The organism is Plantactinospora sp. ZYX-F-223 (assembly GCF_039649625.1).
In the GTDB taxonomy this organism is placed as follows: Bacteria; Actinomycetota; Actinomycetes; order Mycobacteriales; family Micromonosporaceae; genus Plantactinospora.
In genome coordinates, this window is the sequence record NZ_JBDJAV010000052.1 from 1 (window position 1) to 57671 (window position 57671).

Consider the following 57671-nt stretch of genomic DNA (forward strand, 5'->3'; position numbering starts at 1 on the left):
CCGGCAGCGGCGGTGGCGGCGGTGAGGATCCCGAGGACCGTCGGCACGGCGTTGGGAACGTACACGCCGTGGCGTCCCCATTCTCCGGTGCCTTTCCAGGCGAGGATCCCGAGCGGGACGAGGGCCCACCAGAACAGGCGCGGCCGGGGTACGGTCCACCGCTCGCGGTCGGCGATCGCGAGCAGGACGAGGATCAGGACCGGCGTGGCGTACGCGAAGAGTTGTTGGCCGGGGTTGGGCCCCATGCCGGCACCGCCCGGCACGTCGATGACGAACCAACCAACGGTGACCGTCAGGAAGATTGCTTGCAGGGTGAGGGCGGTCCGGGTCGCGCCGCACAGCCAGGCGATCAGCGGTGCGAGGGGCAGCAGGCCGAGAACGACTATCTGCGGCCAACTGGAGATGATGGCCGGCATGTCGGTGGCGAGGACGGCGCCGGTGAACAGGTCCAGGGTGTCACCGGCGGGCTGGGTGCCGGCGGCGATGAGCAGGGCACTGAGTCCGGTGGTGAGGGCTGCGGTGGTGACGGGCGTCGTGAGTCGCAGCCGGATTGCCAGGGCGATGATGTTCAGTGTCTCGTGCCGGCTCGGGTGTCGGCGGCCGTGGTCGAGGTCCAGCAGCAGTCCGAGCAGTTCCTCGCCGCGGGCGGTGCGGTGCGTGGCTGGCAGGAGGCGCAGCAGCCGTCGATATCGTCGCTCCAGGGGGCTCATGTCCGGGTTCATCCGCTGGTCCCGAGGCGCGGGGCGTTGCGGGCGGCACGCTTGTTGAGGCGCTCCTCGGCGAGCCGGACCGCGGTGGCCATCCGCTGGCTCTCCGCGCGGATGGCGTCTGCCCCCGTGTCGGTCAGTTTGTAGAAACGGCGTAGCCGGCCCTTCTCCACCTCGTCGTGGTCGGGGGCGATGAGCCCTTGGGTGACGAGGCGGTCGAGGGCCCCGTAGAGGGTGCCAGCGCGTAACCGGATCCTGCCGCCGGTCATCTCGTCGACCTCTGTCACGACGGCGTAGCCGTGGCGGGGTTGGTCGGCGAGGGCGGAGAGGATCAGGAACGTCTGCTCGCTGATTTCCATGTGCTATATATATCGCACCACGATATATATAGCAACGATGTCACGCGGTGGAGTGGCGGGACCGTCAGTACGAGCACGGAGTGGAGCCCGGAGCAGCCGGTCGGCCGGCGGCACCGGGCCGGTCCTCAGAGCAGGTCCTCCAGGGTGATCGGCAGGTGCCGGATCCGTCGGCCGGTGGCGTGGTACACGGCGTTGGCGATCGCGGCCGAGGTACCGACGATGCCGATCTCGCCGACGCCCTTCACACCGAGCGGGTTGACCACGGAGTCGGGTACCTCGATGACGTCGACCGTGACGTCCGGGGCGTCGGCGTTGAGCGGGAGCAGGTAGTCGGCGAGGCTGGCGTTGGCCCAGCGCCCGGTGTGCGGGTCCATCCGGGTCGCCTCCAGCAGCGCCTGACCCAGCCCCCAGAGCATCCCGCCCATCAGTTGGCTGTGCGCGGTCTTGCGGTTGAGTACCCGGCCCGGGGCGAAGACGCCGACCAGCCGGCGTACCCGGACCAGGCCGAGTTCGGCGTCGACGGCCACCTCGGCGAACTGGGCCCCGAAGGTGTGCATCGCGTAGTCCGTCATGGGCGGCAGGACCGGCATCCAGGTGCCCACCGTCTCCACGTCCGGAATGTGGTTACGGGTGAGCAGCTCGGCGTACGTCTCGCCGGCCTCGGGCCGGTCGCGCAGGCACATCCGGCCGTCCCGGACCACCACCCCGGCCGGGTCGGCGCCGTGCAGCGGCGAGTGCTGGTCGGCGACCGCCTGCCCGACGAGCTGGTCGCGGAGCTGGGTGCAGGCCAGGTGTACCGGCGAACTGGTCGCCCCCGAGCCGGCCGAGCCGACCGCCGAGGCGACGTTCGGCAGGTCGGTGGTGCCGCCGAGGAACCGTACCCGGTCGACCGGCAGGCCGAGGCCGTCCGCGGCGACCTGGGTCATCGCGGTCAGCGCACCGGTGCCGAACTCGGAGATGCCGGCCTCGACGACCGCGCTGCCGTCGATGTACAGCCGGGCCCGGGCCCGCTGCGGGCTGATCGGGGCGGCCACCGGATAGGCGGCGGTGGCCATGCCGGTGCCGATCAGCATGTTCCCGTCCCGCCGGGCGCCGGGGGTCGGGTCGCGGTCGGCCCAGCCGAAGAGTTCGGCGCCGCGCTGGTAGCACTCCTTCAGCCCCTTGCTCGACCACGGCTTGCCGGTGTCCGGGTCGACGTCGGCGTGGTTGCGCAGCCGCAGCTCGACCGGATCGACCCCGGTGGCGTACGCGAGTTCGTCCATCGCGGACTCCAGCGCGAACATCCCGGTCGCCTCGCCGGGGCCACGGGTGAAGGTCGGGGTGATGGTGTTGCCCCGGGCCAGCCGGTAGCCGCCGGCGTAGTTCGGCGAGGCATACGTGATCGCGGCTGACTCCAGGGAGGTCTCGGCCCAGTCGTCGAAGTGCGAGGTCAGTGAGATCTTGTCGTGGGTGAGGGCCGCCAGCCGCCCGTCCCGGCCGGCGCCGAGCCGGATCCGCTGCTCCTGCTCCTCCCGGTAACCGCAGGAGTGGAACATCTGGTCGCGGCTGAGCGTGAGCCGGACCGGCCGGCCGACCCGGCGGGCGGCGAGCGCGGCGAGGGTGACGTGCGGCCAGATCAGCGCCTTGGACCCGAAACTGCCGCCGACGTAGTGGCTCAGCACCCGGACCTGGGTGGGTGGCAGGCCGAGCAGTTCGGCGACGCTGAGCTGGGTCGCGGTCGGCCCCTGGGTCGAGTCGTAGAGGGTGAGCCGGTCGGTGTCGTCCCAGATCGCCGTGGTCGTCCCCGCCTCCAGCGGGTTCTGGTGGTTGGCCGCGAACCGGTACGTCAGGTCGAGGTTCACCTCGGCGTCGCGCAGTGCCGTCTCCGGATCACCCCGGGTCGGGTTCCGGCCGGGGACCAGCCCGCCGAAGATCCGTTCCGGCTCGTACGCCTGGTCGCGCCCCTGGTCGAGCAGGGTCAGCGACGGCGTCTCGGCGTAGGTCACCTGGACCAGGCTGCCGGCGTGCTCGGCCCGCTCGATGGTGTCGGCGACGACGATCGCGACCGGCTGCCCGGCGTAGTGCACCACGTCGTCCTGCATCGGGAAGAAGCTCTGCCCGTGCGCGATCAGCCCGGCCAGCGACGGGAAGAGCTTCGGCTGGGCCGCGACCCGGGGCAGGTCGAGATGGGTCAGCACCGCGAGCACACCGTCCGCGACGCCGGCCTGCCGGCAGTCGATTCCGATGATCCGGCCGCTCGGCACCCGGGCACCGACCAGCACCGCGTGGGCGAGGTGGGGCAGGTTGAGTTCGCCGGAGTACCGGGCCGCGCCGGTGACCTTGGCCCGGCCGTCCACCCGGTCGAGGGCGGCCCCGAGCACCGGACTCATTCGTGTCCTCCGCTCACGGTGGGTTCCCGTCGTCGCTGACCATCCGGGCGTCGCCGGTGACCATGCGCAGCGCCCGTACGACCGTGCGCCGGCCAAGCTCGATCTTGTACGCGTTCATCCCGTGCGACACCGCGTCGGCCAGCTCCGCGTCGGCTGCCGCCCGGAACGACTCGACGGTGGCCGGGGCGCCGACCAGCACCGACTCGGCCCGGCGGGCCCGCCAGGGCTTGGTCGCCACGCCGCCCAGCGCCAGCCGTACGTCGGTGACCACTCCGGCGTCCAGCGAGACGGCGACCGCCGCCGAGGCGAGCGCGAACTCGTACGACTCCCGGTCCCGTACCTTCAGATAGATCGAGGTGCTGGCCATCGGCAGCGGCGGGATCTCCACGGCCACCACCAGCTCGCCGTGCGCGGTCGGGTGCTCGCGATCCGGGGTCTGGCCGGGCGCCAGGTAGAAGTCGTCGGCGGGGATCTGGCGGTGCCCGGCCGGCCCCTGGGTGAGCACCACCGCGTCCAGCGCGACCAGCGCGACGGCCAGGTCGGAGGGGTGCGTGGCGATGCAGCATTCGCTGGTGCCGAGGACCGCGTGGCCCCGGTTGACCCCGTTCATCGCGCTGCACCCGGTGCCCGGTTCGCGCTTGTTGCAGGGCGCCGCCACGTCCCGGAAGTAGCCGCAGCGGGTCCGCTGCATCAGGTTGCCGCCGATCGAGGCCATGTTGCGCAGTTGCGGGGAGGCGCCGAGCAGCAGGGCCTGGGAGACCATCGGGAACCGGCGCCGGACCGGCAGGGCCTGGGCGACGTCGCTCATCCGGGCGACGGCGCCGATCCGTACCCCGCCGCCGGGCAGCTCGTCGACCTGCCGCAGCGGCAGGTCGTTGATATCCACCAGCCGCTTCGCCCCGGCGACGTGGATGCGTTGCAGGTCGACCTCGGTGGTGCCGCCGGCCAGGAAGGTGCTGCCCGGGTCGGCGGCGACCGTCCCGATCGCGGTGGCCACGTCGGCCACCCGGGAGTAGCTAACCGCTCGCATCGGGCCCACCCGTCCCGGCCTCGTCCCGGACCTGCCGGATGGCGGCCCGGATGTTCGGGTACGCCGCACACCGGCAGATGTTGCCGCTCATCCACTCCCGGATCTGCCCGTCGTCCGCGGCGTGCCCCTCGGCGAGGAACGCCACCGCCGACATGATCTGGCCGGGGGTGCAGTATCCGCACTGGAAGGCGTCCTGGGTGATGAACGCTTGCTGCATCGGGTGCAGGTCCACCCCGTCGGAGAGCCCCTCGATCGTCGTGACCTCGCGGGTCTCGCAGGTGATGGCCAAGGTGAGGCAGGCCAGTACCCGCCGTTTGTCCACCCAGACCGTGCAGGCGCCGCAGGCGCCCTGGTTGCAGCCCTTCTTGGTGCCGGTGAGGTCGAGCCGGTCGCGCAGCGCGTCGAGCAGGCTGACCCGGGGCTCGACCAGGATGTTCCGCATGGTGCCGTTGACGGAGAGCCGTACGACGGTGGCGTTCGGGCCGCGTACGACGGCGGTGTCGGCGACCTCCACCGCACCGGCTGTCTCGGCGTACGACTTCACCCGTCACCTCGCTGACCATCGCTGCCCGGGGCACCGGCCCGGCGGGGACGCCCACCGCCGGGGCCGGGGATCGCCCGGCCCCGGGGTGAGGCGCTGCCATCCGTCCTCCGGGGGCTGCCGCTGAAGGAGGGCGGTGGTGTCATCAGCCTATCGACGAGCAGTCCTTATAGGGCAAATACCGCGAAATGCGCAATCGACCCGGCAGCCCGTCGGGGCGCCCTCCGCTACCGGTTACTCCGGGTTCGGTGCCTGGCCGTCGGCCGGGACGTGCCGGTCGCCGTTGCCGGCACCACCGGACCGGCGGGCCTGCCCGGCGGCGCGTTCCGCCCGCCACCAGCGCACCGCCAGCACCGCGGTGGCGACCAGGCCCAGTGCGCCCGGGGTGACCGCCAGCCAGTTCACCTCGTCCGGCGAGACCGCCGCCGCGCCAACCGCCGCGTAGCCGAACGCGGACGGGGTGGCCGCCAGCACGCTGCCCAGCAGGAACGGTGCCAGCCGCGCGCCGGTGGTGCCGTAGCCGTAGCTGATCAGCCCGAACCCGCCGATCGGGATCAGCCGGACGCTGACCACCCCGAGCACGCTCTGCCGGGCGAACCATCCGTCGAGCCGGGCCAGCCGGCCGCGTACCCGTTCCGCGACGAACTCCCGACCGAGCAGCCGGCCGACCCCGAAACCGGCGAGCGCGGCGAGCAGGGCGGCGGCCAGCGTGTAGCCGGCACCGAGCAGCGGGCCGAAGATCGCTCCCCAGACCACCGTGATCGCGGTCCGGGGCACCAGCGCGACCAGCAGCAGTGCGCCGCCACCGATCGCGGCGACCGGCGCGAGTGCACCGAGCCGGTCGGCCAGCCGGGGCAGTTGTGCCACCTCGGGCCGGGGCACCAGCAGCAGCGCCAGCCCGAAGAGGCCGAGCACCAGGAGCAGTACGGTGAACCGCGCGACCGACCGCTGCCGGAGCAACCGCCGGACGCGTCCGATCAGTGAATCTCTGTCAACCTCCCCGTGCGGTCCGCCCTGGCCGCAGGTGGAAGTCGAGGCGCCCGCGCCGCTCTGTTCAGCTTGGGAAGGGCTCACTGCCGGGCGGCGGCCAGGGCCGCGCTGCGTTCGGCCCGCAGCCGGTCCGACCAGGTGTCGTCCAGCGGCGGTAGCTGCTGCACCCCGATCGCCCAGCGCAGCAACAGGTCCGCCAGGGCCGGGTTGCGGGCCAGCGCCGGACCGTGCGAGTACGTGCCGAGCAGCTTGCCCCGCCACGCTCCCTCGGTGTTGCCGTCGTTGCCGACTCCGGTGCTGACCCGGGCCAGTGGCGACACCGCGGGACCCAGGTGGGTACGCCCGCCGTGGTTCTCGAAGCCGCTCAGCGGCGGCAGCCCGAGCCGGGGGTCGATGGCGCCGGCGAGTTCGCCGACCGCCCGGGACGGCCCCCGGTCGGAGTGCAGGTCGAGCAGGTCCAGGCCGGCGCACTTGGCGCCCTTGGCGAAGAACGAACCGCCGAGCAGTTGGTAGCCGGCGCAGACCGCGAAGACCACCGAGCCCTGCTCGGCGGCCCGACGCAGCCCGCCGTCGGCGATCAGCCGCTGCGCGCCCAGCGCCTGCGGGCCGTCCTCGCCGCCGCCGAGCAGGTAGATGTCCGCCGAGGTGGGCAGCCGCTGGTCGGAGCGGATCTCGATGCACTCCACCGGCAGGCCGCGCAGCTCGGCCCGGCGGGCCAGGATCAGCATGTTGCCCCGGTCGCCGTAGGTGGAGAGCAGGTCCGGATAGATCCAGACGATCCGCAGGTTGCTCTCTCCACCGGCCTGGCCGGGCATGCGGTAGGCGGGATTAGTTGACACGGTCCAACTCCGCTCGGATGTCCTGGAACGCCGTGTAGTTGGCGATGACCTCAAGCCGGCCCGGCGGGACGCTCGTGATCGCTTCGGTGAAGGTCCTGACGTGCTGGAACGGTACGCCGTTGACGTCCAGCCGGACCGCCAGGTCGTACGCCCGGTCGCCGGTGATCAGCACCTGCCGCCCGCGCAGCGGGGCGAAGTCGACGTCGAACAGCCAGGAGGTGTCCAGCCCGTCGGGGTCCCGGGCGTTGATCGACAGCAGCGTCGGCGCCTCCTCCGCCATGTCGAACGCCTCCAGCCAGCTCGCCGGGTTCTTCGCCAGCAGCAGCCGGATCGTCCGGCCGTCCTTGACTACCTGGGCGTACCGGCCGGCGACCGAGGCGACCCCGCCGAGCCGGGACACCGCGTCGGTCGGCCGTACGCCGAACTCGGCCGCCACCGCCAGCGCGGTCGCCGCGTTGCCGAGGTTGACCCGGCCGGGCAGTTGCAGGACCACCTTGTGCCAGTCACCGGCGGGGTCGACCACACCGTCGTCCTCGACCACCCACTGCGGCTCCGGCCGGCGCAGCCAGCAGCCGGTGCACCACCACTGGTCCGCCATCCGCTCGATCGGGGAGCCGCACTCGGGGCAGACCCAGGAGTCGTCGTGCCAGCGCTGGCCGGCGCTGAACCAGGTGACCGGTGCCGGGGCCAGCTGCGGGCTGCGGGTCGCCGGTGGGATCGCCGCCCAGACCACCATCGGGTCGTCGGCGTTGGCGACCACCCGTACCGAGGGGTGCCGGACCAGCGCGGCCCGCCAGAGCTGGGCCATCATCGCCACCTCCTTGGCCCGGTCGAGCTGGTCCCGGGAGAGGTTGAGCAGGGCCACCACCCGGGGCTCGGTCGCCTCCAGCACCTGGGCCAGGTAGTGCTCGTCGACCTCCAGCACGGCATAGGGGGTGCTGCCGGCCTTGGCCAGGGCCGAGGTGTGTCCGGTGGGCATGTTCGCCCCGAAGGAGTTGGTCGCCACCCGGCCGAGTACGCCGACCGCCGCCGCGGTCAGCCGGGTGGTCGTCGTCTTGCCGTTGGTGCCCGAGACCAGCGCGATGGCCCGGCCGGACGCCAGATGGGCGAGGAGATCAGGATCGATCTTGAGACCGATCCACCCGCCGATCACCGAGCCGTCACCCCGGCCGGCCGCCCGGGACAGGGCTGCGGCGGTGCGCGACACCGAACTGGCCACCTTCGCCCGGAGAGGCATCTTCCCGTCCGTCACGCGAGCGAGGTTACCGGACGGCGCCGGGCGGGTGACCGTCGCACGAAAGTACCCGACGGCCCGGGATCCGCTCCGGGGTCGGCCCGGCCCACCCGGAACGGCCCCGGACCCGGACCGCCCGGCCCCGGGCACCGGCGCCCGGTGCCCGGGCACGGCGGTCCGGTACCTGCTCGGGCGTCCGGTCCGGGCCGGCAGCGGTGTAGCGGGCGCCCGGGCCGAGGCACCCGTTCCGGCGTGCCCGGTTGGTACGCTCGGCTGCCGATGAGCCCCTCCGTCACGTCCGTGCTGCGGGCCCTCGCCGACCTCGCCCCGGCCGCACCCGAGCGGGTGCTCGACGTGACCCGTCCCGGCCAGCCGCTGATCTGGCTGGCCGATCCGCAATCCTGCCGCCCGTCCCGCGAGGTGGAGCGGCTGGCCGCGGCCGACCTGCTGCACCGCGACGTTCGGACGCTGCGCCGTGGCTGGGGCCTGGTCGCCGGGGTGGTGGAGATCGACGGGGTGACCAGGAAAGTGCGCTTCCCGCTGCTCAGCGAGCCGGTCCGGCTGGAGCGCACGCTGCGCGGGTACCGGGTCGTCCCGGCCGGCGACTTCGAGGTCACTCCGCTGGTCGAGGACCGTGACCTGGCCGCCCGGCTGGAGGTGGCGCCGGGCCTGGGTGGACCCGGGTGGCTGGCCAGCACTGGCGCCGAGGCCTGGTTGCGCACCGTCGCCCAGGCGGCCGGCCTGCCGATACGTGAGTACGACCGGATCCGGCGTACCGGTCGGGCGAGTTTTCCGGCCCGGCCGCCGGTCCTCTACGTCTCGGCGGTGCTGTTCAGCGTGCGGGACGTCGCCGGGCTGGCGCTCGGTGACCGGCTGCGCGCCTGGGCCGCCCGGCCCGACGTCGAGTCCACCGCCCTGGCCGTGGTGTACGGCACCGCCGCCCCGGACGCACCCGCCGCCCCGGCCGACTCCGGACCGGTCGACTCGCCGCTGCCGCTGAACGAGGCCCAGACCGAGGTGGTACGCCGGGTCCGGCACCAGCCGGTGACCGTGGTCTCCGGTCCGCCGGGCAACGGGAAGAGCCACGCCGTGGTCGCCGCCGCGCTCGACGTGGTCGACCGGGGCGGGAGCGTACTGGTCGTCACCCAGTCCACGCACGCCGCCGACGTACTCGGCGAACTGCTGGAGCGCTATCCGGGGCCGCGACCGGTGCTGTTCGGCGACGCGGAACGCCGGGCCGCACTGGCGGCCTCCCTCGACGTGACCGCCGAGGCGGAGGTGACGGCGGCGACCCTGGACGCGGACCGGGCCGCCGTGGCCGAGGCGACCGCCGAGGTGGAACGGGTGACCAGGCAACTCACCGAGCTGCTCGGCCTCGAACTGCTGGCCGGCGAGGTGCAGCGCTGGGCGCCGGTGGTCGGCGGGCTGCGACTCGACGTACCCGGTGCCTTCGCGCCCGGTGCCGACCTGGTGGCGGCGGTCCGGGCGGCCGAGCGGGCCCGGGCCTCGGCCGGTGCGTGGTGGCGGCGCTGGCTGCCGGGGCGACCGGGTCGCCGGCTGCGCCGCCAGCTCGGTGCGGCGGAGACGGTGTCGCTGGACCGGCTCGACGACGCGATCGCGGCGGCCCGGGCGGAGGTGGCGGCGGCCCGGTTGGCGACCGTCGGCGGCGCCGACCCGGGCCCGTTGTGGCCGGTGCTGGCGCAGGCCCGGCAGCGGTTGTCGGCGGCGCTGGGCACCGCGATGCGGCATCGCAGTCGTGGCCCGGACCGGTGGGACGCCGCGGGCCGCCGCAGCGCCGCCGCGCTGGCCGGTGCGCTGCGGGCGGGCCGCAACCGGCGCCGGGAACTCCTCGCCGAACTGAGCGGGGGGTCCCTGGTCCGGGCGCTGCCGCTGTGGATCGGCACGGTCACCGACGTCGAGGAACTGCTGCCGCCGATCGCCGGGCTCTTCGACCTGGTGATCATGGACGAGGCGTCGCACACCGACCAGATCCGGGCGGCGCCGGCCCTGGCCCGGGCCCGCCGGGCGCTGGTGGTGGGCGATCCCCGGCAACTGCGGTTCGTCTCGTTCGTCGCCGACGTCGACGTGGTGGCGACCCTGCACCGGCACGGCCTCGACAACCGGGTCGACGTACGCCGGGTCAGCGCCTTCGACCTGGCCGCCGGGGCCGCCCCGGTGACCTGGCTGGACGAGCACTACCGCTGCGCCCCGCACCTGATCGAGTTCTCCGCGCACCGCTTCTACGGTGACCGCATCGCGGTGGCCACCCGGCATCCCGGCAACGAGACGGCGGACGTGATCGACGTGCGGACGGTGCCGGCGGAGGGTACCGAGGCGGGAGTGAACCGGGCCGAGGTGGCGGCGGTGGTGGCCGAGGTCCGCCGGCTGGCCGAGGCGGGTCGGGTCGGCATCGGTGTGATCACCCCGTTCCGGGCCCAGGCCAACGCGCTGGAGTCGGCGCTGGTGGCGGAGTTTCCGGTGACCGAGATCGAGCGGCTGGGGCTGCGGGTCGGCACCGTCCACTCGTTCCAGGGCAGCGAGGCGGAGACCGTACTGGTGTCGCTTGCGGTGACCGATCCGGTCCCCGCCGGGCGGATGCGTTTCCTGACCGATCCGAACCTGTTCAACGTGATGGTCACCCGGGCACGGCGCCGGATGGTCGTGCTGACCTCGCAGTCCGCGCCGAACGGCCTGCTCGGCGACTACCTGCGGTACGCGGCGCTGCCGCCGGAGCCGCGCGGTGAGCCGGTCGCCGTTCCGGGCACGTCCGCCGCCGGGCGGGCAGGCGGTGGCACGTCGCGGAGCGCGCAGGCCCGGCCCGCTGCCGCGGCAACGACAGCAGGCAGCCCGGCGGGGGCGGGAAGCCTGGCGTCGATCGCAGTCCGAGGCCCGGCGCCGGTCCGGGCCGGCAGCCCGGTGCCGGGCGGCTGGGCGGACGAGTTGGCCGTCGAACTGGCCCGGATCGGGCTGCCGGTCCGGCGCCACTATCCGGTCGGGCGCTGGACGGTGGACCTCTGTGTCGGCGCCGGTCCGTCGGCGGTCGGGCTGAACTGTGTCGTCCAGCCGGCCGGCCCGGCGGCACACATCGCCCGGCACCGCGCGCTGGTCGAGGCCGGGTGGGTGGTGGTCGACGCGTTCGCCAGCCGGTGGGGCGGCGATCCGGTCCGGGCCGCCCTGGACGTCACGGCCCGGTGGCCGGAGCTGACCTGAGCCGTCGCCACCCGGCCGCGGGTCGCCGCCCCGGTCGATCGCGGCGGGGTGGGCCGCCGCAGCGAATTTTTCCTCCACTTTCCTCCCGCCCCGCTTCAGCGGGGCGGTCGGGGTGACCGGATGAGTCGGAAAAAGCGTGTATATCCGGGCGCCGAGTGGCCCGCGTACCGCTGTCGGATAGTGGACCTTCGCGGCGGGGGGCCCACTTCCCTCCACCGCCGGCCACCCCTTCTGACGTGCGGTTTCATCCGGAGGACAGCCGGTCTTTCCGGGCGATTCCGGTTGCGGGTGGAGGGAAGTGGAGTAGAGTGGGGCGCGATGGGGGGCCAGGAGGGCCCGCCGGCCCGGGGGGCAGCGGCGCCGCGAACGCCGCTGGTAGGGCGAGGGGGTTGGGCCGGTGTTTCTCGGCACGCACACCCCGCGCCTGGACGACAAGGGCCGGCTGATCCTTCCGGCCAAGTTCCGGGACGAGCTGGCGGGAGGTGTCGTGATCACGAAAGGGCAGGAGCGCTGCCTCTACGTCTTCCCGATGCCCGAGTTCCAGCGGATCGCGGGGCAGTTACGCGAACAGCCGATGACGCACAAGGCGGCCCGGGCCTACAGCCGGGTCTTCTTCGCCAGTGCGCACGACGAGATCCCGGACAAGCAGGGTCGGGTCACCATCCCGATCCACCTGCGGGAATACGCCGCGCTGGATCGGGAGCTGGTGGTGATCGGGGCGAGTACCCGGGTGGAGATCTGGGACAAGCGGTCCTGGGAGACCTACCTCGCTGACAGCGAAGAGGACTTCGCCGACATCGAGGAGGGGGTGCTGCCGGGCGGACTGTAGGGCGGCGCGTGCCGACGCCCGACGTACTGCGAGATCTCCACCCGCTCGAGGTTCCTGGCGCCTCTTCCCCGGTGCCAGGCGCGATCCTCCGACGGTCCGAAGGTCGGCCCGGGGGAGCGGAGCGGATGGGGATCTGGCGGTACGACGAGCGCGACAGATACCGGGCACGTCCGGACGAGACAGGGGTCACTGGGGGTCGACATGGGGGAGCTACGCGGTACGCACGTGCCGGTGCTGCTTGAGCGATGTCTCGAGCTGCTCGCTCCCGCCCTGGACCGGGCCGACGACCGGACGACCGTGTACGTCGATGCCACGCTCGGGTTGGCCGGGCACGCCGAGGCGGTGCTTGCCGCGCATCCGCGTACCGTCCTGATCGGACTCGACCGGGACACCGAGGCACTGGCACACGCGCGGGCCCGACTCGACCGGTACGCCGACCGGACCCACCTGGTGCACGCGGTCTACGACGAGCTGCCCGAGGTGCTGGAGCGGCTCGGCTACGACCGGGTGGACGGCGTGCTGTTCGACCTGGGTGTCTCCTCGCTGCAACTCGACGCGCCCGATCGCGGGTTCGCCTACGCGCAGGACGCGCCGCTGGACATGCGGATGGACCAGTCGGCCGGTACGACCGCCGAGGAGGTCGTCAACAGCTACTCGCACGGCGAGCTGGCCCGGGTGCTGCGGGTCTACGGCGAGGAGCGGTTCGCCGGCCGGATCGCCTCGGCGATCGTCCGGGAGCGGGAACGCAACCGGCTCACCTCGTCGGCCCGGCTGGCCGAGCTGGTCAGGGAGTCCATTCCGGCACCTGCCCGACGTACCGGGGGACATCCGGCCAAGAGGACGTTTCAGGCTTTACGGATCGAGGTAAACCGGGAGCTGGCCGCGCTGGAAACGGCGCTGCCGGCCGCCCTGGACGCACTGTCCGTGGGCGGCCGCGCGGTGGTGCTGTCCTACCACTCGCTGGAGGACCGGATCACCAAGCAGGTGTTCGCCGGCCGTGCCCGGAGCACCGGGCCGGTCGACCTTCCGGTCGAACTGCCCGGTACCGGGCCGATGCTGCGGCTGCTCAGCCGGGGAGCTGAGCTGCCGGGCGAGGCGGAGGTCCAGGCCAACCCGCGGGCCGCATCGGTGCGGCTGCGGGCGGCCGAGCGGATCGAGCGGGACGGCGGTACGAGCACGACGACGAGGCGGGCTGTCCGCGAACGGCCCGGGCGAGTCGTCGGGGCAACAGGTCCGGCCGGTGCGGGGGCACCGGGCGGGTCCGACGGAGCGCGACGGGACATGCCGCGGCCGGCATCCGAGGGCGGCGGCACGACACAACAGGGGGAGGGAAGATGAACGTCAACAAGCGCGAGCGCCGGGAACAGCCCGACGCGACGCGCGGCGCGCAGCAGCGCACACCGCGGTCGGGGGGCCGGACCACGGTGCAGCGGGTGCAGCGGGCGGGCGGCGACCGGTCGAACCCGGCGTCGGAGGCCCGGGTGCGGGGGGCACGACAGTATCCGACCCAGGGCAGTGCCGCACTGCGTGAGCGGGACTGGGAGCAGCCGGCGGAATCCGCCCGGGGGCTGCGGGTCTGGGACAGCTCCGACGAGCGGCCGGACCGGGCACCGGAGTCGGCGACGCCGGCCCGGCGCTCCCGGCTCCGGGTCGCGCCACCGCTGCCGGTGGCCCGACCCCGGGTCTCGTTCGTGGCGCTGATCCTGGTGCTGGTGGTCGGCGGGATGCTCGGCATCCTGGTGGTCAACAGCAAGGTCAACGAGAACGCGTTCCGGCTGGAGCGGTTGCAGCAGCAGCAGTCCACGCTGGACATCCAGGAGCAGGAGCTGAAGCAGAAGATCGCCGACGCCGAGGTGCCGGGCAACCTCACCGCCCGGGCCCGCCAGCTGGGCCTGGTCGACTCGGGGCCACCGGCCTTCATCCGGCTGCCCGACGGCCGGGTGATCGGAGTGCCGCAACCGGCCGGTGGCGAGCCGGCGATCACCAGCCAGCAGGGTGCCGGGGGATGACCCGGTGACGCCGCGGTCCGACGAGCCGCGCCGGGACGCTTCGGTGTCCCGGCGCGGCTCGTCGCGTGCCGGTCGGGACACCGAACGCGGTGCCGACTCCGGCGCCCGGTCCGGTTCCGGGCTGGGCGGCATCTCCGACGCCCGGGCGTACACCCCGCGCGGCCGGACCGTGCGGGACAGTCCAGAACTCCGGCGTACGCCCGGAGTCTCCGGCGACCCGGGTGGCCGGTCCCGGCGTACCCCCAGGACCGAACGGTCGGCGGACCCGTTCCGGCCGGCGTTGCAGGTGCTCGACGGCGGCCGGGCCGGCGCGGCCCGGACCGCCCGGCGGGCCGTGCCGACCGGGGCCGGCCGCACCATCACCCCACGCCCGGTCCGGGGCGGCGGCGACGTCGCCAAGCCGGCCCGGCGGCGGCCGGCCGAGCCGGCCGGCGGCGGGACCCGGACGGCTGGTGCGCCCGCCCGGCGCCCGGCCCGGCGACCGCGCCGGCCACCCCGGCTGGCCGACCCGCACCGGCGGCTGCGCCTCGGCACGCTGCTCGCGCTCGCCATGTTCACCACCATCGGCATCCGACTGGTGGCGCTCCAGGTCGTCGACGCCCCGGAGTACGACGGCGGCGGCGTCGGCGACCGGCTGCGTACCGTCGTCCTGCCGGCCCCCCGGGGAGCCATCTACGACCGCTCCGGGGCGGCGCTGGCGCACAGCGTCGAGGCCCGCTACGTCTACGCCGACCCGGAACTCGTCGACGACCCGGCCCGGACGGCCGCGGCCCTCTCGCCGCTGCTCGGCTTCCCCGCCTCCAAGCTGACCGAGGAGATGCGGAAGCGGAAGCGGCCGGACGGGCGCCCGTCGAACTTCGAATACCTGGCCCGGGGCGTCGAGGTCGGCACCGCCGAGAAGATCATGGACCTCAACCTGAAGGGCATCGGCACCGGGCGGGACGAGCGGCGCGAGGTCCCCGGCGGTGACCTCGCGGCCAACCTGCTCGGCTTCACCAGCCAGGACCGGGTCGGCCTGGAGGGGATCGAGGCCCGCTACGACGAGCTGCTGCGCGGGGTGAACGGCGAGCGGGAGTACGAGGTCGGCAAGGGCGACCTGGCCGCCGAGATACCGGGCGGCCACAACAAGGTCACCCCGGCCCGGCCGGGCAGCTCGCTGCAACTCACCATCGACCGGGACCTGCAATTCATGGTGCAGCGGATCCTCGCCAAGCGGATGCAGGAGGTCAACGGCACCACCGGGGCGGCCGTGGTGCTCGACGTACGCACCGGCGAGGTGCTGGCCCAGGCGAGCTATCCCACCTACGACGCGGCCGACTGGAAGAAGTACGACGCCAGCGACCGCAACGACGCCGCCACCAGCTTCGTGGTCGATCCCGGGTCGGTGCACAAGGCCATCGTCTTCGGCGCCGGGCTGGAGGAAGGGGTGATCACCCCGGACACCGCCTGGCCCACGCCGTCCGGCATCCGCAAGGGTGACCAGACGTTCCGGGACACCCATCCGGTGCAGGGCCGCAAGCTCAGCGTCGCCGGCATGCTGGGGTTCTCCTCCAACGTCGGCACCATCCGGGTCGCCGACAAGCTCGGCGCGGAGAAGCTCTACGAATACCAGCTCCGGTTCGGGCTGGGCCGGCCGACCGGGGAAGGGGTGTTCGGCGAGGCGTCCGGCCGGGTGCTCAAGCCGTCGGAATACAGCGGCTCGACGTACGGGTCGGTGCCGATCGGGCACAGCGTCGACGTCACGCCGTTGCAGATGGCCGCTGCGTACGCCGCGATCGCCAACAACGGCACCTGGGTCCAGCCCCACCTGGTACGCGAGATCATCGGGCCGGACGGCAAGCGGAAGCCGGTACCCGCCCCCCAGACCCGCCAGGTGCTGCGCCCGGAGACCGCCGCCGCGCTGCGTACCCTGCTGGAGGCGCCGGTGACCATCGACGGCGGCACCGCCACCCAGGCGGCGATCAAGGGCTACCGGGTCGCCGGCAAGACCGGCACCGGATCGCGGGTGGTCGACGGCCGGTACGCCCCCGGCGAGGTCGCCTCGTTCATCGGGATGGACCAGGCGGACGACCCGCGTTACGTCATCGCGGTCTTCGCGCACACCCCGTCCGGCGGCGGCGGCGACGTCTCCGCACCGGCCTTCAAGGAGATGATGGAGTTCGTACTCCGTCACTATCGGGTGCCCGCCACCGGCACCGCGCCGCCGAAGTTCGTCGTCTATCCGCGATGACCTGCCGAAACGGGACATCATCGGTGGGTGCGGGCAAACCACCGGGGCGGCTGTGCGGGGTGGACCCCCCGACGGGGTAGGGTCTGACGCCGTGCCCGGCAATCCCCGTCCCCGCGCCGTGACGCCGGTCCGGCTCGCCGATCTCGCCGCGCGAGTCGCCGCCGAGTCGCCCCCGGACGCCACCGATTTGGCGGTCACCGGGGTGACCCACGCCAGCGGCGAGGTCCACCCCGGCGACCTCTACGCGGCGCTTCCGGGCGCCCGCCGGCACGGCGCCGAGTTCGCGGCCGCGGCCGCGGCGGCGGGTGCGGTGGCCGTACTCACCGATCCGGCCGGTGCCCCGGCGGCGGCCGAGGCCGGGCTGCCCGCCCTGGTGGTGCCGGAGCCGCGTGCGGTGCTCGGCGAGCTGGCCGGTGCCGTCTACGGCGACCCCACCGCCGGGCTGACCGTCATCGGCATCACCGGCACCGCCGGCAAGACCAGCACCACCTACCTGATCGAGTCCGGGCTGCGGGCCGCCGGGCACGTCACCGGCCTGATCGGCACCGTGGAGTGCCGGCTCGGCGACCTGGTGGTGGAAAGCGTCCGGACCACTCCGGAGGCCACCGACCTGCACGCGATGCTCGCGGCGGCCCGGGAGCGCGGGGTCACGGCGGTGGCGATGGAGGTCTCCAGCCACGCCCTGGCGATGGGCCGGGTCGGCGGGGTCCGGTTCACCGTCGGCGGCTACACCAACTTCGGCCACGACCACCTGGACTTCCACGCCGACGTCGCCGACTACTTCGCGGCCAAGGCGCGGCTCTTCGACGGCCGGTGCGACGTCGAGGTGCTCAACCACGACGACCCGGCGCTGGAGCCGCTGCGCCGGCCGGCCACCGTCACCTACTCGGCAGCCGGCGACCCGGCCGCGACCTGGCGGGCTGGCGCCATCCGCGAGTCCGGCTACACCCAGACCTTCACCGCGTACGGCCCCGGCGGCCTGGCGGTCGAAGCGGGGGTGGCGCTGCCCGGCCGGCACAACGTGGCGAACGCGCTGCTGGCGATCGCCGCGCTGGTCGGCGCGGGGGTCGATCCGGCGGTCGCGGCCCGGGGCGTGGCCGCCTGTCCGGGAGTTCCCGGCCGGCTGGAGCTGGTCGAGGCGCCCGGCCCGGTGCGCGGGGTGGTCGACTTCGCGCACACCCCGGACGCGGTGGTGGCCGCGCTGACCGCGCTGCGCGACCTGACCACCGCCGGCAACCGGCTGATCTGCGTGCTCGGCTCTGGCGGCGACCGGGACCACGGCAAGCGTTCGCTGATGGGTGCCGCCGCGTCGGCCGGAGCCGACCTGGTGGTGGTCACCGACGACAACCCGCGCAGCGAGGACCCGGGGGCGATCCGGGCCGAGGTGCGGCGCGGGGCCGAGCGGGACGGCGGGCCGGACCGGGTCCGGGAGGTGGCCGGCCGCCGGGCCGCGATCGACGAGGCGGTCCGGCTCGCCGAGCCCGGTGACGTGGTCGCGGTACTCGGCAAGGGGCACGAGCGCGGCCAGGAGATCGCCGGCCGGACGTACCCGTTCGACGACCGGGTCGAGCTGGCCGCCGCGCTCGCCGCCCGGTTCGGCAACCTGGTGGAGGGCCGCCGATGATCCCGCTGACCCTGTCCGAGGTGGCCACCGCGGTCGACGGCCGGCTGGTCGCCGCCGATCCGGCGCTGCGGGTCACCGGCCCGGTCGAGTTCGACTCCCGCAAGGTTCGCCCCGGCGGGCTCTTCGTGGCCTTCCCCGGCGAGAAGGTGGACGGGCACGACTTCGCGGCGGCGGCGGTCGCCTCCGGCGGCGCGGTCGCGGTGCTCGGCTCCCGGCCGGTCGACGGGGTGCCGATGGTACTGGTCCCCGACGCCCGGGCCGCGCTCGGCAGGCTGGCCCGGGCGGTGCTGGACCGGCTCCCCGAACTGACCGTGATCGGGCTGACCGGGTCGTCCGGCAAGACCACCACCAAGGACCTGGTCGCCCAGCTCACCACCCGGCTCGGCACCACCGTGGCGCCGCCGGGCTCGTTCAACAACGAGCTGGGGCACCCGTACACGGCGTTGCAGGCCGACGCAGAGACCCGGTTCCTGGTGCTGGAGAAGGGCGCCCGGGGGCTGGGGCACGTCCGCTACCTGTGCGAGATCGCGCCGCCCCGGATCGCGGTGGTGCTCAACGTGGGTGTGTCGCACATCGGCGAGTTCGGCTCGCAGGAGGTGATCGCCCAGGCCAAGGGCGAACTGGTCGAGGGGCTGCCGGCCGACGGGCTCGCCGTGCTCAACGCCGACGACGAGCGGGTACGCGCGATGGCGGCCCGCACCGCCGCCCGGACGGTACTGGTGGGCGAGGCCACGGATGCCGAGGTGCGGGCCGAGGAGGTCGGCCTGGACGATCGCGGGCGGGCGTCGTACACCCTGGTCACCCCGGAGGGACGCGCGGCGGTCCGGCTCGGGATCAGCGGCCGGCACCAGGTCGGCAACTCGCTCGCCGCGGCGGCGGTGGCAAGGGAGCTCGGCATGCCGCTGGCCGAGCTGGCCGAGGCGCTCGGCCGGCTCGGCCTGCCCTCGACCCGCCGGATGGACGTCTTCGACCGCACCGACGGGGTGACGGTGATCGACGACTCCTACAACGCCAACCCCGCCTCGACGTCCGCGGCGCTGCGGGCGTTGGCCGGGATGGGCGAGCGGCGGCGCACCTTCGCGGTGCTCGGCTACATGGCCGAGCTGGGCGATTTCGAACGGGACGGGCACGAGCAGGTCGGTCGGCTCGCGGCCGAGCTGGGCGTCGACCGGCTGATCGTGGTCGGCGAGCCGGCCGCGCCGATCCACGACGGCGCGGCGGCGATGGCGAATTGGGGAGGAGAGTCGGTGCTGGTTAGCGATCAGGCGGCGGCGGTCGAGGCGCTGCGCCGCGAGTTGCGGCCGGGTGACGTCGTCCTGGTGAAGGGCTCGCGCTACCGCACCTGGGAGGTGGCCGACGCGCTGCGCGCCGAGGCCGTCGAGCCCGGGAACGGGTCCCGGTGAGCGGGTCGGTCGTGGTCGTCGAGTCGGCTGCGGCGGAAGGCGTTGCGGCGTGAGGGCGGTCATCGTCGCCATCGGTGTGGCGTTCCTGATCTCGCTCTTCACCACGCCAATCGCCATCAAGGTGTTCACCCGGCTCAAGGCCGGCCAGCCGATCCGGGCCGAGGGCCCGGTGATGCACCAGGGCAAGAAGGGCACGCCGACGATGGGCGGGGTGGTCTTCATCGTCGCCACGGTGATCGCGTACGTCGCCGGACACGTCGCCCTGACCACCCTGCCCGACCAGCAGATCGCCCAGGTCGAGCCGACCATCACCGCGCTGGTGCTGCTCGGGCTGATGGTCTTCTCCGGCGCGGTCGGGTTCATCGACGACTTCCTCAAGGTGCGCAAGCGGAACAGCGCCGGGCTGAACAAGCGGGGCAAGCTGCTCGGCCAGATCCTGGTCGGCGCCGTCTTCGGGGTGATCGCCCTCTACTTCCCGAGCACCATGACCGACGCGTCGGGGGTGGCGACCAACACCGAGACGGTCGGCAGCACCACGCTCTCCTTCATCCGCGACATCGACGCGCTGGAGGTCGGCAAGGTCGCCTCGGTGATCATCATCATCTTCGTGGTGATGGCCGCGACCAACGGCGTCAACCTGACCGACGGACTGGACGGGCTGGCCACCGGCGCCTCGGTGATGGTGCTGGCCGCGTACGCCCTGATCGCGTTCTGGCAGTACCGGCACTGGTGCGCGGACCCGGACTACGTCCGGGGCGGCGCGTACTGCTACACCGTCCGGGACCCGCTGGAGATCGCGCTGATCGCCGGGGCGGCGGCCGGGGCCTGTGTCGGCTTCCTCTGGTGGAACACCTCGCCGGCCCGGATCTTCATGGGCGATACCGGGGCACTCGGGCTGGGCGGCCTGATCGCCGGGATGGCGATGTCCACCCGGACCCTGCTGTTGCTGCCGATCCTCGGCGGGCTCTTCGTGATCATCACCATGTCGGTGGTCATCCAGATCATCTCGTTCCGGACCACCGGCAAACGGGTCTTCCGGATGTCGCCGCTCCAGCACCACTTCGAGCTAGCCGGGTGGAGCGAGGTCAACATCGTCGTCCGGTTCTGGATCATCGCCGGGATCGGGGTGGCGATCGCCCTGGGCCTCTTCTACAGCGAGTTCCTCGCCGCCGTCACCTGACCTCGCCAGTCACCTGACCTCGCCGCCGCCGCCCGACCTCGGCCCGGAGCGGACCAGCTCCGGAACCCGCCCCGGCGGCGAGCACCGGAGCCGGTCCCCGGCCCGGGACACGCCGTACCGGTCCGACACGCCGGCCGGCCACCCTGCGCCAGGGTGGCCGGACCAGCGTCGATGATGGGCGGATGGGGGAGGACGAGGGGGCGGCGCGGTGACCGGGGAGCAGCCACGACGGCCGGCGGGCTCCGCCGGCTCCGGCGCCAGCGGTCGACCGGCCGCCGGTGGCCGGTCCGGCGACGGCGGCGGGCGGTCGGCGGACGACATCGGGCGTGACCCGGCGGGCGACGGGCGCCCGGGCCGCGTCACCGAGCGCCCGGAGCCGACCGGCGGCGGGCGCCCGCGCAGCGGTACCGGACGGCCGGAGAACTCCGCCGACGGCGACGGCCCTCCCGGGGTACGCCCGCAGAGCGGGCCGAGCGGCGCCCGGGGTGCCCCCGCCGGGGTACGCCCACCGGACGCCCCGGCCGGAGTCGGCCTGCCCCCGGCCGGGGTTGACCGGGCCTCGGCCGGGGTTGACCTGGGCGGTGGACTGGCCGCGCTGCGCGGGCTGCTGGCCCGGCCACTCGCCTCCTACTACCTGCTCATCTCCAGCTCCGGACTGCTGCTGCTGATCGGGCTGACGATGGTCTTCTCGGCGACCAGCGTCCGGGCGTCCGCCGCCGACGGCAACGCCTTCGCGATGGTCGCCAAGCAGGCACTCTTCGCGCTGATCGGGCTGGTGGCGTTCTGGATCTGCCAGCGCCTGCCGGCCCGCACCTTCCGGGCGCTCGGGCTGCCGACCCTCGGCGTCGCGGCGTTGCTGCTGGTGGTGCTGGACGTGCTGCACCTGTGGGACAAGCTCAACGGCGACCGGGACGCCGTCCTCGGCCCGCTGGAGGCCCGGCTGCTCTGGCTGTACATCGGTCCGATCCAGGTGCAGCCCTCCGAGCTGGCGAAGTTCGGGCTGGTGCTCTGGGGTGCGGACATGATCGCCCGCAAGGGCGCCGCGCTCGGCTGGTGGCGGGAGTTGACCACCCCGCTCTTCCCGGTGGTCGGCCTGCTCTTCCTGCTGGTCGGCTACAACGACCTGGGCACCATGCTCTGCCTGCTCGCCGTGGTGGTCGGGCTGCTCTGGGCGGCCGGCATCCGCAAGCGGGTCTTCGCCACCCTCTCGGTCTTCGGCCTGATCGGGGTTGGGCTGCTGGTCGCCGCCGCCTCGATCGGCGCCGGATCCGGTGAGGAGGGGGCCAGGAACTACCGGCTGGCCCGGCTCACCATGTTCTTCAACCCGCCGCCGCCGGACGAGTGCGGGCTCACCGACTGCTACCAATACCTCCAGGCCCGGTACGCGATCGACAACGGCGGCTGGTTCGGTGTCGGGCTGGGCAAGAGCAGCCTGAAGTGGAACTGGCTGCCCGAGGCGCACAACGACTTCATCTTCGCCATCCTCGCCGAGGATCTGGGGGTGGTGGGCTGCGCGGTGGTGCTGACCCTGTTCGCGGTGCTGGCGTACACCGGGTTGCGGATCGCCCGCCGGGTCGCCGATCCGTTCCGCCGGCTGGCCGCCACCGCCGCGACCGCCTGGCTGGTCAGCCAGGCGGTGATCAACATCGGCGGGGTGGTCGGGCTGCTGCCGATCACCGGCCTGCCGCTGCCGTTCATCTCCGACGGCGGCAGCGCCCTGGTGGTGACCCTTGCCGCGATCGGCATGCTCGCCTCGTTCGCCCGCGCCGAACCGGACGCCGCGCGGGCCCTGCACGCCCGTCCGGCGCCCCGATGGGTACGGCTACTCTGGGCCCCGTTGCCGCCGCTTCCCTCGGCGCGCCGCCGTGGGAAGCTACCCGCGCCGGCCCCCCGGGAGCCCGCATCCGGGTCCGGGACCGGGAGGCGACGGGAGCCCGAGGCCGGGCCAGCAGGTGGCCGGGCGAGGCGAGGGCGCGCCGGTACGGCGAGCGAGAGGAGACGCTGATGGGTCCGCTGCGGTCGGTGGTGCTAGCGGGAGGAGGCACGGGTGGGCACATTTACCCGTTGCTGGCCTTCGCCGACTGCCTGCGCCGGCACGACCCGGGGGTACGGATTACCTGCGTCGGCACCCCGAAAGGGTTGGAAAACGACCTGATTCCGCCGCACGGCTACGATCTGCGGCAGATCCCGGCCTATCAGCTCCCCCGGTCGGTCAACATGAACCTGATGCGTACGCCGGACCGGATGTGGAAAGCCGCCCGGGCCGCCGGAAAGGTGATCGACGAGGTACGCGCCAACGTCGTGATCGGGTTCGGCGGCTACGTCTCGGTGCCCGCCTACCTGGCGGCCTGGCGGCGGGAGCTGCCGATCGTGATCCACGAGGTGAACGTGCCGCCGGGGGTGGCCAACCGGCTCGGCATGAAGTTCACCAAGCACGTGGCGGTCGGCTTCCCGCACCAGCCGGCCCAGGCCGAGTCGCTGCGCAACGCCCGGGTGGTCGGGGTGCCGCTGCGGCGCGGCATCACCGCGCTCGACCGGGTGGCACACCGGGCGGCGGCACGCCGGCAGTTCGGCCTGCACCCGGATCTGCCGACCCTCTTCGTGGCCGGCGGTTCGCAGGGCGCCCGCTCGATCAACCTGGCGGTGGCCGGGGCGGCCAAGTCGCTCGCCGCCGCCGGCGTGCAGGTGCTGCACGTGATCGGCGCCCGCAACGAGCCGGTCCACGTCCCGCACGACCTGCCGGTGCCGTACGTGACCCTGCCGTACCTCTCCCAGATGGAGCTGGGCTACGCGGCCGCCGACCTGATGCTCGGCCGGGGCGGCGCGATGACCTGCGCCGAGGTGGCGGCGATCGGGCTGCCCACTGTCTACGTGCCGTACCCGCACAGCAACCAGGAGCAGAAGCGCAACGCCCTGCCGGTGGTGGAGGCCGGCGGCGGGCTGCTGGTCGACGACTCCGAGATGACGGCCGCCTGGGTCGAGCACACCGTGATCCCGCTGATCCGCGACCCGCGCCGGCTGGCCGCGATGGGCGCCGCCGCGGCCGCGTACGGCCGGCGTGACGGCGACGAGGCGCTGCTCGACTTCGTCTACGAGGCGGTGGCCCGGTGAGCGTGAGGAGTGAGCCGGGTTTGCGAGCCCCGCAGTCGCGAACGAAAGCCAGCCCGGTGAGCGTGAGGAGTGAGCCGGGTTTGCGAGCCCCGCAGTCGCGAACGGATGGCGGCACCGTGAGCGTGCCGGGCGTGCGCGGCGGGGCGGTCGCCAGATCGGGTGCGGCCGAGCTGGGCAAGCCGGTGACCCGACGGATTCCGAGTGGAAGGCTGGTGTCATGAACACCGCGCAGTTCAGTCCGGTCGGCACGCTGTCCGCCGAAGACCTGGGCAGCATCCACCTGATCGGGGTCGGCGGGGTCGGCATGAGCGGGCTGGCCCGGCTGCTGCTCACCCGGGGCCTCCGGGTCTCCGGCAGCGAGCTGCGGGAGTGGCCGGCGCTGGCCGGGCTGCGGGCGCTGGGCGGCACCATCCACATGAGCCACGCGCCGACCAACCTGGACGGCGTCGACACCGTGGTCTACTCCACCGCGATCCCGCAGGACCACCTGGAGCTGGTCGCCGCCCGGGAGCGCGGGCTGCGGGTGCTGCACCGGTCGGAGGCGCTGGCCGCCGCGATGACCGGCCGGCGCACCATCGCGGTCGCCGGTACGCACGGCAAGACCACCACCACCTCGATGGTGACGCTGATCCTCCAGCACGCCGGCCAGGACCCGTCGTTCGTGATCGGTGGCGAGATCTCCGAGGTCGGCTCGAACGCCCACCACGGCAGCGGGGAGTACTTCGTCGCCGAGGCCGACGAGAGCGACCGGTCCTTCCTGCTCTACCGGCCGTACGTCTCGATCATCACCAACATCGACGAGGACCACCTCAACACCTACGGCGACTACGCCGGCCTGGAGGAGGCGTTCGCCGACTTCGCCCGGCTGACCGACCCCGAGGGGTTCGTGGTGACCTGCGCGGACGACCCGGGCACCCGGCGGATGGCCGAGACGCTGCGCGCCGAGGGGCGGACCGTGCACACCTACGGCACGGCCGCCGACGCCGACCTGCGGCTGACCGACGTGGTCTCGTCGGCCGGCGGCGTACGCTATCTGGCCACCCTGCACGGCCAGTCGCTTGGCGAGGTCCGGCTGCCGGTGCCCGGCGCGCACATCGGGCTGAACAGCGCCTCGGCGGTGCTCACCGCCTGCAAGCTCGGCCTGCCGATGGACTCCGTGACCTCGACGCTCGCCTCCTTCCCCGGGGTACGCCGCCGGTTCGAGCGCAAGGGGGTGGCGGCCGGCGTCCAGGTCTACGACGAGTACGCCTACCACCCGACCTCGATGACCGCCGCGCTGAAGACCCTGCGCGAGGTGGCCGGCGACGGTCGGTTGATCGTCGTCTTCCAGCCGTACCGGGTCTACCGGACCCGGGACCTCCAGGCCGAACTGGCCACCGCGCTCGCCATCGCCGACGAGGTGGTGGTGCTGGAGGTCTTCGGCCCGGGCGAGGTCCGGGCGCCCGGCGAGGGCGGGGCGGCGCTGACCGACGCGATCGACCTGCCGGCCGGGCGGAAGGTCTTCCAGCCCTCCTGGGAGGACGTGCCGGCCGAGGTGGCCCGCCGGGCCCGCCGGGGTGACGTGGTGGTGACCATGGGCGCACCGCCGATCTCGCTGATGGGCGACGAACTGCTCGACGCGCTGGCCGGCGGCTCGGCCACCGGCCAGCCGACCGGGACGGCGGGCGGGGCCGGGCAGGAGGCCGGGGCGACCCCGCGCGGTGCCGGGGCAGCCAGCGACGCCGGATGAGCCCGGGCACGTCCCGGGGCCGGTCCGCGGGTCCGGCTCCGGGTGGTCGCTCCGGCGGACCCGGGCAGGGTGGCCGGGGAGCCGGTGGACGTGCCGCCGGCCGCTCCGCCCGGGGCGGTCCGGCCGTCGGCGGCGCCCGCTCCGGCGCGGGCCGTCCGGGGACCGGCCGGTCGGGTACGGGCCGTGCTGCCGGGCGGAGCTGGCGGCTGGTCCGGGCCGGGGCCGACGCGGTGCCGCCGTCGGTACGCCGGTTCACCCGCCGGGCCCGGCAGCGCCGGGTACGTGCGGCGCTGCCGTGGACGGTGCTCGCCGGGGTGCTGGTGCTCAGTCTGGCCGGTGCCGGGATCGTGTACGGTACCCCGCTCTTCGGCTTCCGCACGCTGCGGGTGGTCGGCGCCACCCTGGTCACCGACGACCAGGTACGCCAGGCGGCCCGGGTGACCGACGGCGTTCCGCTGGCCCGGGTCGACCTCGACGCGGTCCGGAACCGGGTCGCCGAGTTGCCGCCGGTGGCCCGGGTGACGGTGACCCGACAGTGGCCGAACACCCTGCGGGTCGAGGTGGTGGAACGCACCCCGGTCGCGGTGGTGCCGCAGAACCGGCGGTTCCTGGTGGTCGACGCGGCCGGGGTGGTCTTCCAGACCCGCTCGGACCGGCCGGCCGGGCTGCCGCTGGCCCGGCTGGGCACGCCCGGCCCCGACGACGCCGCTACCAAGGGGGCGTTGACCGTGCTCGCCAACCTGACCCCGGAGTTGCGGGACCGCCTCGTCGAGCTGGTGGTGGAGGGCCCGGCCCGGATCACCGTTAAGCTGCGCGGCGGCCGTACGGTGCTCTGGGGCGACGCGTCGCGCAGCGACACCAAGGCCCAGGTGGCGACGTCGTTGCTGGCGCGCGAGGGGGACACCATCGACGTCCGGACGCCGGACGTGGTGACCATCCGCTGACCGGCTTGACCGATCGGGCCGTCCGGCCGCCGGTCGGCTCGCCGGTGACGTTTGTCGGCGGGCGCGCCGACACGCCGCGCAGGTCCTTGGGTTCGGCCGCGCGTACGCATACGTTGCCCCGAGAGGATCAATGGTTGACATAACTGTAAGCCTCTAGTAGAGGGTGAGGGTTACCCTTCGCCTCGCGTACCGAATGGTTGTCGGCCTCGCTCCGGCCCGATCGCCGGGCGGGGTAGCGGCCGCCGAGATCGAAGGAAAGGACCGGCGATGACACCTCCGCACAACTACCTGGCGGTCATCAAGGTCGTCGGCATCGGCGGCGGCGGCGTCAACGCCGTGAACCGGATGATCGAGGTCGGGCTCAAGGGCGTCGAGTTCATCGCGATCAACACCGATGCCCAGGCCCTGCTGATGAGTGACGCCGACGTCAAGCTCGACGTGGGCCGGGAGCTGACCCGGGGGCTGGGCGCCGGCGCCAACCCGGACGTCGGCAAGAACGCCGCCGAGGACCACCGCGACGAGATCGAGGAGGTGCTCAAGGGCGCCGACATGGTCTTCGTGACCTGCGGCGAGGGCGGCGGTACGGGTACCGGCGGCGCGCCCGTGGTGGCGAACATCGCCCGCAAGCTGGGCGCCCTCACCATCGGCGTGGTGACCCGGCCGTTCTCGTTCGAGGGCAAGCGCCGGCAGGTGCAGGCCGAGGCCGGCATCGACGAGTTGCGCAACCAGTGCGACACCCTGATCGTCATCCCGAACGACCGGCTGCTCGCGCTCGGCGACCGTGGCATCAGCATGATGGACGCCTTCCGGCAGGCCGACCAGGTGCTGCTCTCCGGTGTGCAGGGGATCACCGACCTGATCACCACGCCGGGTCTGATCAACCTGGACTTCGCCGACGTCAAGAGCGTGATGAGCGGCGCGGGCAGCGCGCTGATGGGCATCGGCAGCGCCCGGGGGGACAACCGGGCGGTGGAGGCGGCCGAGGCGGCCATCTCCAGCCCGCTGCTGGAGCAGAGCATGGACGGTGCCCGGGGCGTGCTGCTCTCCATCGCCGGCGGCTCCGACCTCGGCCTCTTCGAGATCAACGACGCGGCGCAGTTGGTCACCGACGCCGCCCACCCGGATGCGAACATCATCTTCGGTGCCGTGATCGACGACGCGCTCGGCGACGAGGTCCGGGTGACGGTGATCGCGGCGGGCTTCGACGGCGGAGCCCCGGCGTACAAGCCGGTGGAGCAGGCCCGCAAGGTCACCCCGCCGGCCGTCGCGCCGGTCTCGCCGCCCACGCCGCCGCCGGCGCAGACCCCGCGTCGGGTGCTCTTCGACGACGTGGACGTGCCGGACTTTCTCAAGAACGGTTCCTGAGCCGCCAGATGACCGAACCACCCCTCCCGGCGCCGGACGACGCGCGCCGGGCAGAACTCGCGGCCAACCTGGCCCGGGTACGATCCCGGATCGACGCCGCCTGTGCCTCGGCCGGCCGGGATCCGGCCGACGTGACCATGGTCGCGGTGACCAAGACCTATCCGGCCTCCGACGTGGCGCTCCTGGCCGAGTTGGGCGTACGCGACGTGGGGGAGAACCGCGACCAGGAGGCCGCGCCGAAGGCGGCCGAGGTGGCGGCGACCGGTGCCCGGGTGCGCTGGCACTTCGTCGGGCAGCTCCAGCGCAACAAGGCCCGCTCCGTGATCCGGTACGCCGACCTGGTGCACTCGGTGGACAGCGTACGGCTGGCCGGCGCCCTCGCCGACGCGGCGGGGCGGCACCGGGAGCGGCCGCTGGACGTGCTGGTCCAGGTCAACCTGGACGGTGCGGCGGACCGGGGCGGTGCACTGGTCGCGGGGAACGACCCGGACCGGGGGGTCGACGCGGTCGCCGCGGCGGTGGCCGGGTCGGATCGGCTGCGCCTGGGCGGGGTGATGGCGGTCGCCCCGCTCGGAGCGGATCCGGAGCCCGCCTTCGCCACGTTGGCCGAGGTCGCCGCCGCGCTGCGGTCCGAATATCCGGGAGCGGTCGCGGTGTCGGCCGGGATGAGCGGTGACCTGGAGGCGGCGATCGCATACGGCGCGACACATGTGCGGATCGGCAGCGCGTTGCTCGGAATGCGTAGCACGCTGCGGTAGCCTGACAACCGGACACCAAACTACATCAGTGTTGTTTGAGGCGACATCCCCACTGGCGGGGGTCGGGGTGAGACCGGTTTCACGGTCGTGCCGGGGGTTGCCGTCTCGGGCCGGTGGGCACTGCAGTGTTCACGCGCGTGACAGGGGCACGGCACGGGGGGTGTGTGTCGCACGGCGGACGGAGGGGCGCGGGATGGGTGCACTGCGCAAGGCGGGGGTCTGGCTCGGCCTCGTCGAGGAGGACGACGAGCGGGCCTACGACGACGGTGGCTACGAGAAGAGTGGCTACCGCGAGTCGCGTTACCGGCAGAGCCGGTACGCCGACGAGTTCGCCGACGAGGACGAGGAGCAGGACGAGGCTCCACCGCCCCGGCCCCGGGCCGGTGAGCGGACCCGGCTGGCCGAGCGCAACGTCGGCCGTTCCGTCGAGCACGACCGCGCCGACGGTGACCGTCCGGAGCGGACTGAGCGCGCGGAGCGATCCAGCGTACGGTCGATCAGCCGGCCGAGCAGCGCCGAGCCGTCCAGCGCGCTGACGTACCAGACCCGGGACAATCTCGCGTTGGCCCCGCAGGCCCAGTTGCGTGAGCGGCCGGTGCCGGCCGAGCAGCCGGAGCAGCGCTACCAGATCACGACGCTGCACGTCACCACGTATCGTGAGGGCCGCACCATCGGCGAGCACTTCCGGGACGGCGTTCCGGTGATCATCAACCTCACCGAGATGGACGAGGCCGATGCCCGCCGATTGGTCGATTTCGCCGCCGGTCTGGCGTTCGGTCTGCGCGGTACGATCGAGCGCGTGACCAACCGGGTGTTCCTACTCTCACCGGCTAACGTCCAGGTCACCGCGGAGGACAAGGCCAAGATCGCTGAGGGTGGGTTTTTCAGCCTGAGCTAGCCCGACCGAGGGATCCGCCTGCCGTGTTTCTGCCCATCCTGTTTCAGGTCCTCTACCTGATTCTCTACGTCTTCCTCCTGGTGCTTTTGGCCCGGTTTGTCCTAAGTGCCGTCCTCCAGTACGGTCGTCGCTGGCAACCGAGCCGGGGGGCGGCGGCAGGAATGGAGTCGGTGTGGAGCGTCACTGATCCGCCTCTCAAGGCGTTGAGGCGTGTGATCCCTCCATTGCGAATTGGTACCGTGAGCATCGACCTGGCCTCCCTTGTGCTCCTGGTTATCCTGTTCGTGCTGATGGAGTTCGTGTTAAGGCCGTTGATCTTCAGTTGAACAACCTGGTGACCGGCGTGCCGCGCGGCCGCAACTGACCCGAGGAGTTTCGATGCCGCTGACCCCGGCCGACGTGCACAACGTCGCCTTCAAGAAGCCGCCTATCGGCAAGCGGGGGTATGACGAGGAGGAAGTCGACGCGTTTCTGGACGAGGTCGAGCGCGAGCTCGCCCGACTGATCGAAGAGAACAACGAACTGCGCGCCCAGGTGGAGCGCGGTGGCCGTGGCGGCGCGCCAGCCGGCCCGGGCCCCGACCCACGCCTGGCTGCCGAGCTCAACGACGTCAAGGCCCAGCTCGACCGGGTGCAGCGGGACAAGGCCCAGGCCGAGCAGGCCGCCCGGGCGATGCAGGCCGAACTGGAGCAGGTCCGGGCCCAGGGCGGCCCGGCGGTCGGCGGCGGCGACGGGGAGCAGCAGGCTCTCCGGGTGCTGATGATGGCGCAGCGCACGGCGGACGACCACGTCTCCGACGCGCGCCGCGAGGCGGACCAGCTCCTCTCCGAGGCGCGGACCAAGGCCGAGGAGGTCACCCGCGAGGCGCGGGCCAAGGCCGACGCGCTGGAGCGGGACGCCCGCCAGCGGCACCAGGAGGCCATGGGCGGCCTGGACGCCAAGCGCACCGCGCTGCAGAAGCACATCGAGGAGCTCAAGCAGTTCGAGCGCGAGTACCGCACCCGGCTCAAGGCATACCTGGAGAGCCAGTTGCGCGACCTCGACGGGCGTGGCCAGGGCCTGGAGGTGGAGATGACCCGGACCGACGGCAATCGGTCCGGCGGCAGCACCCCCGGCCTCGCCACCGCCGGCCTGGCGAACTCGTACGGCGGGAGCGGGCGCTCCGGCGCACTCGAGACCGGGCGCTGATCCCGTCAGGGACCAACGCCGTACGACAACCGGAACCGATGCGTCGGGGGTGAGCCGTGATAGTCGGCAGTCTGGTGCTCATCCTCGCCGCCGTCGCGCTGCTGGTGCTCGGCCTGGGCAGCGGGTCGAGTGGGCTGCTGATCAGCTCGATCGCGGTCAGCCTGCTGGCCGCCGTCGCACTGGTGGTGGGCGCCCGACAGGCGGCCGGGGTGCGGGACACGGCGGGCGGCATCGCTACGGACGGGCCCGATGACGACGGGCTGACCGCCCGGGGCGGCGGCGAGGCGGGCGACCCCCGCCGTCGCCGGCCACCGACCAGCACCCGGATGGCACCGACCGACCCCCGCCTCGGCGGCAACGGCGGGGCCGATCCGTTCCCTGAGAGCGGGTCGGTGCTGACCGAGCCCGTCGAGGTCACGGTCCCCGCCCAGGCCACCCGGCCCGGCGCCGACAACGACGACACCGGCTGGCGGCAACCGGCCGGCGCGTCGGAGGGGCCCGCGGCCGGTCCGGTCGGGCAGGGCGAGCCGGACGACGACGTCCCGGCGGACGAGCCGGCCCCCCAGCCGGTCTCCGAGGCCGACGCCGCGCTGGTCGCCGCGCTGCTCGACGACGTGTACGTCGTCGACGGTCGCCCGCGTTACCACCTTGCCGACTGTCCACACCTGTCCGGTCGGGAGAGCGAACCGCTTCCGGTGAGCGAGGCGGTGGAGCTCGGCTTCACCCCGTGTGGGCGCTGCGAGCCGGACACTGCCCTGCTCACCGATGCGCGCCGGGGCTGACGGCGGGGCGCCGGCGGCTTCCGGCGTGCCGGGAGCGCGGATAGTTCCGGTGTGCCCGCCGTGACCGAGACCGCAGCGCTGACCGTCGCGGTCCGGGTCAAGCCCGGCGCGTCCCGGGCCCGGGTCGGCGGTCGGTTCGACGGCCCGTACGGGCCCGCGCTGGTGATCGCCGTACATCCGCCGGCGGCCGACGGCCGGGCCACCGAGGCGGCCCGGCGAGCGCTCGCCGAGGCGCTCCGGCTGCGGCCGGCGGCGGTCAGCCTGCGTACCGGCGCGGCCAGCCGGGACAAACTTTTCCTGGTCGACGGGGCCGATCCCGACGTCGACGCGCGGTTGCGCCAGCTCCGCGACGGGCCCGTGCGGTGAACCCTCTGCCACCTCCGCTCGCGGTCCGCCCTGACCGCGAGGCAGGGCGGATGCGCCGAGCGGTCCAGGTCGACGAGGGTTCAGCGCGCGCCCGGCCCCGTGCGCGGCGGCCGTGACCGATCGGCTCGACGTCGCCCTGCTGATCGGCGCGGCGGTGCTGCTCGTCGCGGTCGGCGCGGTCCGGCTCTCGACCCGGCTCGGCGTGCCGAGCCTGCTGGTCTATCTCGCCATCGGGGTGGCGATCGGCGAGTCCGGCCTCGGCATCCGGTTCGACGACGCCGAGCTGACCCGGGCGCTCGGCTTCTGCGCGCTGATCGTGATCATCGCCGAGGGTGGCCTGACCGCCCGGTGGAGCACGCTGCGACCGGTACTCGGCATCTCCGTCACGCTGGCCACCGTCGGGGTGGTGGTCAGCATCGCGGTGGTCGGGGTGGTGGTGCACGTCCTGCTCGGCCTGGACTGGCGGCTCGCGCTGCTCTACGGCGCGGTGCTCTCCTCCACCGACGCGGCGGCGGTCTTCGCCACGCTGCGCTGGCTGCGGCTGCCACACCGGCTGGTGGCCACCCTGGAGGCCGAGTCGGGGATGAACGACGCCCCGGTGGTACTGCTGGTGGTGCTGCTCTCCACCTCGTCGCTGGCCGGCCACGTCTGGTGGTACGAGGTGCTGCTGGTCTGCTACGAGCTCGCCGTCGGCGCCGTACTCGGCTTCGCGGTGGGGATGCTCGGGCGGTGGACGCTGCGCCGGGCCGCCCTGCCGTCCTCCGGGCTCTATCCGATCGCCGCGGTCGGTCTCACCGTGCTCGCGTACGGGGTGGCCACCGTGTCGCACGCCTCCGGGTTCATCGCGGTCTACGTCGCCGGGGTGGTGCTGGGCAACTCGCGGTTGCCGCACCGGCAGGCGATCCTCGGCTTCGCCGACGGGCTGGCCTGGGTGGCCCAGATCGGCCTCTTCGTGCTGCTCGGCCTGCTCAGCGCCCCGGGCCGGCTGCAGGACGCGCTGCTGCCCGCCGTGGTCGCCGGGCTGGCACTGACCTTCCTGGCCCGGCCGCTGTCGGTGGTGGTCAGCGTGGCCGGATTCCGGGTGCGTCCACGGGAGCAGGCGTTCCTGTCCTGGGCCGGGTTGCGCGGCGCGGTGCCGATCGTGCTGGCCACGATCCCGCTCTCCGAGGGGCTGTCCGGCGCCGCCCAGCTCTTCGACACCGTCTTCGTACTGGTGGTGATCTTCACGCTGGTGCAGGCCGGCACCCTCGGCCCGGTGGCCCGCCGGCTGGGCATCGCCGCCCCGGCCGAGCTGACCGAACTGCGGGTGGAGACCGCTCCGCTGGAACGGATGCAGGCGGACCTGTTGCAGTTGGAGATCCCGCCGGGCTCCCGGCTGGTCGGCGTACACCTGGACGAGCTGCGGTTGCCGGTGGGTGCCTCGGTCACCCTGGTCTCCCGGGACGGCGTCGGGTTCGTGCCCGGCCAGGACACCCGGCTGAAGGTCGGTGACAGCCTGTTGATCGTGGCCACCGCCCGGGTCCGGGACGAGGTCGAGCGCCGGCTGCGGGCGGTGAACCGGCGCGGGCGGCTGGCCCGGTGGTTTGGGGAGTACGGCGACGAGCGCACCAAATAGTGCTATTGTTCCCTTTGCCCGGTTTACGGATTATTACGGGTTGAAATCGGTAACATCGGTGCGGCATGTTGTCGGACGTCTGTACGTTCCGTATTCTTGCCAACCTCCGGAGTGCGCGGCGTCCCGCCGCGCGCCCGTTTTGCAATTGGGGGACGTCGTGGTCGGACGGGCGAGGGTCGGAGGCAAGACAGCCGGAATGTCCGGTTCGTCGCTCGCGCCCGATGCCGCCCGGCAGCCCCGCACCGCCGCGCGGCACCGGCGACCGGCGCCCCCGGGACCCGGTGACGGTGGACCCCGTCGCCGGCAGTACCCCACCGGTCGCGCCCGCCGGAGCGACCGCACCGCGCAGGACCCGCCGGACCGTCACGGGAGCGTCGGAGGTTCCTGTCCAGGCACGGCCGATCGCCGCGGAGTCCGCGGCCGAGGGAGCGACGATGGCTAAGCCAGCAGAGACCAGGACCGCCGGCCGCAAGTCGGCACCGAAGACGTCGCGCAGCGCCGCGGAGACCGAGAAGATCCGCGCCGCACTGGCGGCCCGCCGGGACGAACTCCGTGCCGAGTACGATCAGACGCTGAGCGAGATCACCGAGCTGCAGCGCGACCGGTTGACCGACTCGGCCGGGGACGACCAGGCCGACACCGGCACCAAGACGTTCGAGCGGGAGCAGGAGATCTCCCTCGCCAACAGCATCCTGGAACGCATCACCCAGGTGGAGCGGGCCCTGGAGCGGCTTGACGAGGGCAGTTACGGCTGGTGCGAGCGGTGCGGCAATCCGATCCCGGTGGAGCGGCTCGCCGCGTTCCCCTCCGCCACGCTGTGCGTCTCGTGCAAGCAGTTGGAGGAGCGCCGGTGAGCCCCACCGGGTGGTGAATGGAGGAAAGGGACTCCTGCTGAATATCGACGACGAGCGGACGACCAACAACGACGGGCCGACCGCCGAGGCCCCGGCGGCCGGGTCCGGGCCGGATCGAGCCGCCCCGGGGCGGACCCGGCGGGTGGCCGTCGCGGTACTGCTGGCCACCGCCGTACTGGCCTGGCTCGCCGATCTCGGCACGAAGCACCTCGCCCTGGCGGCCCTCACCGACCGGGATCCGGTACGCCTGCTCGGCGGCGCGGTCTACCTGACCCTGACCCGCAACAGCGGAGCGGCGTTCAGTCTCGCCTCCGACCACACCTGGGTCTTCCCACTGGTTACCGCCGGGGTGATCGGCTGGATCGGCTGGATGGCGGCCCGGCTGCGCTCGCTGCCCTGGGCGATCTCGCTCGGTCTGGTGCTCGGCGGCGCCCTCGGCAACCTGACCGACCGGATCTTCCGGGCCCCCGGTCCCTTCGTCGGGCACGTCGTCGACATGGTCAGCCTCTTCGACCCGTACGGGCAGGTCTGGCCGATCTTCAACCTGGCGGACAGTGCCCTGGTCAGCGGCGTCGTCCTGGCGGTGCTACTGGAACTGGGCGGCCGGCAGCGGGACGGCACCCGGCTGCGCTCCCGGCCGAAGCGCACCGATCCGGGTTCAGGCACGCCGTCGAGCGGGCCCGGGCGGGACGGCAGCCGGACCTCCACGCCGGCCGCGAGCCGGACCGAGGCCGAAACCGAGCGACGGGACCTGTCGTGACCTCAATCTCCGACGCGGGTCCGATGCGGCCCGCTGGCGACCGCCGCTCCCTGCCGGTACCCGACGGACTCGACGGGATGCGGCTGGACCAGGCGGTGTCCCGGCTCTTCGGCCTCTCCCGCACGGTGGCGGCGGCACTGGTCGAGGCCGGTGACGCCCTCGTCGACGGTGCCGCCCGGCCCAAGTCCGACCGGGTCTCGGCCGGCTCGTGGCTGGAGGTGGTGCTGCCCGCGCCGCCCACCGCGCCGACCGTCATCGCCGAGACGGTGCCCGGACTGCGGGTGGTCTACTCCGACGACGACATCGTGGTGGTCGACAAGCCGGTCGGGGTGGCGGCGCATCCGAGCCCGGGGTGGGCCGGGCCGACGGTGATCGGCGGGCTGGCCGCGCTCGGGCACACCATCGCGACCAGCGGCGCCGCCGAGCGGCAGGGCATCGTGCACCGGCTGGACGTCGGCACCACCGGCGTGATGGTGGTGGCCAAGAGCGAGCAGGCGTACAGCCTGCTGAAACGGGCGTTCAAGGCCCGCGAGGTGGAGAAGCGCTACCACGCGGTGGTGCAGGGACACCTGGACCCGCTGCGCGGCACGGTCGACGCGCCGATCGACCGGCACCCGACCCACGACTACCGCTGGGCGGTGGTGGCCGGCGGCAAGCCGAGCATCACCCACTACGACACCCTGGAGGCGTTTCCGGCGGCCAGCCTGCTCGACGTACGGCTGGAGACCGGGCGTACGCACCAGATCCGGGTACACCTCTCCACCCTGCGGCACCCCTGTGTCGGTGATCTGACATACGGTGCCGATCCCACCCTGGCGGCCCGGCTCCGGCTCACCCGGCAGTGGCTGCACGCCCGCGAGCTGGCCTTCGCGCACCCCCGGACGGCCGAGCAGGTCCGGTTCGTCAGCGACTACCCTGACGACCTGGAAGTTGCACTCCGCATCCTGCGCGACTGACCGACCGGCAGGGATCACCCGACGAGGGAGTTCGTCCGTGCGCCTCGGCGACCTGTTGCGACAGTTGGACAGCCGACTGTTGCCGCCCCTGGCCCGGGGCATGACCCGACTCGGGCACGGCCGGCCGCGGCTGCGGCTGCTGACCACGGTCGCGCTGCTCTGCTCGGCGGCCGTACTGGTCACCGCCGTGTGGGCGGCCGATCGGCGGCCGCCCGGCGACCAGACCGTCGGCGAGGTCACCCGGGTCGGGGTGGTGCAGGGCGAGTCCATCCCCGGCTACCTGGAGGCGACCCGGGGGGAACTGCGGTCGCTGGTCGCGGCCGGCGCGGCCGACCCGGCGCAGCCGACGTACGCCTTGGTGACCATGTCGGCCTACCTGGCGCCGGACCGGCTGACCCCGGTGCTGACCGGGATCGGTGTCTCGGAGGTCTTCGCCCGGCTGTGGCGCCCCGGCACCCAGACCGAGATCGTGCGCATCCCGGCCCTGCGCCTCCCCGACGACGTGGTCGCCGGGATGTCGGAGGTCGCGGCGCGCAAGGACCGGGAGGCCCGGGACTACCAGGAGCGGGCCGCCGGGGTCACCGGCGACGGGCCGCAGGAGCAGGAGCTGCGCCGGTTCTACTCCAGCGGTGCCCGGGTCGCCGACGAGGAGGCCACCGCCTACCGGGCCCGGTGCTCGTGCGTCTACGCCGCCGTGGTGCGGGGCGAACCGGCCACACTGGAGCGGATCGCGGCCCGACCCGAGGTCCGCGCGGTGGACCCGGCGCCGGAGGTGCAGCGGCTGGACCGTACCGTCTTCACACCGCCGCTGCCCGAGCAGAAGGATGTGGCGCGTCCGCCGGCCGACGTGAGCCTGCCGGTGATCGACGGTGACGGTACCGACGGGCCGGACACCGGAGGTGAGCCGGACCCGGCCGTCCCGACGAGCTCGGCCGGCCCGCCGGCCGATTCGCCCGTCGCCCCGCCGGTCGTCGTGACCCCCGGCCCGGGCGGCCCCGGTGCGACCGAACCGCCGTCTACCCTGGACCCGCCGCCGAACCCGACGGCCGGTTCACCGCCGGTCGAGATACCGTCGGACCGGCCGCCGGTCGAGGCACCCCCGGTCGACCTGGCCAACACCGGGGAGAGCGGCGGAGCATGACAGTGGACGGCAGGATGGACGTCTGCGACGGCGGGCACGCCGACGGCGGTGGATGCGCTCCTAAGGTGGCCCGAATAGGGTTTGCTTCGTAGCCTGTCAGGGCGGGGACCGATGGTGCTGGGAGGGGCGAGCCGTGGACGGCACCGAGACCGGCTGGGGCCGGCCGGCGGAATCAGCGCCGCGTTGGCGTGCGCTGCTCGACCGGGCCCTGCACGGTGGCCGGACCGACGAGCAGCAGGTTCTCGACGAACGACCCGGGTCCGAACCGGCCGTCGAGGGCGGCCACGCCGCCGGCCGGCACGCCGGCAACGGCTATCCCGGCAGGCCGGAGGCGGAGCCGCGGACGTCCACTCCCGGCCACCCCGCCGCGCCCGGATATCCGCCCGCGCCCGGATACGGCGGTGCCGCGGGCGGCCATCCGAGCGAGTCCCGCTACGCCGCGCTGGAGAACGGCTACCGGCCCGATCCCGGCTTCGGCGCCGGGCGACCGGCCGACTCCGGTTACCGGCCCGGCCCGGGTCATCCCGCCGAGCCGGGCGTCCGGCCCGGCCCGGACTACCGGTCGGGCGCCGACCGGCGGGAGCCCGACCATCCGTCCGGCGGCTACCGGCCCGACCTCGGCTACCGGCCCGACCCCGGCCACCGGCCCGAGCCGATGGAGCCCTACCGGCCCGAGCCGGCCGGCCCGGACTATCCGGGCGAGTCCCGCTACGCGGCGCTCGGCAGCGGCTACCAGCCTCCGCCGCCGGTGGTGCCGGCGCCGCGTCCGGCCCTGCCCGGCCCGCCGACCCCGGCCCGCCGCCCCGACCCGGGGGCCGCGCCGGCCCTGCCGCAGCGGGCGGTGCCGCCCCCCGCCACCGGTCGGTCGCTGCCGGCGCCGCGTACCTCGCTGGCGCCGCCGGCCGCTCCGCCCATGGCACCGCCGGCCGCTCCGCCCACGGCCCCGCCACCCGGCCCGGCACCGGCGCATCCGCCGGCCGCCGGGTATCCGGCGGCGGACGTCGGGTACGCCCCGGTGGCCCGCCGGGCCAGCGTCGATCCCTATCCGAGCCGGCAACCGCGGTCGGCCGACCCCGAGGTGGAACGCGCCCGCAACGTGCTCCGCCGCGAACTCGGCTCACCCCGGGTGGTCGCCTTCGCCAACCCGAAGGGCGGGGTGCACAAGACCACGGCGACGGTGCTGGCCGCCGCGACGGTGGGCAGCGTACGCGGCCGTGGCGTGCTGGCCTGGGACGACAACGAACTGCGCGGCACCCTCGGCCTGCGGGCCGGCAGCGCCCGGCACGCCCGGACGATCCGGCACCTGGTCGCCGACCTGATCCAGATCGAGGCGCTGCCCAGCAACCAGCTGATCGACCGGCTCGACGACTATCTCCGGCACGCCTCCGACGGCTCGTACGACGTGCTGGCCGGCGAGGAGAGCCCCCGGTTCGCCCAGCGCCTCGACCAGCACACCGTCCGGCGGGTGCTGGAGCTGCTCCGCCGCACCCACGACGTGATCTGCGTGGACACCGGCAACAACGTGGAGAGCTCCAACTGGCAGACGGTGCTGCGCGCCGCCGACCAGCTGGTGGTCACCACGGTGCCCCGGGAGGACGCCGCGTTCACCGCCGACTGGATGCTCGACCTGCTGCACGACATCGGGATGAGCGAGCTGGCGGACAACGCGGTCACCCTGCTCTCCTGCCCGACCCCGGGCCGGTCTCCGCTGCTCGACGACCTGTTGCGGCACTTCGCCACCCGGACCCGTGCGGTGGCGGTGGTGCCGTACGACCCGGCGCTGGAGACCGGCTCGTCGATCGAGTACGCCCACCTGGCGCAGGAGACCCGGGACGCCTGGCTCCAGGCGGCGTCGATGATGCTGGAGCCGTTCGCCCGCTGACCCGGCACCGTGCCGTCCGGATGTGGTCCGGTCGCCGGTCCGGCCGGGACGAACCGGTCGGAGGACCGGCCCGGAGGCGGAATGTGGGACAGCTCGCCCGGACGGGTGTCAAGCCTGGAGACCGCGCGGCCCGGGGACTAGGCTCGGGGGCCGGCGGTCGCGCGTCGGGGTACGCGCCCTGCCGTCGGGGCACGGATCGTGCCGTCCGGCCTGCGCTCGCCAGGCGCTGCGTGGTGCCGTGTGGGGGATGCGTCGCTGGGTGACCGGCAGCCGCCGTCGACCATTCGTCGGCGGGCCGGCCGGCGGCCGCGTGAGGGAAGGGGGCCCTGGGTGTCTGACTCGTTCGTGCACCTGCATGTGCACACCGAGTATTCGATGCTCGACGGGGCCGCCCGGCTCAAGGAGTTGTTCGCCGAGACCGACCGGCTGGGCATGCCGGCGCTGGCCATGACCGACCACGGCAACCTCTTCGGCGCGTACGACTTCCACAAGCAGGCCACGGCCGCCGGGGTGAAGCCGATCATCGGCAGCGAGATGTACCTGACGCCGGGGACCGACCGGCGGGAGCGGACCCGGGTTCGGTGGGCGGACGGTGGCGAGAACGACGTCTCCGGCGGTGGCGCGTACACCCACATGACCATGCTGGCGGGGGACGCCGACGGGCTGCGCAACCTGTTCCGGTTGCAGTCCCGGGCCAGCCTGGAGGGTTACTACTTCAAGCCGCGGGCCGACCGGGAGCTGCTGCACCAGTACGGCAAGGGGATCATCGCCACCACCGGCTGCCCGTCGGGCGAGGTGCAGACCTGGCTGCGGATCGGGAACTTCGACAAGGCGTGCGAGTCGGCGGCGGAGTTCCGGGACATCTTCGGGGCGGAGAACTACTACCTGGAGGTGATGGACCACGGGCTCGACATCGAGACCCGGATCCGCCAGGACCTGCTCCGGCTGGGCAAGAAGCTCAACCTGAAGCCGGTGGCCACCAACGACCTGCACTACACGTACGAGAAGGACGCGGACGCGCACGAGGTGCTGCTCTGCGTGCAATCCGGCTCGACGCTGGCCGACCCGAAGCGGTTCAAGTTCGACGCCCGGGACTTCTACCTGAAGTCGCCGGCCGAGATGCGCGCGCTGTGGGACTCGGAGGTGCCGGGGGCCTGCGACAGCACGTTGGAGATCGCGGAGCGGATCGGCGACTACTCCGAGCTGTTCGCGCCGCGCAACCTGATGCCGCAGTTCCCGGTGCCGGCGGGGGAGACCGAGGAGACCTTCCTGCGCAAGGAGGTGATGCGCGGGCTGGAGCGGCGGTTCCCGGGCGGGGTGCCGGAGGACCGGCGCCGGCAGGCGGAGTACGAGCTCGACGTCATCCTCAAGATGGGCTTCCCGGGTTACTTCCTGGTCGTCGCCGACCTGGTCGCGTACGCGAAGCGGGAGGGGATCCGGGTCGGGCCGGGGCGTGGTTCGGCGGCGGGTGCGCTGATCGCGTACGCGCTCGGCATCACCGAGCTGGACCCGATGGCGCACGGCCTGCTCTTCGAGCGGTTCCTCAACCCGGATCGCGTGTCGATGCCCGACATCGACATGGACTTCGACGAGCGTAGGCGCGGCGACATGATCCGTTACGCCACGGAGAAGTACGGCGAGGAGCGGGTCGCGCAGATCATCACGTACGGCACGATCAAGGCCAAGGCGGCGATCAAGGACGCGGCCCGGGTCCTCGGTTATCCGTTCGCGATGGGTGACCGGATCACCAAGGCGATGCCCCCGGCGGTGATGGGCAAGGACATCCCGCTCGGCGGCATCTTCGACCCGGGCCACCCGCGCTACCAGGAGGCTGCCGAGTTCCGGCAGCTCTACGACGGTGACGGCGAGGTACGCAAGGTCGTCGACACCGCCAAGGGCCTGGAGGGGCTGAAGCGGCAGTGGGGGGTGCACGCGGCCGGGGTGATCCTGTCCCGGGATCCGCTGGTGGACGTGCTGCCGATCCAGAAGCGGGAGCAGGACGGCTCGATCATCACCCAGTGGGACATGGGTGCCTGCGAGACCATCGGTCTGCTCAAGATGGACTTCCTGGGCCTGCGCAACCTGACCATCATGGACGACGCGCTGGAGGCGATCCGGGAGAACCGGGGCGAGGACCTGGTCCTGGAGGACCTGCCGCTGGACGACAAGGCGACGTACGCGCTGCTCGGCCGGGGTGACACCCTGGGGGTGTTCCAGTTCGACGGCGGTCCGATGCGGGCGCTGCTGCGGTCGATGGCGCCGGACAACTTCGAGGACATCTCCGCGGTCGGCGCGCTCTACCGGCCCGGCCCGATGGGTGCGAACGCGCACAACGAGTACGCCGACCGCAAGAACAACCGCAAGCCGGTGGTGCCGATCCACCCCGAACTCGCCGAGTCCCTGGAAGAGATCCTGGGCGACACCTACGGGCTGATCGTCTACCAGGAGCAGGTCATGGCGATCGCGCAGAAGGTGGCCGGCTACTCGCTCGGCAAGGCCGACCTGCTGCGCCGGGCGATGGGCAAGAAGAAGAAGGAGATCCTCGACAAGGAGTTCGCGCCGTTCGCCGCCGGCATGAAGGACAACGGCTACAGCGACGCGGCGATCAAGACGCTCTGGGACATCCTGGTCCCGTTCTCCGACTACGCGTTCAACAAGGCGCACAGCGCGGCGTACGGGGTGGTCTCCTACTGGACCGCCTACCTGAAGGCGAACTATCCGGCGGAGTACATGAGCGCGCTGCTCACCTCCGTCGGCGACGACAAGGACAAGTCGGCGGTCTATCTGGCCGAGTGCCGGCGGATGGGCATCAAGGTGCTGCCGCCGGACGTCAACGAGTCCAGCGCCCGGTTCGCCGCGGTCGGCCAGGACATCCGGTTCGGGCTGGCCGCCGTCCGCAACGTCGGCGCGAACGTGGTCGAGTCGATCCGGCGGGCCCGCAAGGAGAAGGGCAATTTCACCGACTTCTACGACTATCTGCGCAAGGTCGACGCGGTGGCCTGCAACAAGAAGACCGTCGAATCGCTGATCAAGGCGGGTGCGTTCGACTCGCTGGGGCACACCCGCAAGGGGTTGCTCGCCGTGCACACCGACGCGATCGACTCGTTCATCGCGCTCAAGCGCAACGAGGCGGTCGGCCAGTACGACCTCTTCGGCGACGCGTTCGGCGGCGGTGGTGACGGCGGCGCCGGTGGCGGCATGGTGGTGACCCCGCCGATCCCGACCGGCGAGTGGGACAAGACCGACCTGCTCACCTTCGAACGCGAGATGCTGGGCCTCTACGTCTCCGACCATCCGCTCTTCGGCGTCGAGCACGTCCTCGCCGCCGCCGCCGACATGTCCATCGCGGCGCTCGCCGAGGAGGGCGGGGTCGCCGACGGGCAGGTGGTCAACCTGGCCGGCATCCTCTCGGGGGTGCAGCGCCGGATCACCAAGCAGGGCCGGGCCTGGGCCTCGGCCACCCTGGAGGATCTCGGCGGCGCGGTCGAGGTGCTCTTCTTCCCGAACACCTACGAGCTGGTCGGGCAGTACATCGCCGAGGACGCGATCGTGGTGGTCAAGGGCCGGGTCGACCGGCGCGACGATCAGCCCCGGCTGATGGCGATGGACCTGTCGATGCCCGACATCACCGCGGCGGACGAGGTCAAGCCGGTGGTACTGGCCCTGCCGCCGTCCCGCTGCACGCCGCCGCTGGTGGAACGGCTGCGCGAGGTGTTGACCAGCCATCCCGGCTCGGCCGAGGTGCACGTCAAACTCGTCAACGGCTCCCGGGCCACCCTGCTGCGACTCAGCCCGCTCCGGGTCGCCCCCACCACGGCGCTGATGGCCGACCTCAAGGCGCTGCTCGGGCCGAGCGCCGTGGCGGGCTGAGCCGCGCCGGGCCGCGCCGACGACCCCGGCCCGGGACCGCACCAGGCAGCGTCGGCCGGGACAGCATCCAGGCAGCGTCGGCCGGAAACAGCGTCGGGCAGCGTCGGCCGTGTTGGTGCCGGGCTACCGGATTGCGGGCCAGTGCTCCGGCGGGTAAGACCAGGACTCGTCCCGGCACCGTGCGGCGAAGCGGTAACCCACCCAGACGCCGCACGTCCACGCGCAGCGTGGAGGGAATCTCCGCCCTTGAGAGCGGAGCGGACGTCAACTCCGGGTCGGGCCTCCGGAGGGTGGCCGGGCCTGAGAGGATCATCTCGTGAGTCCGGCAACCTCCCCTTCCGACGGCCCGCTCGGCGACGGCGACCACGGGGGCCCCGGCGTACCGTCGGCACCCCCTCCGGCAGCCCCGATCCCGCTGTACGGCGGCTCCGCCGGGGTGGCGCCGGGCACGCCCACCGGCCCCGGCCCGGGTACGCCGGGCTCGCCGGCCGCAGTGGGGCCGGGCGTGGACCCGCTGGCCTGGTCCGGGCCGGATCCGGTCCCCCCGAACGGCACCTGGCCGGGCCCGCCCGGAGGCGCCCCGCCGGCCGCCGGTCCCCGGGCCCGCCGCCTGTTCCGGGGCGGGGCGGCCAACGTCGGCACGCTGCTGGTGTTGATCCTGCTGGGAATACCGTTCGGCCTGGTCTGGTCGGCCGTGTCGCCGGGTGTGCCGGTGGTGCAGACCGAGGACGGCGCGCTGCTGGCCGCACCGCAGCCGGAGGAGTTCATCGCCGCCGACGGCTGGTTCAGCGTGCTCGGGTTCGGTCTCGGCGTGCTGGCCGCGATCGCGATGTGGCTGGTGTTGCGCCGCCACCGGGGCCCGGTCGGGATGCTGGTGGTGGTGCTCGGCATGCTCGGCGCCGCCGTACTGGCCTGGCAGCTCGGCCGGCAGATCGGCCTGTCCGGCTACGAGCGGCTGCTGGCCAGCGCCCCACCCGGGGCGACGTTCAGCAAGCCGCCGGACCTGCACGGCGGGCAGTACGACCTGCTGCTCGGGTTTATCCCCACCATCGGGGACCTGCTGGTGCCGGCGTTCGGCGCCGCGGTGATGTACACCCTGCTGGCCGGCTGGTCCCGGTATCCGGGACTGCGGCCCGAGGCCGAGCCGGCGCCCCGGCCGCTCAGTTGGGACTTGCCGGTACCGCCAGCTCCGTCAGCGGCACCGGCACCGCCCGTACCTGACGCAGCAGAGCCGCCTCGCGATTGAGCAGCCGGAGTTCCGCGCTCAGCCGGCCGGCGGTGTCGGGCGTCGCCAGCAGCCGCTGCCGGTCGGTGAGGGTGAGCGCGGCGGTCGCGGCCACCAGGTGCGACAGCACGGTGGGGTCGTCCGGCAACTGCTCGGAGATCTCCTCCGGGTCGTCCCGGACCAGGGTGAGGTAGCGCCGGAAGACCGCCAGCACCCGGGGCGCCAGCAGGTCGGCGAGCTGCTCCTGCCCGGCCGGCTCGGGCAGCCACTCCACCGCGGCGGTCAGGTACGGGGTGGAGCTCTCCTCCACGTGAGCGATCCGGAACCGGCGGCGGCCGACGGTGACCACGTCCAGCCGGCCGTCCGGTAGCTCGGTCACCTGCCGGAGTTCGGCGGTGCAGCCGACCTCGTGCAGGGTGACCGGCGGACCGTCCGGGCGCCGGTCGGTCAGCTCCGGCTGGCCCGACCGCGGCTCCGACTCGGCGCTGCGGGACTCCGGCTCGGGGCCGGCGGAGACCGACGCCGGCCCGCCGCTGCGGATGGCCACCACGCCGAACTCCCGGGGCATGCCCTCCGGCAGGCCGCGCAGGTGCCGCATCAACTCGAGATAGCGCGCCTCGAAAATGTGCAACGGCAGGACCAGACCGGGAAAGAGCACCGTCCCGAGCGGAAACACCGGCAGCCGCGCGTCCACCCGCCGAGCCTAGCCCGTCGGTACCGGCGGTGAACCGCCCCGCCCGGCCGATCGTTCCGCCGTCTCGGCCGTTTCGTCGGGTGGCCCGGGTCACCGTCCCGCCGGCTGGGCGGACGCGGACCGGTCGGTGGGTGCCGAATAGACTGCCAAGGGTGTTGAACCGGATCGACCTGCGCGGTGGTTGGCGCGACCCGCGCGCCCTGCTGCCCCGTGCCCAGCTTGACGTCTCCGTGGCGGTGGAGAAGATCCGCCCGATCGTGGAGGCGGTCCGCGAGCATGGTTTCCCGGCGATCCAGGACGCCACACATCGGCTCGACGGCCTGCGGCTGGACCGGTTCCGGGTCCCGGTCGAGGCGATCACCGAGGCCGAGTCGACGCTGGAGCCGGAGGTCCGGGCCGCGCTGGTCGAGGTGATCGACCGGGCCCGCCGGGTGCACGCCGACCAGCGGCGGGCCGACGTGACCACCGAGGTGGTCCCGGGCGGCAGCGTCACCGAGCGCTGGGTCCCGGTCGACCGGGTCGGGCTCTACGTCCCCGGCGGCCTCGCCATGTATCCCTCGACCGTGGTGATGAACGTGGTGCCGGCCCAGGCGGCCGGCGTCCGCTCGCTGGTGGTGGCGAGCCCGCCGCAGCAGGAGTTCGGCGGCCTGCCCGACGCCCGGGTGCTGGCCGCGTGCGCGCTGCTCGGCGTCGACGAGGTGTACTCGGTCGGCGGAGCCCAGGCGGTCGCCATGCTGGCGTACGGGTCGGACACGGACGCCGACGGGCAGACCCGGTGCGAGCCGGTCGACATGATCACCGGTCCGGGCAACATCTGGGTCACCGCCGCCAAGCGGCTGCTCCGTGGCGTGGTCGGGATCGACGCCGAGGCCGGCCCGACCGAGATCGCCGTACTCGCCGACGAGACCGCCGACCCGGTGCACGTGGCGGCCGACCTGATCAGCCAGGCCGAGCACGATCCACTTGCCGCGAGCGTGCTGGTCACGCCGTCGGTGGCGCTGGTCGAGGCGGTCGACCGGGAGCTGCGCCGACAGGTGCCCCAGGCCAAGCACGCCGATCGGATCGGCACCGCGCTCGGCGGGCGGCAGAGCGGGGCGGTGCTGGTCGACGACCTGGCGGCGGGGCTGCGGGTGGTCGACCTCTACGCCGCCGAGCACCTGGAGATCCAGACTCGGGACGCCCGCGCCTGGGCGATGCGGGTACGCAACGCCGGGGCGATCTTCGTCGGCCCGTACGCGCCGGTGTCGCTCGGCGACTACTGCGCCGGCTCCAACCACGTGCTGCCGACCGGCGGCTGCGCCCGGCACTCCTCGGGACTCTCGGTGCAGTCCTTCCTGCGCGGCATCCACATCGTGGAATACGACGAGGCGGCGCTCCGGGACGCCGCCCGGCACGTGGTGGCGCTGGCCAACGTGGAGGACCTGCCCGCGCACGGCGAGGCGGTCCGGGTCCGGTTCCCCGAGCGCACCGACGGGGCGGCGACGTGACCTCGCTTTCCGACCTGCCGATCCGGGACGATCTGCGCGGGCGCAGCCCGTACGGGGCGCCGCAGCTCGACGTGCCGGTGCGGCTGAACACCAACGAGAACTCCTACCCGCTGCCGGAGCCGGTGGTGGAGGCGATCGGCAAGGCGGTCGCGGCCGAGCTGCGGGACCTGAACCGCTATCCCGACCGGGACGCGGTGGCGCTCCGGGCCGACCTCGCCGACTATCTCGGGCACGGGCTGGGCACCGCCCACGTCTGGGCGGCGAACGGCTCCAACGAGGTCCAGCAGCAACTGTTCCAGGTCTTCGGCGGGCCGGGGCGGACGGCGCTCGGCTTCACCCCGGCGTACTCGATGCATCCGCTGCTCGCCACCGGCACCGGCACGACCTGGCGGGACGGCAACCGGGGTGCCGATTTCGGGCTGACCGCCGCCGACGCCGTGGCGCAGGTCCGCCGGCACCGGCCGGACCTGGTCTTCCTCTGCTCGCCGAACAACCCGACCGGCACGGCGCTGGACCCGGCGGTGCTGGACGCGGTGCTGGCCGAGGCGCCCGGGATGGTGGTGGTGGACGAGGCGTACGCCGAGTTCGCCCGCCCCGGCACCCCGACCGCGCTGGCCCTGCTGCCCGGCCACCCCCGGCTGGTGGTGACCCGGACCATGAGCAAGGCGTTCGGCTTCGCCGGCGGGCGGCTCGGCTACCTCGCCGCCGATCCGGCGGTGGTGGACGCGGTGCAGCTCGTCCGGCTGCCCTACCATCTGTCGGCGCTCACCCAGGCCGCCGCCCGGGCGGCGCTGGCACACCGGGACCTGCTGCTCGGCACCGTCGAGGTGATCAAGGAGCAGCGGGACCGGATCGTGGCCGGCCTGCGGTCGCGCGGCCGGGCGGTCGCCGACAGCGACGCCAACTTCGTGCTCTTCGAGGTCGGCGGCGACCAGCGGGTGGCCTGGCGGGCCCTGCTCGACCACGGCGTGCTGGTCCGCGACGTCGGGCTGCCCGGCTGGCTCCGGGTCACCGCCGGCACGCCGCAGGAGACCGACGCCTTCCTCGCCGCCATAGAATCGGTGCGGACCGGCTCCGACTCCGCCCCGGCCGGTTCCGACGCGCCATCGGCGGCGACCGGCCCGGCGCCGACCGACTCCGGGACGGCGTGATGCGTTACCGATCAGCAGGTCGGCCGACCCGGACAACCGGTCGGCCGCCCCGGACAGCGAAAGGTCCTACCGTGAGCAGAACCGCCCGGGTCGAGCGGACCACGGCCGAGACCAAGGTGCTGGTCGAGTTGGATCTCGACGGCTCCGGACAGGCCGACATCACCACCGGGGTCGGTTTCTACGACCACATGCTCCACCAGATCGCCCGGCACGGCGGTTTCGACCTGACCGTGCACACGGTCGGCGATCTGGAGATCGACGCCCACCACACCATCGAGGACACCTCGCTGGCCCTCGGCACCGCCTTCGACCAGGCGCTCGGCGACAAGATCGGCATCCGGCGGTACGGTTCGGCCACCATCCCGATGGACGAGGTGCTGGTGCGGGCCGCCGTCGACCTCTCCGGCCGGCCCTACGTGGTGCACGACGAGCCGGCGCTCGCCCCGTACATCGGGCCGGTCTATCCGACCAGCATGACCCGGCACATCTGGGAGTCCTTCGGCCAGTCCGCCCGGCTCACCCTGCACGTCTCGGTGCTCCGGGCCGCCCGACCGGGCGGGCACCCGGACGCGCACCACGTGGTGGAGGGGCAGTTCAAGGCGGTGGCTCGGGCGTTGCGCGAGGCGGTCGCGGTCGACCCGCGCTCGGCCGGAGCGGTGCCGAGCACCAAGGGGCTGCTCTGATGGACACCGTCCTGCCGGTGGTGCTCTTCGCGCTGGGCGGTGTGCTGATCGGTGGTGCCTGGTCGCTGCACCGGCAGGGTGCCCCGCAGCGGGTGCTCTGGATCGTCGGCCTGCTGGCCGTGCTCGCCACCGCCGGTGGCGTGCTCTGGCTCGTACCCGGAGAGGGCGGATGACCGCCGACCGGTCGGCGCCGCCCCGGGTGGTGGTGCTCGACTACGGCTCGGGCAACCTACGCTCCGCGCAGCGTGCGGTAGCCCGGGCCGGCGCCGAGGTGACGGTCACCGACGACCTCGACGCGGCGGCCACCGCCGACGGTCTGGTGGTGCCCGGCGTCGGCGCCTTCGCCGCCTGCATGGCCGGGATCGACGCGCTGCGGGCCGGTCCGGTGATCGCCGAGCGGGTCGCCGCGGGCCGCCCGGTGCTGGGCATCTGCGTCGGCATGCAGATCCTCTTCGAGTACGGCGAGGAGCACGGCGTCGCCACCTTGGGGCTCGGCCTGCTGCCCGGCGGGGTGACCGGGCTGGCCGCCCAGCGGGTGCCGCACATGGGCTGGAACACCGTCGCACCGCCGCCCGGGTCCCGGCTCTTCGCCGGCCTGCCGGCCGACGCCCGGTTCTACTTCGTGCACTCCTACGCCCCGACCGACGCGGCCGGACTGGCCGCCGCCGGTGCGCTGCCGACCACCGCCGAGCACGGTGGACGGTTCGTGGCGGCGGTGGAGCGCGGGCCGCTGTCGGCCGCCCAGTTCCATCCGGAGAAGTCCGCCGAGGCCGGCCGGCTCCTGCTGCGCAACTGGCTGGCCACGCTGTGACCGCGCCCCGGACCGGGGGCGTCCCGGTGGACCGTGCCGGGTCAGGTGTCGCCCGGTGAGCAAGGAGCGGGCCCGGCGCCGCGCGGTCCGGCTGGCCGAGGCGGAACGGGAACGGGCCGCCCGGGCCCGGAAGGTGGCCCGCCGCCAGCGCCGGCGTGCCCTGCTGCGCCGGCTCGCCCCGCGACTGCCGGACCGGCGTACCGGGCGGTTGTTCGCGCGGCGCAGCCGGGGCGAGCGGGCCGGAGTGGTCGTACTCTCGGTGGCGGCGGTGATCGGCATCTGGCTGCTCGTCGACGACCTGGCCTTGCGGCTCGGCCTGATCGCGCTGCTGCTACTGGTGCTGCCGGCGGTGGTGGTGATCGCGCTGGGCCGCCGGACCTGAGCCCCGGGCAGATGCCTCCGACCCGTCGATCGCCGTACCGGCCGGACGGCCCGGCGGATCCCACGCCCCGGCCCGCCGCGTTTCCCGCCGACCCGTCGGCCAGTCGACCACCACTCTTTCGCCAACCGAGGAGAGCACGTTGAGCCTGACCCTGCTTCCCGCCGTCGACGTCGCGAACGGCCGGGCGGTCCGCCTGGTCCAGGGCGCCGCCGGCAGTGAGACCAGCTACGGCGAGCCGCTGGAGGCGGCCCTGGCCTGGCAGCGCGACGGCGCCGACTGGATCCACCTGGTCGACCTCGACGCCGCGTTCGGCCGGGGCTCGAACGCCGAACTGCTGGCCGAGGTGGTCGGCCGGCTCGACGTCTCGGTGGAACTCTCCGGCGGGATCCGGGACGACGGGTCGCTGCGGGCGGCGCTGGCCACCGGGGCGGCCCGGGTCAACATCGGCACCGCCGCCCTGGAGGACCCGCAGTGGTGCGACCGGGTCGTCGGCGAGTACGGCGACCGGGTGGCGATCGGGCTGGACGTGCGCGGCCGTACCCTGTCGGCCCGGGGCTGGACCCGGGACGGCGGCGACCTGTTCGAGGTGCTGGAGCGGCTCGACAAGGCGGGCGCGGCGCGGTACGTGGTGACCGACATCACCAAGGACGGCACGATGCGCGGGCCCAACCTCGACCTGCTGCGCGAGGTCTGCGCCCGTACCGATGCCCCGGTGATCGCCTCCGGCGGCGTCTCGACCCTGGACGACCTCCGGGCGCTCGCCACGCTGGAACCGATCGGCGTGGAGGGCGTGATCGCCGGCAAGGCGCTCTACGCCGGGGCGTTCACCGTGGCCGAAGCCCTCGCCGTGCTGGCGCAGGCGTGACGGCGTGCGTGGCGGCGACGGTTAGGCTCGGGCCATGACGGTGGCGGTACGGGTGATCCCCTGTCTCGACGTGGACGCGGGGCGGGTCGTCAAGGGGGTCAACTTCGTCGACCTGCGGGACGCGGGCGACCCGGTCGAGTTGGCCGCGGCGTACGACGAGGCGGGCGCCGACGAGCTGACCTTCCTCGACGTCACCGCCTCCTCCGACGACCGGGGCACCATGCTCGACGTGGTACGCCGGACCGCCGAGACGGTCTTCATCCCGCTCACCGTCGGCGGCGGCGTACGCCGGGTCGCCGACGTCGACGTACTGCTCCGGGCCGGTGCGGACAAGGTGGGGGTGAACACCGCCGCGATCGCCCGGCCGGAGTTGATCGCCGAGATCGCCGAACGGTTCGGGCGGCAGGTGCTGGTGCTCTCGCTGGACGTGCGGCGCACCCCCGCCGGCACCAGCACCGAGAGCGGATTCGAGGTGACCACCCACGGCGGCCGGCGTGGCACCGGGATCGACGCGGTCGGCTGGGCTGCCCGGGCCGCCGAGCTGGGCGCCGGGGAGATCCTGCTCAACTCGATGGACGCGGACGGCACCAAGGCCGGATTCGACCTGGAGCTGATCGACGCGGTGCGGCGGGTGGTGGACGTACCGGTGGTGGCCAGTGGCGGGGCCGGCGCGGTCGCGCACTTCCCGCCGGCGGTGGCGGCCGGCGCCGACGCGGTCCTCGCGGCCAGCGTCTTCCACTTCGGCGAACTGAGCGTCGGCGAGGTCAAGGACGCGCTGCGCGGCGCCGGGCATCCGGTCCGCTGACCCCGCGCCCGTTCCGCTGCCCCGCCCCTGTCGGTGGACCGCTGGATGCCGGACCGAGCCGGTCGTCTCGACCGGCGGCGGCTACCCCTGCCCGCTCGTCGGTGACGTCGCTGCCGTCCGAGTCGGGTGCGAGGGCCGGCCGCTGGGTCGAGCGGCAGCCGGCCCGTCGTCCCGAGGTCAGGCGGTGGCCCGGCTGGCCCGGAGGGCGGCGGCCAGCCCGGCCTCGATCTGGCCGACCGCCCGCATCGCGCCGTAGCCGAGCAGGTAGACCGTGCAGTGGTCGGAGAGCCTCGGATCCGTCGCCCGCCACTGCGCCACGTGCTCGTCGGTGAGGGCACCCGGGGCCAGCCCGGCGAGGATCGCCACCCGGGCACCGGCCCGCTCGGCGCTGTCTAGTGTGGATAGCGCCTCGGCGAGCCAGTCGGTGCCGGCGGGCCGGCGCCCGTGGTGCCGGTCGATCGCCCCGGTCACCACCGCCCGGGCGGCCGGGGCGAGCAGGCCGCCGCCCTGCTCGCAGGTGGCGGCCAGCGCGGCGTACGCCTGCCCGACCGGTGCGCCGGCCGCCCAGGCCGGAGGCGTGGCCGTCGGGAGGCCGGCGAGCAGCGCCAGGCTCGTCCCGGTGGCGGCGTCGGGGCGGAGTTCCCGGAGCACCGGGGCGTCCTCGAAGGGTGGTTCGTCGGCCGGGTCGAGGGTGCCGGGACGCAGGTCGGGTGGGAGCAGCGCGAGGGCCATCCGCTGGATGAAGTGGTTGAACAGCGCGGTGCCGACGTACTCGGCCACCGGCCCGGCCGGAGGCGGGAGCAGGCTGCCGGCGGTGCCGGTCGACCGGCTCCAGTCCAGCAGCGCGGCGGCCGCCGGATCCCCGACCGGTTCGCCCCGCTCGGCCGAGTCGGCCAGGTCCGGGCGGCCCAGCGCGCGCAGGATGCCGAGGTGGGCGACCTCGTCGTAGCCGCACCCGTTGACCTGTGCGACTCCGAGCGCCACCAGTGCCTTGTCGACCAGCGGCGCCACTCCGGTGAGCTGGGACTCGCGCATCAGGGCCCAGCCGGCCGCCATGATCTCCGGGGCGGGCGACGCCATCCGGACCGCCGGGCCGATACTGCTGAACTCGGCGTTGACCTGTGCGTAGACCTCGGCCACGATGCCGTCGGCCCGCTCGGGCGGGATCGGGGTGATGTGACGTACGTATGGCGACATCTGTCGGTCCTTCCGGTCGGGACGGTTGCCGCCCAGATCATCGCCACCGGCGTACCGGGAAGTCGTCCGTCGGGGGACGGCAATGTGGACTGCGCCCACGGGCCGACCCGGCTACCGGGGAGCGCCGGGGCGAGCGTCGCGCTACCGCCGGGGTGGTACGGCGGCGCTCCTCCCCCTGCGGTAGCCGCCCTCCCGCACGGGCTCCCGCACGCCTTCTGGGCGCGCGTCCGGTCGCCCGGCTGCCCCGGGGCGCGAGGGCGGGAGAGAGGGTCGGAACCGCCGCAGTGTGCGGACGGCAGGCCGGGCTTGCCCGGACGCCGGCTCGGTGGACTACCCGCCGTTCTCCGGTGAGCGGCGCGGCATCGGCAGGGTGAACCGGGCGGCGTACTCCTGCACCGCCGCGGCGTGCTCGTCCTCGGCGAGTTCCCAGTCGTGGCTGCCAGGGGAGTGCCGGCGGGTCAGCACGCCGTGCACCGTCTCGACCGTGGTGGCGAGGCCACCGTGCGGCCGGGTACGCCACAGGTGCTCACCGGCGGAGGTGACCCGGAACCAGCCGTCCGAGACGGTGATCAGCCCGGCGCCCACCAGGCGGCGCACCGCGGCCTCGATCTCGTGGCGGGCCGGAAGCGCCCGGTTGAGATGGTCAGCGGTGGAGAGCACGTCGGCGAGCCGGACACCCTCCGGCCGGCGGGTGCTGCTCGACCGGCGGTGCCGGCCGGCACCGCCGGCGATGATCAGCGATACGAAGATCCATGCGTCGGACCAACGCCATCCCTCATCCCCCATGGGAGAAATGATGCCGTGCCGCGCCATCCGACGGAACCGTTGTGCACCGGTTCATTCCGCCGAACCGGGGCGACCCTCGTTCCACGAGGGATGATCCGGTACAGATCGACGATCTTTTTCCGGCCGTGCGCCGCGTTCCGCCGGTACCTGCCTCCCCGGGCGGCGGAACGACTGTGTCGCGGGTCAGCCGGTACCGGCCTCGGCGACCGGTCGGGGTAGGTCGCCGGGGTCGGGCCGCGACACCGGCGGCACGGTGAACATCGGGATGAAGGCGTGCACCAGCGGGCCGATGGCGAGGGCGTACGCCACCGTGCCGATCCCGACCTGGCCGCCGAGGGCGAACCCGATCGCCAGTACGGTCAGCTCGATGACCGTGCGGACCAGCCGGAGCGACCGGTGCGGCCGGCGGGCGACGTACCCGGTCATCAGCCCGTCGCGTGGGCCGGGGCCGAGGCGGGCACCGATGTACAGGCCGGTCGCCATCCCGTTGAGCACGATGCCGGCGACCAGCAAGCCGAACCGGGTCGGCAGTGCCTCGACGGTGGGCAGCAGGGCCAGTGCGAGGTCGACGGCGAGCCCGATGACGACGATGTTGCTCACCGTGCCGAGGCCGGGACGCTGCCGCAGCGGGATCCACAGCAGCAGTACCAGGGCGCCGACGGCGATGGTCACGGTGCCGATGGAGGCTCCGGTGAGTTCGGACAGCCCCTGGTGGAAGACGTCCCAGGGGTCGAGCCCGAGGGACGCCTCGACCATCAGCGCCATGCTGACGCCGTAGAGCGTCAGGCCGACGTAGAGCTGTCCGAGACGCCGGGCGAGCCGGTCGCCACGGTTGCCAATTTTTGCCATGCATGCCACTCTGAGGGCCAATCCAGTCGCCATGAAGGGCCAATCGAGGTGAAGTGGCTATGACCAGCCTCGTTCGAGGCGTACAGCTCGGCCGGATGCTCGGGCAGTGGCACGCCCTGCCGGGCCGCCGCCGCAGCCCCGACTACGTCGCCCTGGCCGGCGCGGTGCGCGGGCTGCTCGCGGACGGCCGGCTGCCGCTGGGCGTACGACTGCCGGCCGAGCGCGAGCTGGCCGAGGCGCTGCGGGTTAGCCGGACCACCGTCACCGCCGCCTACCGGGAACTGCGGGAGAGCGGGCACCTGAACAGCCGCCGGGGCGCCGGCAGTTGGACCACCCTGCCGGGCGGGCACCGGGTGGCCAGTTCGGGACTCTGGACCCCGCAGGACGACCTGGACATGATCGACCTCGGCTGCGCCGCGCTGGCCGCCCCGGCGGAACTCGCCTCGGCCGCCCGGGGCGCCGCGGAGGACCTGCCGCGCTATCTCGGCGGTGCCGGCTACCACCCGACCGGGATCGTCGAGCTGCGCGCGGCGGTGGCCCGGTCGTACACCGAGCGTGGTCTGGCCACGAGTCCCGAGCAGATCATGGTGACCAACGGGGTGCAGCACGCCCTGGACCTGGTGCTCCGGCTCGCGCTGCCGACCGGCGGCAGCGTACTCGTGGAGTCGCCGACCTATCCCAACGCGCTCGCCGCGCTCGCCGCCCGCCGCGCCCGGATCGCCACCCACGGCCTGGCCACCGAGGGTACGGGCTGGGACGCCGACCTGCTGCTGGGCAGCTTCCGGCAGACCCGGCCCCGGCTCGCCTACCTGATCCCCGAGTTCCAGAATCCCACCGGTCACCTGATGCCGGCCGAGTTGCGCGAGCGGGTGGTGGCGACCGCGCACGCCAGCGGTACCGACCTGGTGGTCGACGAGTCCTTTGTGGACCTCGCGCTGGACGGCATCGAGGTGCCCCCGCCGACCGCCGTCTTCGACCGGCACTCCCGGGTCGTCACCATCGGCGGGATGAGCAAGCCGTACTGGGGCGGCCTGCGGATCGGCTGGATCCGTGCCTCGGCACCCCAGGTGCAGCGGCTGGCGGCGGCCCGGGTCGGGGTGGACATGGCCGGTCCGGTGCTGGACCAACTGGTCGCGGTGCGGCTGCTCGCCGACGCCGAGACGATCGTGGCGGCCCGCCGGGCGCAGTTGACGGCCCAGCGTGACGCCCTGCTGGCCGCGATCCGGGCGGAGCTGCCCAACTGGCGGGTGCGGACTCCGGCCGGCGGGGTGACGCTCTGGGCGGAGCTGGACGGGCCGATCGCCAGCGCGCTCGCCCGGGCGGCCGAGGAGGTCGGGGTACGGCTCGCGCCCGGTCCCCGGTTCGGCCTCGACGGCACCCTGGAACGTTTCCTCCGACTGCCGTTCACGCTGCCCGCCGCCGAGCTGACCGAGGCGGTACGCCGGATCGCGGCGGTCCGCTACGACATCGACCGGGCGGAACGCCCGCTCTGGCGGGAGACCGTGGTGATCGCCTGAGCGGCGGCGGATCCGGCCGGGGGGCGCACCCTGCCGGGGGTCCGGCCGGCGCGCCTGGGAGCATCGGCCGGGTGACGATGATCGACAAGATCGCCTGGATCCGGCTGGAAGAGGGCCGGATCCTCAGCTCCCGCTCGCACGGCAAGGACGTCTACTACCTCCCGGGCGGCAAGCGGGAGCCCGGCGAGTCGGACCTCGAAGCCCTGGTACGGGAGATCGAGGAGGAGCTCAGCGTCGCCATCCTCTCCGGCACGGCCACGCCGGCCGGCGTCTTCGAGGCGCCGGCACACGGTCATCCGGCCGGTACGGTCGTCCGGATGACCTGCTACGCGGCGGACTACCGGGGCGTGCTGCGACCGGCCAACGAGATCGCCGAGATCGTCTGGTTGGGCTATGCCGACCGGCACCGGGTCTCTCCGGTCGACCAGGTCATCTTCGACCACTTCCACGGCACCGGCGAACTGCGCTGACCCCCGCCGATCCGGCAGACCCGTCCCCGGCGTCCGGCCGGTGCCGCGGCGATGTGGCAGGTGTCGCGCGGCGATGTGGCGGGTGTCGCCGGTACCTCGCCGGTGTCTCGGGCCGCCCGGTTCGCCGGTCAGGCGGAGTAGCTGGCCCCGGGGATGGTGGCCAGGCTGGGCAGGCGCAGCCGGGATGCCGGAGTGGCGGCCAGGCTGGCCCAGACGATCTTGCCATCGGCGCCGGGCAGTACGCCCCAGTTGGCGACCGACCGGGTCACCATGGCCAGCCCGCGACCGCGTACGGCCAGCGGCTGCCGCGGATCCGGGGCCGCCTCCCGCCGGGGCAGCGCCGGTACGCCGGGGTGCCGGTCCGCCACCGCGATCCGCAGCCGCTGCCGGTGGTGGCAGAGGGTGAGGTCGATGTCGGTGCCGGCGTGCTCGACGGCGTTCGCCACGAGTTCGGAGGCGACGAGTTGGGCGCCCTCGGTGACGTCGGAGATCCGCCACCGCTCGCAGCACTCCCGGACCAGTGCGCGCGCCACGCTCACCGCCTGGGGCACCGGCGCCAGCCGGCGGTGGGCCTGCCGGGCGCGGGCCGGGACGGGATAGGGCCGGACCCGGCCGAGTGCCTCGGTGAGCCGGGGATAGAGCCGGATCCGCCGGGTCGGCAGGCGGCGGAGCAGCACGGTCAGCGCCGAGGCCGGCGCGCAGACCAGCACGGTGATGCCGCGCCGGCACGACTCCCGGAGCATCACCAACGCCGGCAGCAGGGTCGGCAGCAGCTTGTCCGGAGCGATCCGGGTGCAGTCCACGGCCACGTACGGCGGGTGGTGCGCGGCGCACCGCGAGATCGCCCGCTGCAGTGTGTACGCCTGGGCGACGCTCCACCGGCCCGCCATGGTGATCACCAAGGCACCGGTCTCCACGTGCGCTGCCACCGTGGTCACCATCACCGGAACCCCCTAGCCACCCGCGTACCGCCACGACCAGCCACCGGACCCGGCCCGCCGTGCACCTGACCCTGTTCTTACCCCGGTGACGCTCGGGTGAAGCGGCCCGGATGTCACCGGGTCCGGCGGTAGCCGAGCGCAAACGGCAGGTAGCGCTCCGGAGAGCACCGGCCCTCCGGAGAGCACCGGCCCTCCGGACAGCACCGGACCGCCGCGCGATCGCGGGTCGCACGGCGGTCCGGTGGGGTGCCGGATCCGACCCCGGGGGGAAGGGTGGGATCTCGGACGGGCTCAGATCTGGGCGAGGGTGCCCTGGTACATCTGGTCGATCTCGGTCTTGAAGCTGCTCTCCACGGCACGACGTTTGATCTTCATCGACGGCGTCATCTCGCCGTCCTCGACGGTCAGGTCGCGGCTCAGCACCGTGACCTTCTTGATCGTCTCCCAGCGGTTGAGCTTCTGGTTCAGCTCGGCGACGTAGCCGTCGACCAGGGCGCGTACCTCGGCCGAGCCGACGATCTCGGCGTACGGGCGGCCGGCGAGGGGGCCACCGGCGGCCCAGGTGGCGATCGCGTCGGCGTCCAGGGTGACCAGCATGGTGCAGTAGTTGCGGGCCTGTCCGATCACCACCACCTGCGAGGTGTACGGGCAGAGCGCCTTGAACATGCCCTCGATGTGCGACGGCGAGATGTACTTGCCACCCGACGTCTTGACCAGGTCCTTCTTCCGGTCGGTGATCTTCAGGAAGCCGTCGCCGTCGAGCTCGCCGATGTCACCGGTCCGGAAGAAGCCGTCCGGGGTGAACGCCTCGGCGGTCTCTGCGGGCAGGTTGTGGTAGCCGCGCATCACCGGCATGCCCCGGAGCAGGATCTCGCCGTCGGAGTCGATCCGGCACTCCAGGTCGCCCATGGCCTTGCCGACCGTGCCGATCTTGAGCGCCCCGGGCCGGTTGACGAAGTTGCCGGCGCTGGTCTCGGTCAGCCCGTACCCCTCGGAGATCGGCAGGCCGGCCGCGGCGAAGAAGTGCGCGATCTC

The 57671-nt window shown here is 73.6% G+C and carries 49 protein-coding genes and 2 pseudogenes (1 of these 51 running past the window's edge); 37 read left to right on the forward strand and 14 right to left on the reverse strand.

Features of this window, described 5'->3' with window-relative positions:
* From AAH979_RS35365 to AAH979_RS35400, 8 genes are all read right to left on the reverse strand, one after another.
* A partial coding sequence (locus AAH979_RS35365) for a hypothetical protein (protein WP_346262484.1) occupies nucleotides 1–710 on the reverse strand: 710 nt, incomplete at its 3' end.
* Nucleotides 711–718: 8 nt separating this feature from the next.
* Nucleotides 719–1066 (reverse strand): PadR family transcriptional regulator, encoded by a 348-nt coding sequence (locus AAH979_RS35370; protein ID WP_346262485.1) that lies wholly within the window; start codon nucleotides 1064–1066, stop codon nucleotides 719–721.
* A gap of 125 nt (nucleotides 1067–1191) precedes the next feature.
* Nucleotides 1192–3435, reverse strand: a complete 2244-nt coding sequence (locus AAH979_RS35375) for a xanthine dehydrogenase family protein molybdopterin-binding subunit (RefSeq protein WP_346262486.1) — start codon at nucleotides 3433–3435, stop codon at nucleotides 1192–1194.
* A gap of 13 nt (nucleotides 3436–3448) precedes the next feature.
* Nucleotides 3449–4465 (reverse strand): xanthine dehydrogenase family protein subunit M, encoded by a 1017-nt coding sequence (locus AAH979_RS35380; RefSeq protein ID WP_346262487.1) that lies wholly within the window; start codon nucleotides 4463–4465, stop codon nucleotides 3449–3451.
* On the reverse strand, nucleotides 4452–4907 hold the full coding sequence (locus AAH979_RS35385) for a (2Fe-2S)-binding protein (RefSeq protein WP_346262528.1): 456 nt from the start codon (nucleotides 4905–4907) through the stop codon (nucleotides 4452–4454). The genes AAH979_RS35380 and AAH979_RS35385 overlap by 14 nt, the downstream gene beginning before the upstream one ends.
* 333 nt (nucleotides 4908–5240) lie before the next feature.
* Nucleotides 5241–5987 carry a VTT domain-containing protein gene (locus AAH979_RS35390; protein ID WP_346262529.1) on the reverse strand — a complete coding sequence of 249 codons (747 nt, stop codon included), beginning with the start codon at nucleotides 5985–5987 and terminating at the stop codon, nucleotides 5241–5243.
* A gap of 89 nt (nucleotides 5988–6076) precedes the next feature.
* Nucleotides 6077–6811 (reverse strand): glutamine amidotransferase, encoded by a 735-nt coding sequence (locus AAH979_RS35395; RefSeq protein ID WP_346262530.1) that lies wholly within the window; start codon nucleotides 6809–6811, stop codon nucleotides 6077–6079.
* A 13-nt stretch (nucleotides 6812–6824) separates the two neighbouring features.
* A complete protein-coding gene (locus AAH979_RS35400; RefSeq protein WP_346262531.1) occupies nucleotides 6825–8072 on the reverse strand; it encodes a MurT ligase domain-containing protein in 1248 nt (415 codons plus the stop codon).
* 276 nt (nucleotides 8073–8348) lie between these two features.
* Between AAH979_RS35400 and AAH979_RS35405 the strand changes: the two genes are divergently transcribed.
* The 27 genes and pseudogenes from AAH979_RS35405 to AAH979_RS35535 all read left to right on the forward strand — a co-directional run bounded on the left by AAH979_RS35405 (nucleotide 8349) and on the right by AAH979_RS35535 (nucleotide 44019).
* Complete coding sequence (locus AAH979_RS35405) at nucleotides 8349–11279, forward strand: ATP-binding protein (protein WP_346262488.1); 2931 nt, start codon at nucleotides 8349–8351, stop codon at nucleotides 11277–11279.
* 397 nt (nucleotides 11280–11676) lie between these two features.
* On the forward strand, nucleotides 11677–12108 hold the full coding sequence (gene mraZ / locus AAH979_RS35410) for a division/cell wall cluster transcriptional repressor MraZ (protein WP_346262489.1): 432 nt from the start codon (nucleotides 11677–11679) through the stop codon (nucleotides 12106–12108).
* 201 nt (nucleotides 12109–12309) lie between these two features.
* Nucleotides 12310–13266, forward strand: a pseudogene (rsmH, locus tag AAH979_RS35415) (16S rRNA (cytosine(1402)-N(4))-methyltransferase RsmH); the annotation flags it as partial.
* 176 nt (nucleotides 13267–13442) lie between these two features.
* Complete coding sequence (locus AAH979_RS35420) at nucleotides 13443–14117, forward strand: hypothetical protein (RefSeq protein ID WP_346262490.1); 675 nt, start codon at nucleotides 13443–13445, stop codon at nucleotides 14115–14117.
* Between the two features lie 4 nt (nucleotides 14118–14121).
* Complete coding sequence (locus AAH979_RS35425; protein ID WP_346262491.1) at nucleotides 14122–16347, forward strand: penicillin-binding transpeptidase domain-containing protein; 2226 nt, start codon at nucleotides 14122–14124, stop codon at nucleotides 16345–16347.
* Nucleotides 16348–16399: 52 nt separating this feature from the next.
* Nucleotides 16400–17971, forward strand: a complete 1572-nt coding sequence (locus AAH979_RS35430) for a UDP-N-acetylmuramoyl-L-alanyl-D-glutamate--2,6-diaminopimelate ligase (protein WP_346262492.1) — start codon at nucleotides 16400–16402, stop codon at nucleotides 17969–17971.
* Nucleotides 17968–19374: a UDP-N-acetylmuramoyl-tripeptide--D-alanyl-D-alanine ligase gene (murF, locus tag AAH979_RS35435; protein ID WP_346262493.1), complete on the forward strand. Its 1407-nt coding sequence runs from the start codon at nucleotides 17968–17970 to the stop codon at nucleotides 19372–19374. Before AAH979_RS35430 ends, murF begins: the two co-directional genes overlap by 4 nt.
* Nucleotides 19375–19423: 49 nt before the next feature.
* Nucleotides 19424–20554: a phospho-N-acetylmuramoyl-pentapeptide-transferase gene (gene mraY, locus AAH979_RS35440; protein WP_346262494.1), complete on the forward strand. Its 1131-nt coding sequence runs from the start codon at nucleotides 19424–19426 to the stop codon at nucleotides 20552–20554.
* A 532-nt stretch (nucleotides 20555–21086) separates the two neighbouring features.
* Nucleotides 21087–22559 carry a putative peptidoglycan glycosyltransferase FtsW gene (locus AAH979_RS35445; RefSeq protein WP_346262532.1) on the forward strand — a complete coding sequence of 491 codons (1473 nt, stop codon included), beginning with the start codon at nucleotides 21087–21089 and terminating at the stop codon, nucleotides 22557–22559.
* Nucleotides 22559–23665 carry an undecaprenyldiphospho-muramoylpentapeptide beta-N-acetylglucosaminyltransferase gene (murG, locus tag AAH979_RS35450; protein WP_346262495.1) on the forward strand — a complete coding sequence of 369 codons (1107 nt, stop codon included), beginning with the start codon at nucleotides 22559–22561 and terminating at the stop codon, nucleotides 23663–23665. Before AAH979_RS35445 ends, murG begins: the two co-directional genes overlap by 1 nt.
* 217 nt (nucleotides 23666–23882) lie before the next feature.
* Nucleotides 23883–25289, forward strand: a pseudogene (gene murC / locus AAH979_RS35455) (UDP-N-acetylmuramate--L-alanine ligase); the annotation flags it as partial.
* Nucleotides 25290–25390: 101 nt separating this feature from the next.
* Nucleotides 25391–26338 (forward strand): FtsQ-type POTRA domain-containing protein, encoded by a 948-nt coding sequence (locus AAH979_RS35460; protein WP_346262496.1) that lies wholly within the window; start codon nucleotides 25391–25393, stop codon nucleotides 26336–26338.
* Between the two features lie 267 nt (nucleotides 26339–26605).
* Nucleotides 26606–27703 (forward strand): cell division protein FtsZ, encoded by a 1098-nt coding sequence (gene ftsZ / locus AAH979_RS35465; protein ID WP_346262497.1) that lies wholly within the window; start codon nucleotides 26606–26608, stop codon nucleotides 27701–27703.
* 8 nt (nucleotides 27704–27711) lie between these two features.
* Nucleotides 27712–28461 (forward strand): YggS family pyridoxal phosphate-dependent enzyme, encoded by a 750-nt coding sequence (locus AAH979_RS35470; RefSeq protein WP_346262498.1) that lies wholly within the window; start codon nucleotides 27712–27714, stop codon nucleotides 28459–28461.
* 193 nt (nucleotides 28462–28654) lie between these two features.
* The gene (locus tag AAH979_RS35475) at nucleotides 28655–29359 is read left to right on the forward strand and encodes a cell division protein SepF (RefSeq protein ID WP_346262499.1); all 705 of its coding nucleotides are present in this window, start codon (nucleotides 28655–28657) and stop codon (nucleotides 29357–29359) included.
* 29 nt (nucleotides 29360–29388) lie between these two features.
* Complete coding sequence (locus AAH979_RS35480) at nucleotides 29389–29685, forward strand: YggT family protein (protein WP_318394615.1); 297 nt, start codon at nucleotides 29389–29391, stop codon at nucleotides 29683–29685.
* 52 nt (nucleotides 29686–29737) lie between these two features.
* Nucleotides 29738–30547 (forward strand): DivIVA domain-containing protein, encoded by an 810-nt coding sequence (locus tag AAH979_RS35485; RefSeq protein WP_346262500.1) that lies wholly within the window; start codon nucleotides 29738–29740, stop codon nucleotides 30545–30547.
* A 56-nt stretch (nucleotides 30548–30603) separates the two neighbouring features.
* The gene (locus tag AAH979_RS35490; protein ID WP_346262501.1) at nucleotides 30604–31329 is read left to right on the forward strand and encodes a hypothetical protein; all 726 of its coding nucleotides are present in this window, start codon (nucleotides 30604–30606) and stop codon (nucleotides 31327–31329) included.
* A gap of 60 nt (nucleotides 31330–31389) precedes the next feature.
* Nucleotides 31390–31695, forward strand: coding sequence for a DUF167 domain-containing protein (locus AAH979_RS35495; RefSeq protein ID WP_346262502.1), 306 nt, complete (start codon nucleotides 31390–31392; stop codon nucleotides 31693–31695).
* A 112-nt stretch (nucleotides 31696–31807) separates the two neighbouring features.
* On the forward strand, nucleotides 31808–33310 hold the full coding sequence (locus tag AAH979_RS35500) for a potassium/proton antiporter (protein ID WP_346262503.1): 1503 nt from the start codon (nucleotides 31808–31810) through the stop codon (nucleotides 33308–33310).
* A gap of 434 nt (nucleotides 33311–33744) precedes the next feature.
* Complete coding sequence (locus AAH979_RS35505; RefSeq protein WP_101367140.1) at nucleotides 33745–34164, forward strand: TraR/DksA C4-type zinc finger protein; 420 nt, start codon at nucleotides 33745–33747, stop codon at nucleotides 34162–34164.
* A gap of 10 nt (nucleotides 34165–34174) precedes the next feature.
* A complete protein-coding gene (gene lspA / locus AAH979_RS35510) occupies nucleotides 34175–34924 on the forward strand; it encodes a signal peptidase II (protein ID WP_346262504.1) in 750 nt (249 codons plus the stop codon).
* Between the two features lie 23 nt (nucleotides 34925–34947).
* Nucleotides 34948–35880, forward strand: coding sequence for an RluA family pseudouridine synthase (locus tag AAH979_RS35515; RefSeq protein ID WP_346262533.1), 933 nt, complete (start codon nucleotides 34948–34950; stop codon nucleotides 35878–35880).
* A gap of 37 nt (nucleotides 35881–35917) precedes the next feature.
* Nucleotides 35918–37021: a hypothetical protein gene (locus AAH979_RS35520; protein ID WP_346262505.1), complete on the forward strand. Its 1104-nt coding sequence runs from the start codon at nucleotides 35918–35920 to the stop codon at nucleotides 37019–37021.
* 133 nt (nucleotides 37022–37154) lie between these two features.
* Complete coding sequence (locus tag AAH979_RS35525; protein ID WP_346262506.1) at nucleotides 37155–38903, forward strand: AAA family ATPase; 1749 nt, start codon at nucleotides 37155–37157, stop codon at nucleotides 38901–38903.
* 330 nt (nucleotides 38904–39233) lie between these two features.
* Nucleotides 39234–42773 (forward strand): DNA polymerase III subunit alpha, encoded by a 3540-nt coding sequence (dnaE, locus tag AAH979_RS35530; RefSeq protein ID WP_346262507.1) that lies wholly within the window; start codon nucleotides 39234–39236, stop codon nucleotides 42771–42773.
* Nucleotides 42774–43089: 316 nt separating this feature from the next.
* Nucleotides 43090–44019 carry a DUF2567 domain-containing protein gene (locus AAH979_RS35535; RefSeq protein WP_346262508.1) on the forward strand — a complete coding sequence of 310 codons (930 nt, stop codon included), beginning with the start codon at nucleotides 43090–43092 and terminating at the stop codon, nucleotides 44017–44019.
* On the opposite strand, the gene AAH979_RS35540 is transcribed toward AAH979_RS35535, so the two are convergent.
* Nucleotides 43934–44692 (reverse strand): LON peptidase substrate-binding domain-containing protein, encoded by a 759-nt coding sequence (locus tag AAH979_RS35540; protein ID WP_346262509.1) that lies wholly within the window; start codon nucleotides 44690–44692, stop codon nucleotides 43934–43936. The two genes, AAH979_RS35535 and AAH979_RS35540, sit on opposite strands and share 86 nt — an antisense overlap.
* A 152-nt stretch (nucleotides 44693–44844) precedes the next feature.
* Between AAH979_RS35540 and hisD the strand changes: the two genes are divergently transcribed.
* From hisD to hisF, 8 genes are all read left to right on the forward strand, one after another.
* A complete protein-coding gene (gene hisD, locus AAH979_RS35545; protein ID WP_346262510.1) occupies nucleotides 44845–46179 on the forward strand; it encodes a histidinol dehydrogenase in 1335 nt (444 codons plus the stop codon).
* A complete protein-coding gene (locus AAH979_RS35550) occupies nucleotides 46176–47330 on the forward strand; it encodes a histidinol-phosphate transaminase (protein WP_346262511.1) in 1155 nt (384 codons plus the stop codon). Before hisD ends, AAH979_RS35550 begins: the two co-directional genes overlap by 4 nt.
* 71 nt (nucleotides 47331–47401) lie before the next feature.
* Nucleotides 47402–48013 carry an imidazoleglycerol-phosphate dehydratase HisB gene (gene hisB, locus AAH979_RS35555; RefSeq protein WP_346262512.1) on the forward strand — a complete coding sequence of 204 codons (612 nt, stop codon included), beginning with the start codon at nucleotides 47402–47404 and terminating at the stop codon, nucleotides 48011–48013.
* Entirely contained in the window at nucleotides 48013–48186 is a 174-nt protein-coding gene (locus AAH979_RS35560) for a hypothetical protein (protein ID WP_318394456.1), read from the forward strand. Before hisB ends, AAH979_RS35560 begins: the two co-directional genes overlap by 1 nt.
* On the forward strand, nucleotides 48183–48824 hold the full coding sequence (gene hisH / locus AAH979_RS35565; protein ID WP_346262513.1) for an imidazole glycerol phosphate synthase subunit HisH: 642 nt from the start codon (nucleotides 48183–48185) through the stop codon (nucleotides 48822–48824). The genes AAH979_RS35560 and hisH overlap by 4 nt, the downstream gene beginning before the upstream one ends.
* 55 nt (nucleotides 48825–48879) lie before the next feature.
* A complete protein-coding gene (locus tag AAH979_RS35570; protein WP_346262514.1) occupies nucleotides 48880–49206 on the forward strand; it encodes a hypothetical protein in 327 nt (108 codons plus the stop codon).
* A gap of 139 nt (nucleotides 49207–49345) precedes the next feature.
* On the forward strand, nucleotides 49346–50071 hold the full coding sequence (priA, locus tag AAH979_RS35575; RefSeq protein ID WP_346262515.1) for a bifunctional 1-(5-phosphoribosyl)-5-((5-phosphoribosylamino)methylideneamino)imidazole-4-carboxamide isomerase/phosphoribosylanthranilate isomerase PriA: 726 nt from the start codon (nucleotides 49346–49348) through the stop codon (nucleotides 50069–50071).
* Between the two features lie 34 nt (nucleotides 50072–50105).
* Entirely contained in the window at nucleotides 50106–50876 is a 771-nt protein-coding gene (gene hisF, locus AAH979_RS35580; RefSeq protein WP_346262516.1) for an imidazole glycerol phosphate synthase subunit HisF, read from the forward strand.
* 177 nt (nucleotides 50877–51053) lie between these two features.
* Here the strand turns inward: hisF and AAH979_RS35585 are convergent, their stop codons facing one another.
* The 3 genes from AAH979_RS35585 to AAH979_RS35595 form a co-directional block, all read right to left on the reverse strand.
* A complete protein-coding gene (locus tag AAH979_RS35585) occupies nucleotides 51054–52073 on the reverse strand; it encodes a carboxymuconolactone decarboxylase family protein (RefSeq protein WP_346262517.1) in 1020 nt (339 codons plus the stop codon).
* Between the two features lie 330 nt (nucleotides 52074–52403).
* Complete coding sequence (locus AAH979_RS35590; RefSeq protein WP_318394461.1) at nucleotides 52404–52859, reverse strand: hypothetical protein; 456 nt, start codon at nucleotides 52857–52859, stop codon at nucleotides 52404–52406.
* Nucleotides 52860–53042: 183 nt separating this feature from the next.
* Nucleotides 53043–53708, reverse strand: a complete 666-nt coding sequence (locus AAH979_RS35595) for a hypothetical protein (RefSeq protein ID WP_346262518.1) — start codon at nucleotides 53706–53708, stop codon at nucleotides 53043–53045.
* 59 nt (nucleotides 53709–53767) lie between these two features.
* On the opposite strand from AAH979_RS35595, the gene AAH979_RS35600 reads away from it, so the two are divergent.
* Both AAH979_RS35600 and AAH979_RS35605 read left to right on the forward strand, forming a co-directional pair.
* A complete protein-coding gene (locus AAH979_RS35600) occupies nucleotides 53768–55225 on the forward strand; it encodes a PLP-dependent aminotransferase family protein (RefSeq protein WP_346262519.1) in 1458 nt (485 codons plus the stop codon).
* A gap of 71 nt (nucleotides 55226–55296) precedes the next feature.
* On the forward strand, nucleotides 55297–55695 hold the full coding sequence (locus AAH979_RS35605) for an NUDIX domain-containing protein (RefSeq protein WP_346262520.1): 399 nt from the start codon (nucleotides 55297–55299) through the stop codon (nucleotides 55693–55695).
* Between the two features lie 128 nt (nucleotides 55696–55823).
* Here the strand turns inward: AAH979_RS35605 and AAH979_RS35610 are convergent, their stop codons facing one another.
* Nucleotides 55824–56624 carry an ATP-binding protein gene (locus AAH979_RS35610; protein ID WP_346262521.1) on the reverse strand — a complete coding sequence of 267 codons (801 nt, stop codon included), beginning with the start codon at nucleotides 56622–56624 and terminating at the stop codon, nucleotides 55824–55826.
* 303 nt (nucleotides 56625–56927) lie between these two features.
* On the reverse strand, nucleotides 56928–57671 hold the 3' end of the coding sequence (locus tag AAH979_RS35615) for a long-chain fatty acid--CoA ligase (RefSeq protein WP_346262522.1). 1083 nt of this gene lie beyond the right edge of the window; 744 of the gene's 1827 nt are visible here — the last part of the coding sequence; the start codon falls outside the window, past its right edge — the gene reads right to left on this strand; its stop codon occupies nucleotides 56928–56930.

What these genes read in the sequence shown, in the direction of transcription:
- AAH979_RS35475 (WP_346262499.1), top strand. Translation starts at nt 28,655, where the DNA reads ATGGGTGCACTGCGCAAGGCGGGGGTCTGGCTCGGCCTCGTCGAGGAG.
- murF (WP_346262493.1), top strand. Translation starts at nt 17,968, where the DNA reads ATGATCCCGCTGACCCTGTCCGAGGTGGCCACCGCGGTCGACGGCCGG.
- AAH979_RS35590 (WP_318394461.1), bottom strand. Translation starts at nt 52,859, where the DNA reads ATGGGGGATGAGGGATGGCGTTGGTCCGACGCATGGATCTTCGTATCG.
- AAH979_RS35375 (WP_346262486.1), bottom strand. Translation starts at nt 3,435, where the DNA reads ATGAGTCCGGTGCTCGGGGCCGCCCTCGACCGGGTGGACGGCCGGGCC.
- AAH979_RS35505 (WP_101367140.1), top strand. Translation starts at nt 33,745, where the DNA reads ATGGCTAAGCCAGCAGAGACCAGGACCGCCGGCCGCAAGTCGGCACCG.
- AAH979_RS35380 (WP_346262487.1), bottom strand. Translation starts at nt 4,465, where the DNA reads ATGCGAGCGGTTAGCTACTCCCGGGTGGCCGACGTGGCCACCGCGATC.
- hisF (WP_346262516.1), top strand. Translation starts at nt 50,106, where the DNA reads ATGACGGTGGCGGTACGGGTGATCCCCTGTCTCGACGTGGACGCGGGG.
- AAH979_RS35395 (WP_346262530.1), bottom strand. Translation starts at nt 6,811, where the DNA reads ATGCCCGGCCAGGCCGGTGGAGAGAGCAACCTGCGGATCGTCTGGATC.
- AAH979_RS35515 (WP_346262533.1), top strand. Translation starts at nt 34,948, where the DNA reads ATGCGGCCCGCTGGCGACCGCCGCTCCCTGCCGGTACCCGACGGACTC.
- AAH979_RS35420 (WP_346262490.1), top strand. Translation starts at nt 13,443, where the DNA reads ATGAACGTCAACAAGCGCGAGCGCCGGGAACAGCCCGACGCGACGCGC.
- AAH979_RS35595 (WP_346262518.1), bottom strand. Translation starts at nt 53,708, where the DNA reads ATGGCAAAAATTGGCAACCGTGGCGACCGGCTCGCCCGGCGTCTCGGA.
- AAH979_RS35370 (WP_346262485.1), bottom strand. Translation starts at nt 1,066, where the DNA reads ATGGAAATCAGCGAGCAGACGTTCCTGATCCTCTCCGCCCTCGCCGAC.
- ftsZ (WP_346262497.1), top strand. Translation starts at nt 26,606, where the DNA reads ATGACACCTCCGCACAACTACCTGGCGGTCATCAAGGTCGTCGGCATC.
- AAH979_RS35470 (WP_346262498.1), top strand. Translation starts at nt 27,712, where the DNA reads ATGACCGAACCACCCCTCCCGGCGCCGGACGACGCGCGCCGGGCAGAA.
- AAH979_RS35585 (WP_346262517.1), bottom strand. Translation starts at nt 52,073, where the DNA reads ATGTCGCCATACGTACGTCACATCACCCCGATCCCGCCCGAGCGGGCC.
- AAH979_RS35600 (WP_346262519.1), top strand. Translation starts at nt 53,768, where the DNA reads ATGACCAGCCTCGTTCGAGGCGTACAGCTCGGCCGGATGCTCGGGCAG.
- hisH (WP_346262513.1), top strand. Translation starts at nt 48,183, where the DNA reads ATGACCGCCGACCGGTCGGCGCCGCCCCGGGTGGTGGTGCTCGACTAC.
- AAH979_RS35400 (WP_346262531.1), bottom strand. Translation starts at nt 8,072, where the DNA reads ATGCCTCTCCGGGCGAAGGTGGCCAGTTCGGTGTCGCGCACCGCCGCA.
- murG (WP_346262495.1), top strand. Translation starts at nt 22,559, where the DNA reads ATGGGTCCGCTGCGGTCGGTGGTGCTAGCGGGAGGAGGCACGGGTGGG.
- AAH979_RS35560 (WP_318394456.1), top strand. Translation starts at nt 48,013, where the DNA reads ATGGACACCGTCCTGCCGGTGGTGCTCTTCGCGCTGGGCGGTGTGCTG.
- AAH979_RS35385 (WP_346262528.1), bottom strand. Translation starts at nt 4,907, where the DNA reads ATGCGGAACATCCTGGTCGAGCCCCGGGTCAGCCTGCTCGACGCGCTG.
- AAH979_RS35460 (WP_346262496.1), top strand. Translation starts at nt 25,391, where the DNA reads ATGAGCCCGGGCACGTCCCGGGGCCGGTCCGCGGGTCCGGCTCCGGGT.
- AAH979_RS35485 (WP_346262500.1), top strand. Translation starts at nt 29,738, where the DNA reads ATGCCGCTGACCCCGGCCGACGTGCACAACGTCGCCTTCAAGAAGCCG.
- AAH979_RS35405 (WP_346262488.1), top strand. Translation starts at nt 8,349, where the DNA reads ATGAGCCCCTCCGTCACGTCCGTGCTGCGGGCCCTCGCCGACCTCGCC.